The 55,720-nt window shown below is 70.1% G+C and carries 51 protein-coding genes and 6 pseudogenes (1 of these 57 cut by a window edge); 30 read left to right on the top strand and 27 right to left on the bottom strand.

Annotated features, from left to right (window positions below):
* Positions 1-101, bottom strand: the 5' end (the start) of a protein-coding gene (locus ACZ45T_RS31105; protein ID WP_468447164.1) for an NAD(P)/FAD-dependent oxidoreductase. Its footprint begins 1,264 nt before the window's first position; 101 of the gene's 1,365 nt are visible here — the first part of the coding sequence; the start codon lies at positions 99-101; its stop codon lies off the left edge, out of view.
* Positions 102-684: 583 nt separating this feature from the next.
* On the opposite strand from ACZ45T_RS31105, the gene ACZ45T_RS31100 reads away from it, so the two are divergent.
* Positions 685-942: a DUF5133 domain-containing protein gene (locus ACZ45T_RS31100; protein WP_468447162.1), complete on the top strand. Its 258-nt coding sequence runs from the start codon at positions 685-687 to the stop codon at positions 940-942.
* Between the two features lie 250 nt (positions 943-1,192).
* Here the strand turns inward: ACZ45T_RS31100 and ACZ45T_RS31095 are convergent, their stop codons facing one another.
* Positions 1,193-2,173, bottom strand: coding sequence for a YihY/virulence factor BrkB family protein (locus ACZ45T_RS31095; protein ID WP_468447160.1), 981 nt, complete (start codon positions 2,171-2,173; stop codon positions 1,193-1,195).
* Positions 2,174-3,063: 890 nt separating this feature from the next.
* On the opposite strand from ACZ45T_RS31095, the pseudogene ACZ45T_RS31090 reads away from it, so the two are divergent.
* From ACZ45T_RS31090 to ACZ45T_RS31070, 5 genes and pseudogenes are all read left to right on the top strand, one after another.
* Positions 3,064-3,136 (top strand): annotated as a pseudogene (locus tag ACZ45T_RS31090).
* A 75-nt stretch (positions 3,137-3,211) separates the two neighbouring features.
* Complete coding sequence (locus ACZ45T_RS31085; protein WP_468447158.1) at positions 3,212-4,348, top strand: leucine-rich repeat domain-containing protein; 1,137 nt, start codon at positions 3,212-3,214, stop codon at positions 4,346-4,348.
* The gene (locus ACZ45T_RS31080) at positions 4,345-6,045 is read left to right on the top strand and encodes an ankyrin repeat domain-containing protein (protein ID WP_468447156.1); all 1,701 of its coding nucleotides are present in this window, start codon (positions 4,345-4,347) and stop codon (positions 6,043-6,045) included. Before ACZ45T_RS31085 ends, ACZ45T_RS31080 begins: the two co-directional genes overlap by 4 nt.
* Positions 6,042-7,241, top strand: coding sequence for an AAA family ATPase (locus tag ACZ45T_RS31075; protein WP_468447154.1), 1,200 nt, complete (start codon positions 6,042-6,044; stop codon positions 7,239-7,241). Before ACZ45T_RS31080 ends, ACZ45T_RS31075 begins: the two co-directional genes overlap by 4 nt.
* A 13-nt stretch (positions 7,242-7,254) precedes the next feature.
* Entirely contained in the window at positions 7,255-8,439 is a 1,185-nt protein-coding gene (locus ACZ45T_RS31070; RefSeq protein ID WP_468447152.1) for a vWA domain-containing protein, read from the top strand.
* Positions 8,440-8,487: 48 nt separating this feature from the next.
* Here the strand turns inward: ACZ45T_RS31070 and ACZ45T_RS31065 are convergent.
* A pseudogene (locus ACZ45T_RS31065) lies at positions 8,488-9,063 on the bottom strand (glycosyltransferase); the annotation flags it as partial.
* Positions 9,036-9,197: pseudogene (locus ACZ45T_RS31060) on the bottom strand (MerR family transcriptional regulator); the annotation flags it as partial. The pseudogenes ACZ45T_RS31065 and ACZ45T_RS31060, both read right to left, overlap by 28 nt.
* 418 nt (positions 9,198-9,615) lie before the next feature.
* Here ACZ45T_RS31060 and ACZ45T_RS31055 point away from each other — a divergent pair.
* A complete protein-coding gene (locus ACZ45T_RS31055; RefSeq protein WP_468447150.1) occupies positions 9,616-10,032 on the top strand; it encodes a hypothetical protein in 417 nt (138 codons plus the stop codon).
* A 76-nt stretch (positions 10,033-10,108) separates the two neighbouring features.
* On the opposite strand, the gene ACZ45T_RS31050 is transcribed toward ACZ45T_RS31055, so the two are convergent.
* Complete coding sequence (locus ACZ45T_RS31050; RefSeq protein ID WP_468447148.1) at positions 10,109-11,056, bottom strand: LysR family transcriptional regulator; 948 nt, start codon at positions 11,054-11,056, stop codon at positions 10,109-10,111.
* Between the two features lie 160 nt (positions 11,057-11,216).
* On the opposite strand from ACZ45T_RS31050, the gene ACZ45T_RS31045 reads away from it, so the two are divergent.
* A complete protein-coding gene (locus tag ACZ45T_RS31045; protein ID WP_468447146.1) occupies positions 11,217-12,005 on the top strand; it encodes an alpha/beta fold hydrolase in 789 nt (262 codons plus the stop codon).
* A 117-nt stretch (positions 12,006-12,122) separates the two neighbouring features.
* Here the strand turns inward: ACZ45T_RS31045 and ACZ45T_RS31040 are convergent.
* The 3 genes and pseudogenes from ACZ45T_RS31040 to ACZ45T_RS31030 all read right to left on the bottom strand — a co-directional run.
* Positions 12,123-12,680: pseudogene (locus ACZ45T_RS31040) on the bottom strand (LysR family transcriptional regulator); the annotation flags it as partial.
* A 106-nt stretch (positions 12,681-12,786) separates the two neighbouring features.
* Positions 12,787-13,050, bottom strand: coding sequence for a hypothetical protein (locus tag ACZ45T_RS31035; RefSeq protein ID WP_468447144.1), 264 nt, complete (start codon positions 13,048-13,050; stop codon positions 12,787-12,789).
* 198 nt (positions 13,051-13,248) lie between these two features.
* Positions 13,249-13,674: a hypothetical protein gene (locus ACZ45T_RS31030; RefSeq protein ID WP_468447142.1), complete on the bottom strand. Its 426-nt coding sequence runs from the start codon at positions 13,672-13,674 to the stop codon at positions 13,249-13,251.
* Between the two features lie 196 nt (positions 13,675-13,870).
* On the opposite strand from ACZ45T_RS31030, the gene ACZ45T_RS31025 reads away from it, so the two are divergent.
* Positions 13,871-14,194, top strand: a complete 324-nt coding sequence (locus ACZ45T_RS31025) for a hypothetical protein (protein WP_468447140.1) — start codon at positions 13,871-13,873, stop codon at positions 14,192-14,194.
* Here ACZ45T_RS31025 and ACZ45T_RS31020 read toward each other — a convergent pair.
* On the bottom strand, positions 14,166-14,576 hold the full coding sequence (locus tag ACZ45T_RS31020) for a hypothetical protein (protein WP_468447138.1): 411 nt from the start codon (positions 14,574-14,576) through the stop codon (positions 14,166-14,168). The two genes, ACZ45T_RS31025 and ACZ45T_RS31020, sit on opposite strands and share 29 nt — an antisense overlap.
* A 226-nt stretch (positions 14,577-14,802) precedes the next feature.
* On the opposite strand from ACZ45T_RS31020, the gene ACZ45T_RS31015 reads away from it, so the two are divergent.
* Positions 14,803-15,402: a hypothetical protein gene (locus tag ACZ45T_RS31015; protein WP_468447136.1), complete on the top strand. Its 600-nt coding sequence runs from the start codon at positions 14,803-14,805 to the stop codon at positions 15,400-15,402.
* 276 nt (positions 15,403-15,678) lie between these two features.
* Here the strand turns inward: ACZ45T_RS31015 and ACZ45T_RS31010 are convergent, their stop codons facing one another.
* Positions 15,679-15,903: a hypothetical protein gene (locus tag ACZ45T_RS31010; RefSeq protein WP_468447134.1), complete on the bottom strand. Its 225-nt coding sequence runs from the start codon at positions 15,901-15,903 to the stop codon at positions 15,679-15,681.
* Positions 15,904-16,254: 351 nt separating this feature from the next.
* Between ACZ45T_RS31010 and ACZ45T_RS31005 the strand changes: the two genes are divergently transcribed.
* From ACZ45T_RS31005 to ACZ45T_RS30985, 5 genes are read left to right on the top strand one after another with little or no spacing between them, the layout of a single operon-like run.
* Positions 16,255-17,553, top strand: coding sequence for a phenylacetate--CoA ligase family protein (locus ACZ45T_RS31005; RefSeq protein WP_468447130.1), 1,299 nt, complete (start codon positions 16,255-16,257; stop codon positions 17,551-17,553).
* Positions 17,554-17,564: 11 nt separating this feature from the next.
* Positions 17,565-18,917, top strand: a complete 1,353-nt coding sequence (locus ACZ45T_RS31000; RefSeq protein WP_468447128.1) for an MFS transporter — start codon at positions 17,565-17,567, stop codon at positions 18,915-18,917.
* Complete coding sequence (locus ACZ45T_RS30995) at positions 18,914-20,056, top strand: GNAT family N-acetyltransferase (RefSeq protein WP_468447126.1); 1,143 nt, start codon at positions 18,914-18,916, stop codon at positions 20,054-20,056. Before ACZ45T_RS31000 ends, ACZ45T_RS30995 begins: the two co-directional genes overlap by 4 nt.
* Positions 20,053-21,201: a LuxE/PaaK family acyltransferase gene (locus ACZ45T_RS30990; protein WP_468447124.1), complete on the top strand. Its 1,149-nt coding sequence runs from the start codon at positions 20,053-20,055 to the stop codon at positions 21,199-21,201. Before ACZ45T_RS30995 ends, ACZ45T_RS30990 begins: the two co-directional genes overlap by 4 nt.
* Positions 21,198-23,714 carry an acyl-CoA reductase gene (locus tag ACZ45T_RS30985; protein ID WP_468447122.1) on the top strand — a complete coding sequence of 839 codons (2,517 nt, stop codon included), beginning with the start codon at positions 21,198-21,200 and terminating at the stop codon, positions 23,712-23,714. Before ACZ45T_RS30990 ends, ACZ45T_RS30985 begins: the two co-directional genes overlap by 4 nt.
* A 175-nt stretch (positions 23,715-23,889) precedes the next feature.
* Here the strand turns inward: ACZ45T_RS30985 and ACZ45T_RS30980 are convergent, their stop codons facing one another.
* Both ACZ45T_RS30980 and ACZ45T_RS30975 read right to left on the bottom strand, forming a co-directional pair.
* Entirely contained in the window at positions 23,890-24,360 is a 471-nt protein-coding gene (locus tag ACZ45T_RS30980) for a hypothetical protein (RefSeq protein WP_468447120.1), read from the bottom strand.
* A 423-nt stretch (positions 24,361-24,783) separates the two neighbouring features.
* On the bottom strand, positions 24,784-25,587 hold the full coding sequence (locus ACZ45T_RS30975; RefSeq protein WP_468447118.1) for a class I SAM-dependent methyltransferase: 804 nt from the start codon (positions 25,585-25,587) through the stop codon (positions 24,784-24,786).
* A gap of 84 nt (positions 25,588-25,671) precedes the next feature.
* On the opposite strand from ACZ45T_RS30975, the gene ACZ45T_RS30970 reads away from it, so the two are divergent.
* Both ACZ45T_RS30970 and ACZ45T_RS30965 read left to right on the top strand, forming a co-directional pair.
* On the top strand, positions 25,672-26,565 hold the full coding sequence (locus ACZ45T_RS30970; RefSeq protein WP_468447116.1) for a hypothetical protein: 894 nt from the start codon (positions 25,672-25,674) through the stop codon (positions 26,563-26,565).
* 273 nt (positions 26,566-26,838) lie between these two features.
* Positions 26,839-27,405: a CAP domain-containing protein gene (locus tag ACZ45T_RS30965; protein WP_468447114.1), complete on the top strand. Its 567-nt coding sequence runs from the start codon at positions 26,839-26,841 to the stop codon at positions 27,403-27,405.
* Positions 27,406-27,532: 127 nt separating this feature from the next.
* Here the strand turns inward: ACZ45T_RS30965 and ACZ45T_RS30960 are convergent, their stop codons facing one another.
* Entirely contained in the window at positions 27,533-28,312 is a 780-nt protein-coding gene (locus ACZ45T_RS30960) for an NAD(P)H-dependent oxidoreductase (RefSeq protein WP_468447112.1), read from the bottom strand.
* Between the two features lie 138 nt (positions 28,313-28,450).
* On the opposite strand from ACZ45T_RS30960, the gene ACZ45T_RS30955 reads away from it, so the two are divergent.
* The 3 genes from ACZ45T_RS30955 (at position 28,451) to ACZ45T_RS30945 (ending at position 31,971) form a co-directional block, all read left to right on the top strand.
* Positions 28,451-29,302 carry a helix-turn-helix transcriptional regulator gene (locus tag ACZ45T_RS30955; RefSeq protein ID WP_468447110.1) on the top strand — a complete coding sequence of 284 codons (852 nt, stop codon included), beginning with the start codon at positions 28,451-28,453 and terminating at the stop codon, positions 29,300-29,302.
* 842 nt (positions 29,303-30,144) lie between these two features.
* The gene (locus ACZ45T_RS30950; RefSeq protein ID WP_468447108.1) at positions 30,145-30,387 is read left to right on the top strand and encodes a DUF6332 family protein; all 243 of its coding nucleotides are present in this window, start codon (positions 30,145-30,147) and stop codon (positions 30,385-30,387) included.
* Between the two features lie 543 nt (positions 30,388-30,930).
* On the top strand, positions 30,931-31,971 hold the full coding sequence (locus ACZ45T_RS30945; RefSeq protein ID WP_468447106.1) for a vWA domain-containing protein: 1,041 nt from the start codon (positions 30,931-30,933) through the stop codon (positions 31,969-31,971).
* Between the two features lie 1,438 nt (positions 31,972-33,409).
* Here the strand turns inward: ACZ45T_RS30945 and ACZ45T_RS30940 are convergent.
* Positions 33,410-33,634, bottom strand: coding sequence for a hypothetical protein (locus ACZ45T_RS30940; protein ID WP_468447104.1), 225 nt, complete (start codon positions 33,632-33,634; stop codon positions 33,410-33,412).
* Positions 33,635-34,294: 660 nt separating this feature from the next.
* On the opposite strand from ACZ45T_RS30940, the gene ACZ45T_RS30935 reads away from it, so the two are divergent.
* Complete coding sequence (locus ACZ45T_RS30935) at positions 34,295-34,624, top strand: hypothetical protein (protein ID WP_468447102.1); 330 nt, start codon at positions 34,295-34,297, stop codon at positions 34,622-34,624.
* 583 nt (positions 34,625-35,207) lie between these two features.
* Here ACZ45T_RS30935 and ACZ45T_RS30930 read toward each other — a convergent pair.
* Together ACZ45T_RS30930 and ACZ45T_RS30925 are read right to left on the bottom strand one after the other, a co-directional pair.
* On the bottom strand, positions 35,208-35,948 hold the full coding sequence (locus tag ACZ45T_RS30930; RefSeq protein ID WP_468447100.1) for a class I SAM-dependent methyltransferase: 741 nt from the start codon (positions 35,946-35,948) through the stop codon (positions 35,208-35,210).
* An 83-nt stretch (positions 35,949-36,031) separates the two neighbouring features.
* Positions 36,032-36,994, bottom strand: coding sequence for an endonuclease/exonuclease/phosphatase family protein (locus ACZ45T_RS30925; protein WP_468447098.1), 963 nt, complete (start codon positions 36,992-36,994; stop codon positions 36,032-36,034).
* 974 nt (positions 36,995-37,968) lie between these two features.
* Here ACZ45T_RS30925 and ACZ45T_RS30920 point away from each other — a divergent pair.
* Positions 37,969-38,313, top strand: coding sequence for a peptidase inhibitor family I36 protein (locus ACZ45T_RS30920; RefSeq protein WP_468447096.1), 345 nt, complete (start codon positions 37,969-37,971; stop codon positions 38,311-38,313).
* A 235-nt stretch (positions 38,314-38,548) separates the two neighbouring features.
* Here ACZ45T_RS30920 and ACZ45T_RS30915 read toward each other — a convergent pair whose 3' ends face one another.
* Positions 38,549-39,832 carry an MFS transporter gene (locus ACZ45T_RS30915; protein WP_468447094.1) on the bottom strand — a complete coding sequence of 428 codons (1,284 nt, stop codon included), beginning with the start codon at positions 39,830-39,832 and terminating at the stop codon, positions 38,549-38,551.
* A 134-nt stretch (positions 39,833-39,966) separates the two neighbouring features.
* On the opposite strand from ACZ45T_RS30915, the gene ACZ45T_RS30910 reads away from it, so the two are divergent.
* Together ACZ45T_RS30910 and ACZ45T_RS30905 are read left to right on the top strand one after the other, a co-directional pair.
* The gene (locus tag ACZ45T_RS30910; protein WP_468447092.1) at positions 39,967-40,902 is read left to right on the top strand and encodes a LysR family transcriptional regulator; all 936 of its coding nucleotides are present in this window, start codon (positions 39,967-39,969) and stop codon (positions 40,900-40,902) included.
* 156 nt (positions 40,903-41,058) lie between these two features.
* Positions 41,059-41,322, top strand: a complete 264-nt coding sequence (locus ACZ45T_RS30905; RefSeq protein ID WP_468447090.1) for a hypothetical protein — start codon at positions 41,059-41,061, stop codon at positions 41,320-41,322.
* 605 nt (positions 41,323-41,927) lie between these two features.
* Here ACZ45T_RS30905 and ACZ45T_RS30900 read toward each other — a convergent pair.
* Positions 41,928-42,014 carry a hypothetical protein gene (locus tag ACZ45T_RS30900; protein WP_468447211.1) on the bottom strand — a complete coding sequence of 29 codons (87 nt, stop codon included), beginning with the start codon at positions 42,012-42,014 and terminating at the stop codon, positions 41,928-41,930.
* Positions 42,015-42,586: 572 nt separating this feature from the next.
* Positions 42,587-43,303 carry an SDR family oxidoreductase gene (locus ACZ45T_RS30895; protein ID WP_468447088.1) on the bottom strand — a complete coding sequence of 239 codons (717 nt, stop codon included), beginning with the start codon at positions 43,301-43,303 and terminating at the stop codon, positions 42,587-42,589.
* Between the two features lie 143 nt (positions 43,304-43,446).
* Between ACZ45T_RS30895 and ACZ45T_RS30890 the strand changes: the two genes are divergently transcribed.
* The 3 genes and pseudogenes from ACZ45T_RS30890 to ACZ45T_RS30880 form a co-directional block, all read left to right on the top strand.
* Positions 43,447-44,394: an AraC family transcriptional regulator gene (locus ACZ45T_RS30890; RefSeq protein ID WP_468447209.1), complete on the top strand. Its 948-nt coding sequence runs from the start codon at positions 43,447-43,449 to the stop codon at positions 44,392-44,394.
* 78 nt (positions 44,395-44,472) lie between these two features.
* Positions 44,473-44,598: a hypothetical protein gene (locus tag ACZ45T_RS30885; protein ID WP_468447086.1), complete on the top strand. Its 126-nt coding sequence runs from the start codon at positions 44,473-44,475 to the stop codon at positions 44,596-44,598.
* 114 nt (positions 44,599-44,712) lie between these two features.
* Positions 44,713-45,763: pseudogene (locus ACZ45T_RS30880) on the top strand (IS701 family transposase); the annotation flags it as partial.
* Between the two features lie 100 nt (positions 45,764-45,863).
* Here ACZ45T_RS30880 and ACZ45T_RS30875 read toward each other — a convergent pair.
* The 3 genes and pseudogenes from ACZ45T_RS30875 to ACZ45T_RS30865 form a co-directional block, all read right to left on the bottom strand.
* Positions 45,864-46,361 carry a hypothetical protein gene (locus ACZ45T_RS30875; RefSeq protein ID WP_468447217.1) on the bottom strand — a complete coding sequence of 166 codons (498 nt, stop codon included), beginning with the start codon at positions 46,359-46,361 and terminating at the stop codon, positions 45,864-45,866.
* 111 nt (positions 46,362-46,472) lie between these two features.
* Positions 46,473-46,937, bottom strand: coding sequence for a hypothetical protein (locus ACZ45T_RS30870; RefSeq protein ID WP_468447084.1), 465 nt, complete (start codon positions 46,935-46,937; stop codon positions 46,473-46,475).
* A 265-nt stretch (positions 46,938-47,202) separates the two neighbouring features.
* Positions 47,203-47,310 (bottom strand): annotated as a pseudogene (locus ACZ45T_RS30865) (DUF4259 domain-containing protein); the annotation flags it as partial.
* Positions 47,311-47,788: 478 nt separating this feature from the next.
* Between ACZ45T_RS30865 and ACZ45T_RS30860 the strand changes: the two are divergent.
* Positions 47,789-48,934 (top strand): SMI1/KNR4 family protein, encoded by a 1,146-nt coding sequence (locus ACZ45T_RS30860; protein WP_468447082.1) that lies wholly within the window; start codon positions 47,789-47,791, stop codon positions 48,932-48,934.
* 73 nt (positions 48,935-49,007) lie between these two features.
* On the opposite strand, the gene ACZ45T_RS30855 is transcribed toward ACZ45T_RS30860, so the two are convergent.
* Positions 49,008-49,757: a transposase gene (locus ACZ45T_RS30855; protein WP_468447079.1), complete on the bottom strand. Its 750-nt coding sequence runs from the start codon at positions 49,755-49,757 to the stop codon at positions 49,008-49,010.
* Between the two features lie 94 nt (positions 49,758-49,851).
* Here ACZ45T_RS30855 and ACZ45T_RS30850 point away from each other — a divergent pair, with 94 nt between their 5' ends.
* Positions 49,852-50,220: a hypothetical protein gene (locus tag ACZ45T_RS30850; protein ID WP_468447077.1), complete on the top strand. Its 369-nt coding sequence runs from the start codon at positions 49,852-49,854 to the stop codon at positions 50,218-50,220.
* A gap of 322 nt (positions 50,221-50,542) precedes the next feature.
* Here ACZ45T_RS30850 and ACZ45T_RS30845 read toward each other — a convergent pair whose 3' ends face one another.
* The 4 genes from ACZ45T_RS30845 to ACZ45T_RS30830 are packed head-to-tail and all read right to left on the bottom strand — an operon-like array spanning position 50,543 to position 54,231.
* Complete coding sequence (locus ACZ45T_RS30845) at positions 50,543-51,214, bottom strand: histidine phosphatase family protein (RefSeq protein WP_468447076.1); 672 nt, start codon at positions 51,212-51,214, stop codon at positions 50,543-50,545.
* Positions 51,215-51,221: 7 nt separating this feature from the next.
* Positions 51,222-52,919 carry a GMC family oxidoreductase gene (locus ACZ45T_RS30840; RefSeq protein WP_468447074.1) on the bottom strand — a complete coding sequence of 566 codons (1,698 nt, stop codon included), beginning with the start codon at positions 52,917-52,919 and terminating at the stop codon, positions 51,222-51,224.
* Positions 52,920-52,934: 15 nt separating this feature from the next.
* Positions 52,935-53,333: a sugar dehydrogenase complex small subunit gene (locus tag ACZ45T_RS30835; RefSeq protein WP_468447072.1), complete on the bottom strand. Its 399-nt coding sequence runs from the start codon at positions 53,331-53,333 to the stop codon at positions 52,935-52,937.
* 16 nt (positions 53,334-53,349) lie between these two features.
* On the bottom strand, positions 53,350-54,231 hold the full coding sequence (locus ACZ45T_RS30830) for a nuclease (protein WP_468447070.1): 882 nt from the start codon (positions 54,229-54,231) through the stop codon (positions 53,350-53,352).
* Between the two features lie 847 nt (positions 54,232-55,078).
* Between ACZ45T_RS30830 and ACZ45T_RS30825 the strand changes: the two genes are divergently transcribed.
* Complete coding sequence (locus tag ACZ45T_RS30825; RefSeq protein ID WP_468447068.1) at positions 55,079-55,576, top strand: lamin tail domain-containing protein; 498 nt, start codon at positions 55,079-55,081, stop codon at positions 55,574-55,576.
* Positions 55,577-55,720 lie beyond the last annotated feature (144 nt).

Below are 55,720 nucleotides of genomic sequence, written 5' to 3'. Positions count from 1 at the left end.
CTGATGTCCGCTTCCGCGGGCGACAGCCTGCGCTCCAGCCGACGGGTGCACTCGACCCCGGCGAATCCGGCTCCCACCACGAGAATCCTCGGTCGTACCACGGTGTCCGTCCTTCCTCGGGCCTGCCAGGTCGACCCTCGCCTGCCCGCCCTGCGTCGGTCTGCACGGGGAAGCACCCGATGGGATTGAAGAAGGAACGTTTCGGCGTGTGCGACCCGGCTTCGCCGCACGTTCCGAGGGTTTCAGCGGCGTCCCGGCGGAAAAGCGCGAAGAGGCCGAAGAGATCGAAGAGGTACCGATCGCGAGGAGACGAATCGCCATGGGAACCATGATCCTGCTGATCGCACCGATGCTGCTGGCCCTGCTGCTGGTGACCCGCCGCGACGGCCACCGTCCCCGCCACAGGGCCGGCCGTACCTGAAGACGACCGCGCCACGCCTTCCACGGCGGCAAGACGATCACGGCTTGCTTCCACCCGCCGAAGCAGGCTTCCCTCGAGGGGAGCAGGTGATGACGCCGCGCCCTGCGGCAAGTAGGCGGTGTCTGCGCTTGCCTCGCGATGTCGTATGTGACCCGGCACTTACCGCAACGCCCTCGGCGCATGGGATCCGCGGCCGAGGGCAGACGACGCGTCGGTGGCGTCCTGGCCTCCCTTGAAGACGTCGTTCGTGAAGGAGCGAGATCGTGCTGATGGCTCACCCCGCGGTGCTGGCGCGTCTGGTGGAGGAATACGAAATGGTGGCGGAACTGAACACCGCAGACGGGCCCGAACCAGTGCGGCAGCGGATGGAGGACGTGGTGTACACACTGTGCGTATCGACCGGGACAAGTGACATCGAGTCCGCGCTGGCCGCGGCCCGGGATCGTCTGCGCACCGCCTGGCTTGGTGAGGCAGAGGCGGCCGCGCAGGACTGCCAGATCGCGAGTGGTACGTCGAAATAGTCCGGGACCGGAGCCGTACCGGTCCCGGAGGCCGGTACGGCACCGCCCAACGGACGGCCGGGGACGCGTGGGCCGGAGCCTGGCATGCACCGCCGATGGAACTGACGGTAAGTCAACAAAGCCGGGAGCCCAGATCTCCGAGCCGAGTGTCACGCCCCTGATCGGCGTGAACGACATGCGCTCGACCTCGGTCGCGCAGGGACACGACGACGGGACGTTCGTCTCTGACTTCGGGCTCGCCGCGCCCGTTTCAGACCCCGGGATCCTCCGTGGCCGGTTGTGTCACCCCGGCCCGTGCGGCTTCCAACTGGGCGGCGAAGGCCAGGCCCAGGAACAGGGCCACCGACGTCAGGTAGGACCACAGCAGCAAGGACACGAACGCGCTGAGGGGTCCGTACACGGCGGCGAAGGAGCCACTGGCCCCGACGTACACGCTCAGCCCCCACGTCGCCAGCAGCCACAGCACCAGGTACACGGTCGCACCGAAGGCCAGCCAGGTGTAACCCGGCTGGGTGCGGCGGGGGGACAGGCGGAAGATGGCGCTGGTGGCGAGGACCGCCAGCAGCACCCCCAAGGGCCAGCGCAGCAGGTCCCACGCGCGGACGGTGCCCGGGCCGAGGTGGTAGACCTCCGCCACGGCGCGGCTCAGGTGGGCGCCGAGGACGGTGACCGCGAAGCTGAGCCCGAGGGGCAGTCCGGCCAGTACGGACATGACCAGCCCGCGGGTGTACTTGTGCAGGAACGGCCGGTCACGTTCCGTTCCGTAGATGCGGTTGGCGCCCCGCTCCACCTGGCACAGGGCAGTGGTCACGTTCACGACGGAGAACATCAGGCCGAGCCAGAGGGAGGCCTGGCTCCCGTCCCCGGGCTGGTGCCGGCTCTGAGCCAGCGCGTCGTCCACCACCTTCTGGCTCGGCCCACTGGCCAGCCGACGGAGCGTCAGTTCTGCGATCCGGCCGATGTCCTCGGTGTGCAGCGCGCTGGACAACCCGATGACGGCGATGGCCAGCGGGACGATCGACAGCACAGTCTGCAGGGCCAGCGCCCTGGAGTGGCTGAAGCCGTCCGCGTACCGGAACCGGATGAAGGAGTCCCGTACGAGGCTCCAGCCCCCGTAGCGCCGCAATGCGGCCAGGGCCTCCTCGGCGGACAGCTCCTCGCCCTCCACCTCCAGTTCGCCTGCCACCGCCGTCACGTCCTCGTGCTGCGGTACCCGCGTCGCGGTTCCCATGACCGTCACCCCTGTCGAAGTCGTGTGTCCGGCAGCCGGTTCAGCCACCGACGGTGCACTCGGTCCGCTCGGCGCTCCCCGCGCCCCGGCCACGGCCGAACGCGTCTGCCCGTCCGGTACGCGCGTTGGCAGCCAGATCCGCAGGGGGGCGCCCTGTTCCACCCGTACCACCACGGCCCGCCGGAGCCGAGTCCCCGAGCGGCCGCGCGCCGGGCATGCGTAGCGCGACGAGGACGGCGAGGCCGCCGTACAGGGCCTCTGACGCCCCGACGGGCCCGGAGGGCGGCGGCGCGGCGTCCGGGCGCCGACGCGGCCGCTCCGCGACGAGGGTGATCAACGGGAAGACCGCCGACTGGGCGGCCACAACGCTGGCGGAGGAGCCTGCCTCCCGCAGTCGGCGCCCCGGCGAGAACGCCATCCACGCCGATCTTCGGGGCCGCCTGTACCGGCAGCCACACGAGTACGGAGAGGCTGTCGGGTCCCGCAACCGCACCGCATCCAGGTCTCATGGCCGGCGTGTAACCCGCCGCGGCCCGCTCATGCGTGTCCGGCGACGTGGGCCCACCGCACGGCCGGACGGGGCGGCTGCGGCGCAGACGCCGTTCCCGCCCTCGGCAGGCCGCTGCCGGAGCGTCAGCGGCCCGGTTGCGGCGCACGAGTGAGGCGTTCAGGACCGTCGCGAAGCCGCACCAGGCCGCGTACGGCACCAGGGCCGCTGCGGCCGCCCCGTCGGGGTCCCGGGTCCCGGGCAGGTCAAGCCACTCGGAAACGCCCCGAGGCGGGCAAACCACCCTTTGACGCAATTCATAGATCTATCAGGGCAGTCGGGAGTCAATAACCCAAACTGGTGATCGATTTCCGGCCGCCGGGTGGGTATGATCGCCGGCAGCAAGGCCGTAGCGCAGAGGTCGTCGCGCCCACGCATCGAGCTGGAGGACGTCGGTTCGAATCCGACCGGTCTTGCGTCTACTTCTGCAGTTCTCGTCTTGAAGTCGTGATGGACGCCGGGCACCGGCGAATGAAACCGGTGGAGTGGTGATGACACAGCCGACACCCGTACGGTGCCCCGCGATCGAGCACCCCGACCTATCGCCGGCCGACCCGGCCGGCCTCGACCCGCTGCTCGCCCGGCTCGCCGCGGACCGGCCCGTTGAGACCGACGAGACCTTCCCGCTCGGCACCCTGCGCACCGACGGCCGCGTCGACCTCTGCAAGCAGGGACTCGGCCCGGCCGGCGCGGCCCGGCTGCTGCCGGCCGCGGCCGCCTCCGCGCACGCCACCCACCTGCTCCTCGGTACCAACGCCATCGGCGACGCGGGCGCCCGCACCCTGGTCGAGGCCCTCGGCGGCAGCCACGGGCTGCACACCCTCTACCTCGGCTGCAACCGGATCGGCCCCGACGGGGTGAGCTCCCTCGCCGGCGCCCTCGCCGACGACACCACCGTCCGAGCCCTCTGGCTCAAGCGCAACCCGCTCTTCGGGGACGGCGCCCGCACACTGGCCGCGCTGCTGCGCCGCAACACCGCCCTGCGCACCCTCGACCTGGTCAACACCGGGATCGGAGCCGACGGCGTACGCCTCCTGCTCGACGCTCTGCTGGACCGCGAACAGCCCCTGGAACGGCTCTTCCTCGGCGGCAACGGCCTCGGCCGCGACGCCGCCCCGCTGCTCGCCGCCCTGATCCGGGAGGCCGGGGTGCGCGAGCTGTACGTCCCGGCCAACCACCTCGGCGACGAGGGCGCCGCGGCCCTCGCCGCCGCCGCGGCCGACTCCGCGCACCCGGTCCGCCTCGGACTCGGCGGCAACGGCATCGGCGCCGCCGGAGCGCGTTCCCTGGCCGCCTCCCTCGGCGGTATCGACGCCCTGGACCTCGGCCGGACCATGTCCGAGCGCAGCCTCGGGTCCCCCGGCAACGACCCCGGCGACGAAGGGGCGTACGCCCTGGCCGCCGCCCTCCCCGGCAGCCCCCTGCGCCGCCTGGAGCTGCGCCACACCGGCCTCACCGGACGTGGTGCGAAGAGCCTGCTCGCCGCGGTGCCCGACGACAGCCCGCTGGAGTACGTCGGCCTGGGCCCCGGCCTGCCCCGCCGCGTCAAGCGCTCCTTCACCGAACGGCTCCGCCCCGCCCGGGCCGCCCACCCGGACCTGCGCGCCATCGGCAGCGTGTACCGGTGAGCCTGGCGAACGCCGAACTGCCCGGCGGCTTCCGGCCGGAGGACGGCCCGGCATGGCAGCGGATCCGCCGCTACGCCGTGCCCGGCTGGATGATCGAGCAGGCCACCGCGCACCGGCTGGCCGGTGACTGGCGGGCGGCCTGCGCAGCCGCCGCTGTGGACGTCGGCTTCGAGCTTCCCGAGCTCCGGGCCCGCTACGGCCCCGCCGTCGCCGAGGCCGTGGCCGAGGACCTGCGGCATCTCGCCCCTGACCTGCTGCGCTGGCACCTGCCCCGGCTCCTGGGCGGCCGCACCACCATCGCGCCCGCACTGCGGATCCTGCTCGCCTCCTACGGCGGCCCCGGCGGTCCGACCCTCTCGGTCACCACACCCCTCATGACCGAAGGCTCGCAGCGGCTGCGCCTGCACTGCGCGCCGTTCGCCGCCAAGAAGTGGAACGTGTACACGGGGCAGGGCTTCGTCTCGGAGGACTGGACCGCGGTCCGGCCGTTCTGGGACGCCCGGTGCGCATCCGAGCTGGGCGCGCGCTTCGCCGACCCGGACGGCCTCGCCGAGCGGATCGCCCGGCTGCGGACCCGAGAGGACGTGGTCGAGGCCTACGCGGCGGCGGGCATCGAGTGCGATCTGACCGTCCCCGCTGCGCAGCCGTACCAGCGCCCGGTGGACCCGAAGGCCTTCCTCGGACGGATGCCGATCGACCTCACCCGGCTCGCGCCTGAGGTGGCGCGGCTCGTGGCGGCCGGAGCGGGCGACCGGTACCGGATAGCGGCCAACTGGCGCTCCTACCTCCTGCTGGAACACGCCGGTCCCGACCGGCTCCGGGCCCGCATCATCGAACAGGCCGAGGCACTCGCCGTCCCGCCCCTGCCCCTGTACGCCTGGCAACGCCTCCCCGACCTCGAACTGGTACGGACCGGCCTGATCACCCCGCGCGAGCTGCACCCGCTGGTGGCCGCCGCGCTGTCCCCCGGCTCCGGACCCGCCGTGGGCCCGCCCGGCCCCGACACGGGCAGGCCGGTACGGGTGCGCTGCCGCGGCGGGTGGCACGAGGTGCGCTCGCGAGGCGGTGTACTCGACGTGCCGCACACCCCCGAGGAGCAGCAACGCGAGCGCGCCATGCGGGCGTTCGGCGGCGCGGTCTCGGGGTGCTTCGCCGTGCAGCAGACCTGGACCACGGGCGAGGGGCGGCTGCCGCGTGCCCTCCAGACCCAGCGGCACGAGCTCTTCCTGCGCGTCCAGCACGGCGACACCCCGGGTGTGGTGGCGCTGCTGGACGCGGGTGTGGACCCCCGGATCCGGGACGCCCGCGGACGCGGGCTGCTGCACACGCTCCACCTGCTCGACCACGACGTGCTGCTGCCCCGGCTGCTGGCGGCCGGACTCGACCTGGAGGGACGGGACAAGGCCGAGCGCACCCCGCTGCTGTCCGCGGTGCACTGGGGCGGTTCGGCGGATCTGGTCAGGGCCCTGCTGGCGGCCGGCTCCCGGATCGACGTCATCGACGAGATGGAACTGTCGCTGTCCCAGGAGATCCGCCGCTACAAGCGCACCGACCTCGCCTTTCTGCGGGACCGCGTCGACGAGCAGTTCCCCGGCATCGGCGCCGACTGGTTCGACGAGCACATGGAGTACCGCGAGGAAGACGAGGACGAGGACGAGGAAGCCGGGTACGAGGAAGCCGGGGACGACGACGCATGAGTGCAACCCAGCCGCAGCCCGCACGGGCCCTGGCCGCCGCCGACGCCCTGGGTGCCCGGCTGAGCGCCACCCGCACCGAGCCCGCCACCAACCCTCAACTGGAGGCGCTGGCACTGGCCGTGACGGCCAATCAGCCCGTCCTCCTGTGGGGTGAGCCCGGCATCGGCAAGTCCGCCGGCATGGAGCAGCTCGCCACCGCGCTCGGCGTACGGCTGGAGACCGTCATCGCCAGCGTCCACGAGCCCTCCGACTTCGCCGGGCTGCCCATCGTCGGCGAGGACCCGGCCACCACGGGTGTCCCGATGGCCCCGCCGGACTGGGCGGTACGCCTCGCCCGCACCGGCCACGGGCTGCTGTTCTTCGACGAGCTGTCCTCCGCCCCGCCGGCCGTGCAGGCGGCCCTGCTGCGCGTGGTCCTGGAACGCCGGGTCGGCAGCCTCGAACTCCCGGCGGCGGTACGGATCGTCGCCGCGGCCAATCCGCCCGCCAGCGCCGCGGACGGCTGGCACCTCAGCCCGCCTCTCGCCAACCGCTTCGTCCACCTCGACTGGACGCACAACCCGCGCACCGTGGCCCGCGGCATGGCCGGCACCTGGCCCGAGGTGGCGATCCCGGCCGTCGATCCCGCCAAGGCCTCCGGGTCGGTCGCCCGGGCCCGCGGCGCCGTCTCCGGCTTCCTCACCGCCCGGCCGGGCCTGGTCCACCACATGCCGGCCGAGGCCGCCGGACGGGGCCGTGGCTGGCCCTCCCCGCGTACCTGGGAGATGGCCCTGCGGCTGCTGGCCACGGGGTACGCGGCCTCGACGGGGCGGGAGGCGCTGGCCGCCGCGCTCACCGGCGCCGTGGGAGAAGCGGCCGGGATCGAACTGCTCTCGTACCTCGAACACCTCGACCTGCCCGACCCGGACCGGGTGCTGGCCGACCCCGACGCCTTCGCCCTGCCCGAGCGCGGCGACCGGCAGCTGGCCTTCCTCATCGCCGTGGTCGCTGCCGTGCAGAGCGAACTCACCCGCCCCCGCTGGGAGGCGGGCTGGGCGGTCCTGGCCAAGGCCGTGGACGCGGGCGTGCCCGACGTCGCCGCCCGCGCCGCCGCCGACCTCGCCGCGATGCGCGACCTCGACTGGCCGGTGCCCGCCGGCATCGACGCCTTCGTGGAACTGCTCCAGCTGTCCGGCTCCCTGCCGGGCGGCGACTGAGGCCGGGCCCGCCGTGCGCCCGCACCTGGACCGCGCGAAGCTGCTGGCAGCCCGTTACAAGGCTGCCGAGGCCCGTCCGTACCTCGCCTCCGCGCTGTACGCCCTGACCGTGGTCCCCTCGGACGGGGTGCGCACCATGGGCGTCGACCGGCACTGGCGCTGCTACGTCTCGCCCGCCTTCGTCGAGGCGACCCCGGTCGCCCTGCTGGCCGGGGTGTGGATCCACGAAGTGGCGCACCTGCTGCGCGACCACCACGGCCGGGCCGAGCGCCTGCCGGCCGCCGACCAGCGCGATCCGGTCCGGGTCAACATCGCCCAGGACTGCGAGATCAACGACGACCTGCTCGCCGACGGGCTGGCGCTGCCCGAGGGCCGGATGGAGCCCAGGCTCTACGGGCTGCCCACGGGCGGCCTGTTCGAGACCTACCTGCCGGCGATTCCCCCGACGCCCCACGGACCGGACTGCGGCTCCGGCGCGCACGGCTCCCCCACGCCCTGGGAGCTGGGCGAGGACGGCGGCCCCGCCCGGGTCGGCCCGGTGGAGGCGGAGGCGCTGCGCCGGCAGACCGCCCAGGCCGTACGGGCCCACCAGCGCACCCGGGGCCGGATCCCCGAGGGCTGGGCCCGGTGGGCCGAGGAGCTTCTGGAGCCCTCCGTCGACTGGCGCCGAGCCCTGTCCGGAGCGGTCCGGGAGGCAGCCGCCTGGGCGGCCGGCGCGGTGGACTACACGTACCGCCGCCCCTCGCGCCGCACGCCCGCGCTCGGCGGCCGGGTGGTGCTGCCCAGTCTGCGCAGGCCGCTGCCGCGGGTGGCCATCGTCATCGACACCTCGGGATCGATGGGTGCGGACGACCTCGCGGCCGCGCTCGCCGAAGTCACCGGCGTGCTGCGGGAGGTGGGCGTCGGCGGCAACCGGGTCGCCGTCCTCGCCTGCGACGCCGACGTGCACGCCGTGACCCGGGTGCGCAGTGCCGGCGAGGTGACCCTGGCCGGCGGCGGAGGGACGGACATGCGGGTCGGCATCAGCGCGGCGCTGGCCCTGCCCGACCGGCCGAACATCGTGGTCGTGCTGACCGACGGGCACACGCCGTGGCCGGACGAGACACCGTCCTGCCGGCTGATCGCCGCGCTGATCGGGGATGACCCGCCCGCGCCCCCGGCCTGGGTGGAGACCGTACGCGTCGACCTCGCCACGTGAGCGCACTGGCCGGCAACGTACGGTCGTTCGGACCGCGGCGGACACTTGTCAGTGGTCGAGTCGGCCTCCCCCTGCCAGCTGTCGCACGGCCCGCACGACAGGGGCTGCTCCGTCTTCCGCTGCCATGTGCCGTGCGGCGGCCGTGGCCGCTCTTGTGTACGACGGCTCCCGCACCACGGTCGCGAGGGCGCCGGCGAGGCATGCCGGGGTCAGGGATCGGAACGGAATCGGCTGCGGCGCCGCCTCGATCGCCGCAAGCCGTGTGGCCCAGAAGGGTTGGTCCGCGGCCACTGGCACGGCGACCGAAGGGACTCCGGCGCGCAGCGCCGCCGCCGTAGTGCCGGCGCCTGCGTGGTGGACGACGGCGGCGAGCCGCGGAAACAACAGGGCGTGCGGTACGTCGCCGATGGTGAGAATGTCGTCCCCGCACCCGGCGAGTCCGGCACTGCCCGACTGCAGTACGCCGCGCAGCCCGGCGCGCCGCAGGGCGCGGGCGGCGATCTCGCTCAGGGGTTGCCCCTCTCCGGCGGCCATGCTGCCGAAGCCGATGAGGACCGGTGGGGGGCCGGCTGCCAGGAAGTCTTCAAGATCGGTAAGAAGAGGATCTGCTGGAGGCGTGCGAGGTCGGCGTCGTCGTAGCGGCGGTAGCCGGCCCGGCTGCGGTCACTGGGCGAGAGCAGTCCCGCCTTGTCGTAATGGTGCAGCGTGCGTACGGCCACCCCGGCGACAGCCGATACCTGACCAACGGTGTAGCCCATGGGCCTGCCCTTTCGTTCGTCTACAGCCTCAAGCCTGACGTAAGGGGAGGGTCAACTCCGGCAGGGCCAGGAGACCCCGTCGACCACATGCCGGTTGTCGATGGTCGGGGCCGGCAGGGGAACGGCGGCGCGCCACACGGTGCCGTGCGGGGCGGCAGTGTCGAGGCCGCCCAGGACCCCTGCCCGGAACCCAGTTGGGCTTCCTCCAGGTCGGACAATGCCTCCCACACCTCCTTCAGAACCTCCACGCGCTGGGTTCGGAAGTTCGCTCGTGCTTCGCGGGCCTGGGCTCGCTGCCATTGGGCGCCGGCGCGCCTGCCCCACTGATACGGGCGTTGCCAAGGCCTCCACAGCCGGCGCCGCCGCCGTTCTGATACCCGCCGTTCCCGCGCTGATGGGCTGTGGTCATAGTGGGCTCATGAGTAGATACGCAGAGGTTGTGGTCTTGGCGCGGGGAGCCGAAGAGGTCATGGAGCCCCTCACCCGCCCGGACGAGAACCGGGAATGGCACCAGTGCTTCACGCGGGTGGACGACTGGGTGTTCGCCGGACTGAGCAGGCCGTCTGAGAGGTGCTACACGTGGGTCATCCAGTTCATCCGCCACAACTGGCACGGGCTGCTGAGCCACCTGGAATCTCTGGCATGGCCGAACCCGCACTCCGTCCAGGTCCTCATCCGGGACGAGGACGACGACTGCTTCGGCCTGTGGATGATCTATGACGGCAAACTGACCGAGGTACCGCTGCCGCGCACCAAGCGAGAGCCCTTCTCGGCGTCCCTCACCGGGGTCCTCTCCCGGACCGACCGCTACCCCCTGTCCGGTGAGCACGTCTGAGACCTGCGGAGGCGCGACCGGACCGGTGGGCCCGGCCGGCATCTGCCGCCCGCCACGTCTTGGTTTGGTGCCACGTTCACGTCAATGGCCGACGCTGACCTTCCCGGGCGAGCGGCGAGCCAGGCCCTACGCCCGGGCCCCTCTCGACCGCCTCGTGGCAGGCTTCGATCAGGGCAAGCAGCGCGGCCCGGGGCGGATCGCTCCGCACCGCAAGGTAGGTCTGCATGACGGGTGCCGGGTCAGTCAGGGGGCGGAACACCACGCCGGGAACGGAAAGCTGATCGGCCTGCGGGGCGTAGAAGACCGTCCAGGACGGTTTGCCGTGGCCGATGGCGGCGAGGGTGTCCTGGTCGTTGGTGAACTCCGGGCCCAGGACGGGCGTGTAGCCAGCGGCCCGGCAGGAGCGCATCACCAGGTCATGGAGTGCGGGGTTGCGGGAGCGGGGGGAGAGCCGCAGCGGCAGTTCCGCGAGCCGGGCCAGCGCGACGGTCTCCTGCACGGCAAGCTCGTGCCCCGCGGGTAGCGCCGCCATCAGCGCGTCCTGCCACAGCGGCAGGAACTCCAGTCCAGGGGCGGCCCGTTCACCGCGCATCAGTGCGGCGTCCAGGTCACCGGACCGCACCTGCGCCAGACGTTCCTCGGTGCTGCTGGTGACGAGTTCCAACTGGGCGTCTCCCCTACGTCGGGTAAACGCGGTGAGTACGGCGTCCAGCCAGGCACCCAGCCCGGAGCTGGTGCCGAGGCGCACCGTCGCGGCCTGTTCGGCGCGCAGTTCGTCGATGGCTCCCCGGGCCCGTGTCTGGAGGGCGAGCATCTCCCTGGCGTACGGGAGGAGCCGGTTGCCGGCCTCGGTGAGCCGCACAACCCGGGTGGAGCGGGCGAACAGCTCGGTACCCAGCTCGCGTTCGAGCCGACGGAGCTGCTGACTGACCGCGGACTGCACAATGTGCAACCGCTCGGCGGCACGGCCGAAGTGCAGCTCCTCCGCCACCGTGAGGAAGTAGCGCAGCTGACGCAGCTCCATGGGCCCCCGGCCTCTCTGCCCGCCGGCCGTGACCAGCATTGATCACCGTTCGCGATCAGTGTAGGCGCGGATCGCTCATTGGCCGGTGGAGGTGATCGCGGTTGGCTGGGGACACCACCAACCGCGCGGCCCGCAAGGACCCACGAGGCAGAGGAGAACCATGCCCAGCCTGGACATCAACGACACCACGCTCCATTACGAGGACGAGGGGTCCGGTCCGACGCTGCTGTTCCTGCACGGCTGGGGCACCAGCGGCCGGACCTGGGGCGCCCAGCTGCCCGATTTCACCCGGGACCACCGCGTCGTCACCGTCGACTGGCGGGGCTGCGGGCGGTCCGGCCGGCCCGTCCGAGGCAACACCACCCCCGGGGTGGTCAGTGACCTGGTGGCGCTGATCGGCGCGCTGCGACTGGACCGGCCGGTGGTCATCGGCTCGTCGATCGGCGGGGCCTTCGCCACTGAACTGGGGCTGCTGAGGCCTGAGTTGATCGCCGGTGTGGTCTCGGTGGGCGCGCCGGGGTACTGGCCGTCGACGAAGGCCCAGGCGGAGCTCGTGGCCGCTCTGCGCCGCGACCGGGCCGGTACGGTCGCCGGCTGGGTGCCGGGGTGGTACGCGCCGGGCACCGCGCCGGCCCTCATCGACTGGACGGTCCGCCAGATCCTGGACTCCGGCGTCTACATCGACGAGCACCAGGCCACCGCCGACGGCTACGACCCACGGCCGACGCTGCCCGGGCTGCAGGTGCCGATCCACTACATCCACGGCGAGCTGGACACCGCGATCCCGCTGGAGGTGGCCCGGACCTGCGCCGCCCTTACTCCCGGAGCCGAGGTAAGCGTGATCGCCGACGCCGCTCACATGCCACACCAGGAGCTCCCCGACCGGTTCAACACCGCACTGCGCGCCGCGCTCGCCCGGATGTCCCAGGCCGCCCGCGCCACCGCGTGACCCGCCCGGACGTTTCCCACTGAAACCGTCCCGGTCAGGGCGGGTGACCGCGACCAGATGCGGCATCAAAGATCCGGAGTCGGCCGCATTCCACGCGGGCGGATGGGGAACAGCCGGTCAAAGACGTGTTGCTACGCGGATCAGGTCGGCGACGGCACGAAGTCGGCTCTGCGACGGCCAAGCGATCACCGTTGTCACGGGCGGAGCATCCAGAACGGAGCGGCCGGCAAGTGAGTGAGAGGTGGGCAGGATCGCCACCTGTCCCTCGGTGGACAGGGTTTCGATGTCGAGTCCGGCCGTCGAATCGAATGGCACGTGCAGCAGAGCCACGTCGGCTTGCCCATCCTCCGGCAGTTTCTGTTGCTGATGCGCCTCGCGGAGCAACAGATCGACGGTGGCTGCGCCGGGCTCGGCGCGGTAGGCATCGAGGAGTTTCGCCAACAACTCACTGGCGGTACCGAATTTGACGGCGAGGACGAGACGAGGGCTACTTTGCGCCGCCTGCTGGGTACGCCGCTCCGCTGCGGCTACCGCGCTGAGGATCGCGCGCGCCTCGGACAGCAGCACGGCGCCGGCCTCGGTGAGCGTGACCTTGCGGCTGGTGCGCTCCAACAGCATGACCCCGAGCTGTCGTTCGAGCCGGGCGAGGGCGTGGGACAGGGGCGGCCGGGCCATCTCCCTCCACAGCGTCCGTGGCGCCTCGTCATCGGTCTGGGCGGGCACGCGGACGTACGCCGGGCAGCGGCGAGCCCGCTCCCCCGGCCTTGTCGGCCGTATTGGGTCAGACGATGTCGGCGTACCAGATCCGGCTCGGCGGGCCCGCCGGGTCGGAGTCCCGGAAGCGCTTGGGCATCCCAAGCCTCAGTGCGGGGCGCACCAGCCGCCACGTCCGCTCGATCGCCTCGCCGGTGAAACCGTCGAACTCCGGCGTGACCTGGAGCAGCACCGCGCCGTCACGCAGGGTCTCGACCCGGTGGAAGTCAACGGCCGCGGCGATTCCCTCGCCCTCACCGAGCTGCTGGGCGATCTCGCGTGGGATCACCATCAGCCACTCGTACCCGCGCAGCAGCCGCCGCGACTCCGGCAGCGTCCACTTGGGCAGCGGCGGGCCGACCCGCTCCTAGTGCTCGGTGCGGCCCAGTGTCAGGCCGTAGCCGATCTGCGCGTAGCACGGGTCCACCTCCTGCGAGAAGTCCCGCAGCAGCTCAGTCCAGCGCGTCTGCGCGGCCGGCCCGAAGCGCCCCTATGGCGTGGTCGCGCTGAGCCTGACCCAGTCCCTGGAGCTCTCGTCGCGCGCGACGCCCATCCGCAGGAGCTCTGCACCGGGCATGCCACGGTCGTCCAGCCGGTAGACCGCGATCTCGGCCAGCTGCACGTCCAGGACCAGCCACTTGCGCAGCATCGGCAGGTTCTTGCGGGTCAGCACCCGCGAGCGGTTGGTGACCCGGCCTCGACTGACAATGTGCACACTCAGGAAGCCCCAGAGCGTCCCGGGCGGGCCGCACGGCACCGACTTCTTGAGCGACTCCTCCACCTGTCCGGTGGAGTCGAGGAGTGCCTGGAACGACTCGCTCTCCAAGCGCTCCGCGCCCTCGGTCAGCCAGGCGAGATCGGCCAGCTCTTCGGTGCCGCGGTACTCCGCGTCGATCTCGCACCTGATCTCGTGCATGCCGGATCGCCAGTCGTTTCGGAAGAGCTGTCGGTCGAAATTCGACGTCATCCCAGGAAGCCCGCACCGGCCCCTGGAGGGCGACCCCCTCTCGAGTCCCCTCGGCGTCAACCAGCTTCCGCCGCCGCCCACTCTGGGAGGAACTGCGCGAGGTCCCTCTCGCCCGCCTCGCCGCCCAGCGTCCGGCCGTGGCCTGATGGCCGCACGACGCGCCGGGATCACGTTCAGCGACTCCGCGGCCAAGCAGCGCGAAGGCCTCTCCACCGAGCGCGAAATCCACGCCCTGGACCGCGCCCTGGTCGCCATCTCCGTCGACCCCGAGATCGGGGAGCCGATCTCCGTCGACGGCACCCGCCCCGAGCTGCGCCAGTACGCCGACGAGATCGAGGACGTCCGCGTCCTGTACTTCGTCACCGCACTGCGCACGTCTTCGTGGTCGTCTACATCGAGGCCTGATCAGGGCCTGTGTAGGCCTCCGGACGGGACACGGCCTACAGCGTCTCGCCGGCGGCCCGACTGAACCGCTCGAACTCCGAATCACCTGACGGCAGCAGGCCAGCCCTCACCATCGCCGCGCCGAGCTCCAGCTCGCGCTCCTCGTCGGCGCACTCCAGGCCGCACTGGATGATCTGCGCGAGCATCTCGGTGGTCCCGGCCAGGAAAATCGACCCGCTGTCCGCCTGGTAGAACCAGGCCTCGTAGACGGGCGACCGGTCGACCACCACGTCCCAGAGCTCGCAGAAGTTGAGCACCGATTCGTCCTCGGGGTCCGAGGAAAGGCGCCGGTCGGCCGGGAGATCCTCATCGTCGTATGCGGCACCGCAGAGCGCGACCTGCTCGGCCTGGAGGGGATTGAGCTGCGCCACCGAAGTGATCTGTCGTCTGTTGGTGAAATCTGCCATGCGCGGAAGCTAGCAGGACCCACCGACGGCCGCCGCCAAGCCCCTGGGGCCGAGCCCCTCGGGCTGCCCGTGGGGGCCGTCATCATGCAGTCATCGGGCCCGACCGGAGACCCATCCCAACCGAATCCCGCACGACGGGGGCGTGACGGGGCCGGCGCCCCTGACACGGCCACGAGGCGAATCACACCGCTGCGACTCGGGCCGGCCGGCCACTCACGCAAAGCCAGTGACAGTCGTCGCCCATTTTCGCCCTTCGGGCATGCTTACGCCGGTACAGCAGGCCCAGGATGCGGCTCCGAAGTGCTCAATCTATGCTGGAATTCTGCCTCAGGGGGTGCGTCTAGCGCTGCACGAGGGGAAGCATATGCGTCACCATGAGCCGGTGGACTTCCTGTCCAAGTTGTCGACAAAAGCGCTCACGGACCCAGCGCAACTTACTCTGATCGGCATGGTAAAGCCGATAGAAGACGACGCTTCGGCCGTCAATTTCACACGACACCTTGCGTGCGAAGAATGGTCTTCCTTGCCGATTGAGGTAGTCGAGTCATTCACGCACGTGCGGAACATCTCGTGCAAGGATCACGAACACCCGCTCGTCATCGTCCGGTTCAAGCGTCCGGAAGACTTGCCGGAAGGTCTGAGGTTCTTCGCAGGCCTGTGCTCAGACCTGCAATCCTCGATCAGAGATCTCAGTAATTCCGTCAAAAATCCCCAGGCTAGGCAGAGTTGCGAGATCGTGCACGTGGACGAAGGTGGCGGTGTCGTCCTGTGCTGCATATACGGAAGCGGCGATTCATACGAAGTCGAATGTACGGGAATCGCCTGAAAACCTCGTTCAGGGTCGCCTGACGGAATCGAGGGATCGGTCCACCTACGACACCTTCGACCGCGAGGCCCACGAGAGCCGGAACGCTCGCCGAACTCCACCTCGCCGCCATTTTCGTCTGGTCAGCCAGGTGTCCAGTTGGGCTTGTCTGGTCGATCACGTGCGGAGCCAGATGACCAGGGATGTCACGGTGGCGGTGCCGAGATGGACTCAGCCGCATTTGTCGTAGCTGATGGTCACCCGCTCGATGAGCTTCACACCGCCGCTGGCCGATACCTAACCCCGCTCCCAGTAGGTGCAGTTGCGGCGGGTGTCCGGCGCGCCCGGGCTGAGGCTCGGGCACGGGGTCAGGCCCCCCTCCGCAGGCGGGGAAGGGCGCTCCCATCGCTGCGGCTCCGCCGGACCGCTGGGCGGGTCCTCCAGGTACAGGGTGGCCGCACCGCCGGCCAGGGCGAGCACCGCCCAAGCAGCCACCGCCCACCGCCGGATCGACCCCGACATCGTCCGCCCCCTGCCCACTCGCCACCCTCGGGACTCCCCCGGCTCCCCCGGTTGCCCGGTTCCCCCGCCCCCCTCGGTCCCATTCTGCGCGACGCGATCACGTCCAGGTGGGAGGGGAGACACGGAATAATGATGATTACAGCCGCAATGGCCGGAAATCCTTGGCCAATTTGGTGACAAGCGCACTGATGTTTCATCATCGTGACTGCACGTCAGTTCTCGACGTGCATCGAGGAGGCGGGGCGCCGGGGGCCCCCGTTCACACCGGTCGATCCCGCAGGCGAGTTCTTCTCTCGTCGCGCGCCCTGCCGTGGCTCCTTCGACCCATTCCCGTCACCTAGGCAAAGGCCCATGTCCGCCCAGCAACTCTCGGACCTCATACGTTTCGCCCGTCACAACTCGCCCTACTACCGGGACCTTTACGCGTCCCTGCCGCCTCACACCGAACGCCTCGCCGACCTGCCCGTGGTCGACCAGCAGGAGTTCTGGGCGGCCAACACACTTCCCGACAGCCGCGTGCTGACCGGCCCGCTCAGCGAGGCCACGCTCTACAAGACCGGCGGCACCACCGGGTCCCCCAAGTTCTCCGTCTACACCCGCGACGAGTGGCGCACGTTCGTCACCTCCTTCGGCGAGGGACTCGTGGACACGGGTCTGCGCCCGGGGCACCGCGTCGCCGACCTCTTCTACGCCGGGGAGCTGTACGCCAGCTTCCTCTTCGTCCTCGACTCGCTCGCCCACGCGCCCGTGGACAACGTCCGCCTGCCCATCGGCGGCGGCGCGCCGCTGGAGTCGACGATCCCCACCCTGCGCGACCTCTCCGCCCAGGTACTGGCCGGCACGCCCACCACCTTGTGCCGGCTCGCCGAACAGACCATCTCATCGGGTGTCCGGCTCGAGGCGGTGGAGTTGCTGCTCTTCGGTGGCGAGGCCCTCTTCGACGATCAGCGGCGCCTGCTGGCCACCGCGTTCCCCCGCGCCGAGGCCCGCTCCGTCGGATACGCCAGCGTCGACGCCGGCCTGCTCGGCCGCCCCGTACCCGGCTCCGACGCCCGGGTGCACCGGGCCTTCACCCCGTACTCGGTCGTCGAGATCCTCGACGACTCCACCGATGAGCCCATCACCGAACCGGGGCGGCCCGGCCGGGTCGTCGTCACCAGCCTCTTCCGCCGCCTCATGCCGATCATCCGCTACCCCGCCGGCGACCGGGCCGAGTGGACCGGCACCGGGCCCGGGCACTTCCGGATCCTCGGCCGCGCCGAGGAAGGCGTACGGGTGGGCCCCGTGTCCCTCTACACCCAGGACGCCCAGGACGCCGTGGCCACGGCCGACACCGCAGGGCGCGTGGTCGGCATGCAGCTCGTCGTCCGTCGCTGGGACGGCCGCGACGGGCTCGTCCTGCGGCTGGCGACGGCCCCCGGCGACAACGCCGCCGGTGACGACCCCTCCGGCCCGGTCACCGCCGGGCGGGAGGCGCTGGCCAAGGCCGTCGTCGCGGAGCTGGAGACCGTGCGGCCGCTGTATCCGGACAGCGTGCGCGCCGGTTTCGTGCATCCGCTGTCCGTCGAGTGGGCGCGCCACCGCGACCTCGCCGTCAACCCGCGCTCGGGCAAGCTCGTCCGCGTCCTCGACGAGAGGCCGACCGCATGACCGCCTCATCCGTGGCCGTAAGCGATACCGAAGGCGGCGCAGCAGCCGGCGTCGGCGGCCGGCGCGCTCCGCTGGTCCTGCGCAACCGCACCTTCGGCGCCGTCTGGCTCGGCCAAGTCCTCACCCAGGCCGCCGTACGCATGTTCCAGGTCGGCGTGTCCTGGTGGATCGTCGCCTACGCCGTCCGCGACGCCCGTGGTCTGGCCTCCGGGCTGTTCATGGCGGCCTGCACGCTGCCCGCCGTAGTGCTGGCGCCCGTCGTGGCCCAGGCCGTCGCCCGGTTCGCCCACCGTTCGGTCCTGCGCACCGCCGCCGGCGTGGCCGGCGCCGCCTCGGGCGCCCTCGCCCTGTGGGCGCACGGCGACAACCTGCCGCTCACCGCCGTGTACGCCGCTGCTCTCGCCCTGGCCACCTGCCAGGCGTTCTTCGACCCCTGCCTGACCACTTCCGTGCCCGAACTCGTCGACGACGCCGACATCGAGACGGCCACCGGCTTCGAGCTGTCCACCCAGTCCCTGGCCGGCCTCGGCGGAGCCCTGCTCGGCGCCCTGATCGTCGACCGGGCGGGCGTGGCCGGGCTGGCCGTCGGTTGCGCGGCCGCCTACTTCGGCGCCGCCCTCCTCGTCGCGAGCGTCCGCTTCCGCACCGCCGCGACGGCCGCGACCGACGCGACCGACGCAGCCGATGCAGCCGACGCGTCCAATCCGGCGGCGGCCGCGCCTCAGCGGCGTACGCTCCGCCGCATCCTCGGGGAACTGCCCTACGTACGGCGGATCCTGGTCTGCTTCACCGCGGCGAACCTCTTCACCACCGCCGTGTTCGTCGTCATCCCCCTCTACACCCGCTCGGTCCTCCTGGGCGGCGGCGGCACCGTGGCACTGCTGGAGGCATCCCTGGGCGCCGGCGCGCTCGTCGGCGCCTTCACGGGCGCCCGCGTGCCGGGGCGTCCCACGGTCGCCGGCGCCTACTGCCTGGGCCTGATGGCCTTCGCCCTGGCGCTGCCCGGGCTGGTCGCGGACCGCCTGGTCGTCGCGGGCTGCCTGGCCGTGGCCGGCTGGTGTGCCGGGGCCGTCAGCGTCCGCTTCGTGGCCCTCTTCCAGCGGCTGGTGCCGACGGCGGACAAGCCCGGCTTCTTCGCCGTGATGCAGGCCGTATTGGGCGCCTCCCTGCCGGTGGCGTCCCTGGTGTTCGGCTCCGCCGGCGACTTCCTCTCGCCCCAGACGCTGTGCCTGGTGCAGGGCGTCGGCCTCATCCCCGCCGCCTGCGCGCTCGCCCTGCTCGGGTCCCGTACACCCGCGCCGCCCGCAGCTGACCGAGACGCCGATGCGGGCCGGGGCACGGAACCTGTCGGAGGCCCGCAGTGAAGCCCGTCATCACGCCAGCCGTCTGCGCGGACATCGCCGAACTGCGCCAGCTCTACTACGCCGTCTACGGGCCGCACTACCCCGTGGCCCTCGGCACCGACCCGGCCGAGATGGCCCGGCTCATCGAGGACCCGTACTCCCTCTGGCTCGTCGGCCGCTGCGCCGACACGGGGGCGCTGACCGCGTCCGCCGCCATCCACGGTGAGGCCGGCAGCCGCATCGGCCGTCTGGAGGGCATCGCCGTACACCCCGGGCACCGCTCGGCGGGCCTGGCCGCCGCCCTCACCGAGGCGCTGTGCGCCGCGATGCTGGACACGGGGCGGCTGGACTCGGTGTACGCGACCGTACGCACCGTCAGCTCCGGCCCCCAGCGGGTCGTCGCGCGCAACGGCTTCCGCCCCCTGGGCATCCTGCCCAACGCCGTGGATCTCCGCAGCCGCGAAAGCCTCGCACTCTACGCGCGTCACTCCGCCGGCGTGCTCGATCGCCGGATCCCCGTCACCGAAGTCCCCGCCCCGCTACTGCCGTTGCTGCGTACCGCCGAGGCCGCGCTCGGCATCGGCTACCCCGGGGTCCGAGCCGCCGGCCCGTTGCCGGCGCCCGCGCCGCACGAGGCCGTCGAGCGGCTGGAGATGATCGAGGCACCGGCCTTCGTCCGCCGCCGGTTCCGCGAGCAGTTCCCCGGCGCCGAGGGCTGGTTCTACCCGCTGCACACCCCGAACGTGCTGCTCACCCCCGAAGACGGCCGGTTCGAGGTCTACGCCTACCTCAACCGCGCCGGAGGGTACTGCTCCCTGCTGACCGCCCACCCCGATCCGGCCGCCGCGGCCGCCTACCTCGAACCCGTCACCCGGGCCCTGGCCCGCGCGGGCGCCGGCTACGTCGAGGCCCTGGTGCCGCTCGCGCACCTGGAGGCCCTCTCGGCCTTCCTGTCCCAGGGGTTCGTCGCCGGGGCCATCTACCCGGCGATGCGCGCGGACGGCGACGGCTTCCACGACTACGCCGTCCTGTCCCGTTCCAGCGAGCGGATCGACTTCCGCGGCGTCGCCGTCGAACCGCCCCTCCAGCCCTATCTGGACTGCTACGTGTCGGCCTGGGCGTCGACGCACCTGCCCACATCATCCGAGGTTGCCTCATGAACCCCCATCTCGCGCCGGTCGTCGTACCCGACCCGGCCCTCCTGCCGCACGTACAACAGCTGTGCGACCTGACCGACCCGTACGCCTTCGGGCCCGCGCAGGACGAACTGTTCGCCGCCGCCATGGCCGAGACCAACGCCTGGCACACCGAGCGCTCCCCGTTCTTCCGCTCCCTCTACGAGGCCACTGCCCCGGCGGAGCCGTACCGCGCGCCGCTCGTCCACGCGAACTTCTTCAAGCGGCACGAGGTGCTCTCCGTCCCGCGCGAGGACGTCGAGCTGCACCTGACCTCCTCCGGCACCACCGGCCAGAAGTCGCAGATGTTCTTCGACCACTGGACCATCCGCTCCGCCCAGCGCATGGTCGGCCGGATCTTCGAGCGCAACGGCTGGATCACCCCCGACCAGGAGGTCAACTACCTCCTGTACAGCTACGAGCCGGCCCCCTCCCTGAACCTGGGGACCGCCTTCACCGACAACTACCTGTGCGACTTCGCCCCGGCGCGCAGCGTCGAATACGCGCTGCGCAACACCGGCGGCGACCACGAGTTCGACCCCTTCGGATGCATCGCCGCGCTGCGCCGCTTCGAACGCGAGGACGCCCCGGTCCGCATCCTCGGCTTCCCGGCCTTCCTCTTCTTCACCCTGGAGCGGATGCGGGCCATGGGACTGCCTCCGCTGCGCCTGCCCGAGGGCTCCCTCGTCGTCCTCGGCGGCGGCTGGAAGGGGCACGCCGACCGGCGCATCGGCAAGGAGGAGCTGTACGCCCGCGTCACCGAGCAGCTCGGCATACCGGGTGAGCGGATCCGGGACACCTTCGGGTCGGTCGAGCACTGCATTCCGTACATCGAGTGCGACCACCACCGGCTGCACGCGCCCGTCTGGTCCCGGGTGACGATCCGCTCCACGCGCACGCTCGAACCCCTGCCGTACGGAGAGCGGGGCTACCTGCACCTCGTGTCGCCGTACATCACCTCCGTACCGGCGCAGAGCGTGGTCATGGGCGACCTCGCTTCCCTCCAGCCGGGCGACGCCTGCGGGTGCGAGCTGGAGACCCCCTGGTTCACCGTCCACGGCCGTGCCGGGGTGAGCCGCAACCGCAGCTGCGCGGTGGCCGCAGCCGAACTGATGAAGGGCATGGCGTGACCGAGACCGAGAAGCACCACTACTGGCAGGGCGCCTTCATCGACGACGAGGAGGCCGGGCGCCGCCTCGCCGACCTGCCGGCCGCAGTCGAGGCCGCGCTGGCCACCGTGCTGGAGACCGAGACCGTCCTGGCCGCCTGCGACGCCCTCGCCACCGCCCTGCGCGACCCGGCCCACCCGGTGCACGCCCGGCTCGCCACGCACCTGCCCGACGGGGAGGACCCGGCCGTACTGGTCGAGCTCGGCGGCCTCCTCGGCCGGCGGAAGCTGACCCGCAAGCTGAGCCGGGAACTCGGCGGCGCGACACCCGGCCGGCTGAACCGGGCCGATCCGCGCGAGACGGTCTACGAGGCGTGGGCGCCCGTCGGCCTGGTCGCCCACATCGCCCCGGGCAACGCCGCGACGGTCGCGCCGCTGAGCATCGTCGAGGGCCTGCTCGCCGGAAACGTCAACATCCTCAAGACCAGCAGCGCCGACACCCTCCTGACCCAGCACCTGATGGCCGAGCTCGCGGCCCTGGACCCCAGCGGTGCACTGGCCGCGCGGGTCGTCGTCCTGTGCTTCCCGTCCTCCCGGCAGGAGTGGCTGCGCCTGATGTGCGCGCCTGCGGACGCCGTCGCCGTATGGGGCGGGGAAGGCGCCGTCGAAGGGGTGGCAGCCCATGTGCCGGCCGGATGCCGGCTGGTGGAGTGGGGGCACCGGATCTCCTTCGCGTACCTGACGGGCGACGCCTGGTCGCAGACCGGGACGCTCGAAGCCCTCGCGGACGACGTGTGCCTGCACGAGCAGCAGGCGTGTTCCAGCCCCCAGGTGGTCTACCTGGACACCGAGGACGAGGGCGAGGTGTTCGCCTTCGCCGAGCGGTTCGCCGCGGTCCTCGCGGCCCGGCCGCCGGCCGTGACCGCCCCTTCGGCGGGCGAGCCGGACCCCGCCGAGGAGGCAGAGCTGACCACCACCGAGCTGGTGGCGCGGCTGGAGGAACACCTCGGTCTGACCCGGGTGTTCGCCGCTGCCGACGGATCGTGGCGGGTCATGGCCGACACCCGGTCCCCGCTCACCGCCTCGCCGCTGCACCGCAGCGTGTGGGTCAAGCCGCTGCCCCGCAAGCGGCTGATCGCCACCCTGCGTCCGATGCGCCGCTATCTGCAGACGGCGGGCCTGGCGGGCAGCCGGACCGACATCGCCGAGCTCTCCCGTACCGTCCTGGCCGCGGGTGTCACCCGCGTCACGCCGGTCGGCGCCATGCTGGACAGCTACGCGGGCGAGCCGCACGACGGCGTCTACGCCCTGCAGCGCTACAGCCGCCGCGTCGCCGTCCAGGCAGACGCGGCCCGCTTCGCCACCACCGCCTGCCTGGACGACCTGGCCCGGCCCGTCGTCCTGCCGCGGCCCGCAGGCCCGCTGCTGGGCAAGGAGGACGTGCAGGAGCAGGGCCGGCAGATCACGCGGGCCGATGCCGAGCTGTACTTCCGCAGTGGCGGCAGCACCGGCGCACCGGCGCTGTCGATCTTCAGTTACGACGACTACGACACGCAGATGCACGCCGCCGCCCGCGGCCTGCTCGCCGCCGGCTACGACCCGGTCGGGGACCGCACCGCCAACCTCTTCTACTGCGGCGGCATGTACGGCAGCTTCATCAGCTTCTTCTCCGTGCTGGAACGGCTCGGCGGTGTGCAACTGCCGCTGTCCGCGGGGCCCGACCACCGGGCGACGGCCCAGGCCGTCATCGACCACGGGGCCGACACCCTCTTCGGAATGCCCTCCTACCTGTGGCAACTGCTCCACGCGGAGGCGGACTCACTGCGCGCGTACGGAGGCCTGCGCAAGATCTTCTACGGTGGCGAGCACTTCACGGAGGAGCAACAGCGCACGCTGAAGGCCGAGTTCGGAATCGAGGTCGTCCGCTCGATCACCTACGGCAGCACCGACCTCGGCCCGCTGGGCTACCAGTGCACCGAGAGCTCCGGCGGCGTCCACCACCTGCACGCCGACCTCCACACGATGGAGATCCTGGACCTGACCGAGGACCGGCCGGTGGCCCCGGGCGAGACGGGCCGGCTGGTCTTCACCACGCACGCCCGGCGCGGCCAGCACCTGGGCCGGTACGTGATAGGCGACCTCGGCCGGGAAATCGCGGGCCGCTGCGCCTGCGGCCGGCACGCGCCCCGCTTCGAGCTGAGGGGGCGCACCGGTGACGTGATGCGGGTGGCGACGTACTTCCTCAATCACCGCCGCTTCCTGGACCTGGCCGAGCAACGGGGCGGCCATCGCGGCGAGCTGCAGATCCGGCTCGACGGTACGGAGGCGCGCGAGCGGCTGACCGTACGGGTTGAGCGCTCCGGGGCGACGGACCCGGAGCGGCTGCGGGAGGTCTTCCTGGCCGGCTATCCGGAGCTCCGCTCGGCGGTGACGGAGCGGCTGCTGGACCTGGCGGTCGAGGCGGTCGACGGCGCGTCGCTGGACCGCAGCCCGACCAGCGGCAAGCTCCTCGCCGTGGTGGACACACGCCGCTAGCGCGCATGTCCTTGATGGTTGGTCAGTTGATCGGATGCGCCTGTCCGGTCGGTGATCACTGATGCGATGTGGGACCGGATCGAGCCGCTGACGCCGGCCGATCCGGTCCCTGGACGGCGGTGGACCACCGCCGCACCCGTCAGCCGACCCCACAGTGATCTTCATGCGCCGAAGCTTAGAACGGGCGAAGCAGTCCAGGTTGCCGGTGGGTCTGCGTCAGCGAGATGGTGCGCAGCAGGTCTCCCGGGGTGACGAAGTTCGCCTCGGCCTGCTTGTCCCCGATCACCTCGATCGCCTGACCGGCCGGCAGCACCGCGTCGGTTTTGCCGGTCCTGGCCCGGTGGAGCGCGGTGCCGAATCCCGCCATGGACGACAGCAGTTCCTCATCCCCCGGGTCGGACGGCACACCAGGCACTCCAGGCACAGCAGGAGCGTTGGAGCCCAGGAGCGCGCCGTGTCCGGTGGCCGCCGCGTACGCCGACACGAGCGGGGCGAGCTTCTTCTCCGCCGTCGCCGGGTCGAACGCCGTCGGCAGGGACGGCGGGCGGCGCAGGGATGCCAGCGCGGGGTGGGACTGGGCCCATCCCAGGAGGGAATGCCCGTTCAGGGACGAGGCGTCCTGCCCGATCTTCAGTACGTACGGCATACATACGTCTGGCCGCCCGCAATCGAAGTGCTGACCTGGTTGAGCGGGACACCCCGGCGAGGCGGGGGCGCCTGAGCCGCCCGCTGGTGCTCGCCGCGGCCGTCGCCCTGGTCGACCGGGAAGGGCTCGCAGGGCCGACCAGGCGGCGCCTCGCCGCCGACCTCGGTGTGGAGCCCATGGCCATCTACCGGTACACCGCCGGCAAGGATGCACACGTACTACGTCCAGTCTCCGCGCGCCCCGACACCGGTCAAGGCCTCCCGGACGGCCCCAGGCATGGCCTCGGAGGTCGCCCAGCGCGAGTTTCCCCGTCGGCCGCGGGCCGCGTGAGGACCGTCAAGGTCAACGCCTGGCATGCGGCCGCCTGAGCCTCGTACCACCACGTGTCCCTGCTCGCCACAGGACGCGAAGAGGCGGGACAGCTCAGACCGAGCCAACGACAAGGATGTGCGCCGATGCATCGTGGAACACGCCGTGCTCGTCGGCGAGGCGCGCCGTCGCCATCGCATCCGCGACGAGCGCTCCCGCCTCCTCCTGGCCCGCGCATCGGCCGGCCGCGACGACGTACGCCCATCCCGGGCCCTCGATCCCGTGCACGTGCAGACCGCCCAGCCCCGCTTCACCGGCCTCCTGAAGCAGCTCGGCAGCGGTGTGGAAGTGCACAACCGTGAACCCCCTGCTGCCGTCGTAGGAACCCGTACGCACCACCTGGGAGACCTCGCCGGCCAGCAGCTCCGGGGACAGGCCCGCGCTGACGGTGTAGTCCTGCATCAGGGAGTACCGGGAGATCCCCGCAACCGCCACGACACCACCCCTGACCGCAATCCGTCGGGCCTCCCGCAGCGCCTTCAGCCGGTCCTCGCGCTCCGCCAGGTGGTAGAGCGGCCCCAAGAGCAGCACCGCATCGAAGCTGCGGTCGGCGAAGTCCAGCCGGCGCGCGTCCCCGTGCGTGGCCACGCACCCCGGCGCCCGCTCGCGGGCCTGCTCCACATGCTTCGGCACGGGATCCACGAGGTGGACCTCGTAGCCCTCCTCGACCAGCCACCGGGCGTGCGTACCCGGGCCTCCGCCGACGTCCAGTACACGGGCCGGCGGTGGCGGCAGGTAGCGTCGTAACAGCTCCCGTGTGCGCTCGAATTCGAGGCGGCCCGTCGCCGTGGAGTGAAGTCGTGCCGCCTCGTCGTACTCGCTGTAGAAGCCCGTGATGCGGGGATCGATGCTCGTCATGCCTGGCGAGGGTAGAGCCCGGCAGATGCCGACGTCATCCGGATATCCCGGCACGCGCTGTCCCTGCGGAGACACACTGAGAACATGGACGACCAGTGGCGACCCGGGTACCCGATCGATCAACGCACTGCGCAGCAGCGCGCCAAGGCCTTCCGAGATCACGTCTCGCCCGACTTCGAATACCAGGTCGGTCGGGTGCTGGCACGGTTCACAGGCGTGCGTGTCCGTCTCCAAGACGACGGCAGCACACAGCAGATGCCGGACGTTTCCCTTGAGTACGCAGACGGGCGCGTCGGCTTCGCCGAGGTGTGGATGGCCTTGGACGCCAAGCACGCCGAAGTGGCGGGCGCCCTCAGCCGTGAACCCGAGCTGTCCGCTCCGGGCCTGGGCCGGGAGTGGACCGTACGTGTCAACCGGCAGTTCCCGCTCAAGAAGGACGGCCGGAGCTACCGGCAATGGGTCCCCGCACTGCTGGCCGAATTCGAAGCCGCGGGCCACGTGTACGAGTTCGTGCCGAGTCCGGACAACCTTGCGGTACACCCCGGCCCCCTGGCGGAGCGGGCCGCAACTCTGGGCATCCGCGGCCTGGCCTCGCGCCCCGCTCAGCAAGAGGGCGAAGGGCGCGTCAGGTTCGTCCCGTGGGGAGCGGGTGGTCTCGCGACGGATGACTGGGAGGCCTTCCACGCGTGGGTCGACGCCGAGGTCAATGCAGATACCAAGCACATGCGGGGCAACCGGGAGAAGCTCAGAAAAGCGGGTGGGGACGAGAGCCACGCCGTCATCGGTGTGACCACGACCACCCCGTGGCCGGCCCATCGTGCGCTCGCCCGTGACAGCCGTCTTCCCCCGAAGGCGCCTCTGCTCCCGGAGGAGTTCACCCACCTCTGGCTCATCGGGGCCCAGGCATCGGACCGTTGCCTCGCCTGGTACCCGGATCTGGGATGGTTCGATCCGACCGACCGATGGGCAACGGAGTAACCCGCGTCGGGCGCGAAACACGGCTTCGCCATGCGGCTCTGAGGGGGGCGCCGTGTCTCGGCCGTGCCGGGTGGACCTCCCCCGGGATCCCGGATGGCGAGTCGGCGCGTCGGGTGGCAGCCTGGAGGGGAAGCCGTACCGGCGGGCCATGCCACGTGCCGCCACTTGCGCGACGTGGCGCCTCGACCGCTGGAAACCACTGTTCGTGTTCGCGGGAGGTGGACCTCCTTGAGCAGGCACGCTTCGCTCACCAGAACCGCACGCAGTCTCGCTGTGGCCGGACTCCTGTCGGCCGCACTGGTACCGGTCTCGGCAGCACCGGCGACGGCCGTCACCTGCGACGCTGCGGCCGCTGCCCGAGCCCCGAGCAGCAGCAACGACAGCGCCGCGCGAGATGCGGTGGTATGCCTCATCAACGCCCAGCGCACGCAGAGAGGGCTGTCTGCCCTCACCACGAACCAGGCCCTGACAACTGCGGCGCAGCAGCACTCCGCCGCCGCCGTGCAACTGAAGTGGTGGGGACCGGGCAAGGATTCGCATCGCAACCCGCAGACCGGTTCGACACCGCAAAGCCGGATCAAGGCCGCAGGTTACTGCCCGAACCCCACGTCATGGGCCGTCGCCGAGATCACGTACACCGGCTGGGGCGGCTCGGGTACCCCGCAGGCCGCAGTCAACTGGTGGGTGAACGTAAGCACTTGGGGCCACCGCCAGATCGTCCTCGACCCGTCGATGAAGGAGATCGGCGCCTGGGCCCAGCCCGGTGCGGCGGACCCGGCCGGGGCCGGCGCGAGCCAGGGCGGAACCTACGTCGTGACCTTCGGGCGCTGCCAGCAGTGAACGGGCGGGGCCACGGGCAGCCCACCCAGCAGTTCGCGCGGCGCTGGCGCTCTTCCCGTGCCATCGCCCCAAGGAGCCGGAGCCTGCTGGGCTCCGGCCTCCTGCGATGGGGTGCCATCACCGGCGGTCAGCCGCGCACGTGCAGCCCGAAACCCGTGCGGCCCGCGGGCTCCAGTCCCTCCTTCAGGTGCAGCGAGGGGATCTCGTAGTCACCGAAGTTCTGCCGCCGGAACGCGATCGGCTCGGTCGACTCCAGGGTGAGCAGGCGCTGTTCCCAGGCCTTGGCGACGTCCGGGTAGTCCTCGCCGGTCAACCGGTCGGTGCCGTACAGCACGAACGGCGGCAGCACCTCGATGCCCGGGTAGTAGAGGATGCCGTGGTGGATCGGGAACAGCAGATCGTCGATGGGGCCGTTGATCCCGCGAGCGGCGTAATGCGACTCCGGGCCACCGGCGGTCACCGACAGCAGAGCCTTCCTGCCCGCAAGGGTGCCTTCGCCGAAGCGGTCGCCGTACCTGGTGCCGCTGTGCTCTCCGACGCCGTACGCGAAGTGGTAGGTGAACACCCGGTCCACCCAGCCCTTGAGGATCGCGGGCATCGTGTACCACCACAGCGGGAACTGGAAGATGATCGTGTCGGCCCACAGCAGCTTCTCCTGCTCGGCGAGGACGTCCGGGGTGAGCGTCCCGGCATCGGAGGCCCGGCCCGAGTCCAGGGCGACCTTCAGCGGAGTTGAGGCGTCGGGGCCGTAGTCCGCGGCGTCCACGACCGCCTTCCAGTTCATCGCGTACAGATCGCTCACCCGTACCTCGTGCCCGGCGGCCTCCAACGTGGACACCGCGAGGTCCTTCAGCGAGCCGTTGAGCGACTTCGGCTCCGGGTGGGCGTGGACGATCAGCGTCTTCATGGGAACTCCTTCGGATCGGATGCCTTCGATCCTGGGCGCTGCGGCGCCCGGCGTTCAGGGGCGCCTCTTCCATCGGACGGGACTTCCTGGTACCGGCAGGACCACCTTCACGGGCATCACCGAGGCCATACTGGGGGCATGGACGATCTTGCGGGCTTCCTGCGGACCCGGCGTTCCCGGGTCGACCCGGCGACCGTCGGCATCCCCACCGACAGCCGCCGCCGGGTCGAAGGGCTGCGCCGCGAAGAGGTCGCGCACCTTTCCGGAGTCAGCGTCGACTACTACGTACGCCTGGAGCAGGGCCGCGCGACCCAGCCCTCCGAGCAGGTCCTCGACGCGCTCGCCCGCGTCCTTGGCCTCGACGAGACCGAACGCGGGCACCTCTACCGGCTCGCGCGACAGCGCCGGCGCCGCGCGAAGGCGCCGGGCGGGCGGGTCCGGCCGGAGGTGCTGCGCGTCCTCGGCCTGGTCGCCGACGCACCCGCGCTGATCATGGACTACCGCCTGGACGTGCTCGCCGGGAACCGCCTCGCCGGGCTCCTCTACGGCCGGCCGATGCCGGGCCTGAACACCGCCCGGCACCTCTTCCTTGAGGAGGCCGAGCGCGGCCTTTACGCGGACTGGGAGCAATGCACCCTCGACGTGGTCGGGCACCTGCGCCTGGCCGCCGGCAAGTACCCCGAGGACCCCCGCCTGGCCTCGCTCATCGGCGAGCTGGCGATGGGCAGCGAGCGCTTCCGCCGCCTCTGGGCCCGGGCGGACGTGCGCGCCCGCACACATGGACGCAAGGCGTACCGGCACCCGCTGGTCGGAATGCTGGAACTGCACCAGGAGAACTTCGCACTACCTGACGAATCAGGCATGGAGCTGCTGGTGCTGTCCGCTGCCCCCGGCAGCCCCGCCGAGGACGGGCTGCGCCTGCTCGCGGGCCTGGGCGCGGACAGCGCTGACGCGTCGCATCCCACAGTGAACGCTCAGGCCCGCGAGTAACTCAACGACGCCGCCCACCGCCGGGGACGCCTCAACACTGACCGCTTTCCGGTCCCCGGCCTCATTCTTTGCCGCAGCCTTCCGCTTCGCGTTCTCCCCCCGAATCCGCCCGAACCACTCGTCGTTGGCCGCCTTCCGCCTCGCCTCGGCCTCCGGGCTGCGGGCTGCGGGCTGCGGGCTGCGGGCTGCGGGCTGCGGCAGGCGACCGGTTCGCCGTCAGCGCCGACTCGTCCATGGGCCCGGCCCCACGCACCCGAGCAGCAGCGCCGCAGCCGCAAGGTCCTGGTCCTCGCACAATGCACCCCCGACCCCGCTCCCGCGTATCACCGAGTCCCTGGCGGCGGCCAGCTGATGAATCCCCAGACGCACCTTGCCACTCCCCCGCCGACGCGGACCGGATCGCGCCTGACGCTCCGGAGACCGTGTACGCCTGCACCATCAAGAACCCGCGCATCGTCGACGTGCTGCTGCGCGAGACCCAGCCCGGCGACCGGTTGCACGTCACCGAAACCGTCGTCCAGCTCGTTGCCCCCGAGGCCCCGGCTCAGCTCGGCTCACCGTCCATGCCTTGCAGGTCCTGGAGGCCGCGCCGCTCCCCGTTATTGGTAACTGCGGCTGGCAGAACCTGCGGAGTGCGGTCAGGCCAGCCGGCTCATCGGCCTCTGTATGCCGAAGGCACCGTTTCCGCCAACCTCACACTGTCCTGTCAGCCTCTCTACGGCGTCACGCATGCCGCATGTAGCCTCATGCCGCCTCGCCAGCACACGAGCCCGAGCCGAAGAATCGGCCAAGGCCGGCTGACCTCATGGACCACCAGCTGGCCCCAGTGCAATTCTTCAGCTATGACGACGAGACGACGGAGCCAGGCCGAACGAGACGAGATCCCTGTTGAGATCGGTTATGCGCTGCTGAGCGCGTGCTTCCTCGGCGCCGTCGTGTTCGCGACGATCGCCGGGCCGGCCGCTGTCTGGGACCTTCCTCCTTCGGTCGAGAAGTTCCTACTGGTCGCCGGGGCTTGGGTCGCTGGCCTTCTTGCGGTGATCCGTGTTGTTCATGTCCTCTGGCGACACGGACAGCACAGCTGACACTCCCCCGACCCATGCGACGGACGGCCGTCACCCGCTTCAGGGGTGACGGCCGTCCGTCGCATGGGAGTGTCAGGTGCCTTCCTTTCTCTTGAACATCCGCATGCCGACTCGTCTCTCACTGCCTCCCGAGCACATGGACAATCGCTACTCCGAGAAGTGAACGAAGCCAGTTCGCTGGATCGTGTCGGCAGCGGAGCGCGAGGCCCGCGGACCGGGTTGCCGTCGGGGCCCTCGGGTGAGTCAGGAGCCTCCCCGCTGGGGTGGCGGTGAAGGGCGACGTCCGGCTGCCCGTGGTAGACCGTGATGAACTGCTGCCCGCCCCGGCGCCAGGTCGATCAGGCAGCGGTCCCACGGCCGGCGCCGTGCCCAACCCCGTCTCCAGCCCCCGACGGACGAGGACCACCCGCTTTCGGCGTCATGCACGACCCATTGGTCTCCACCCTTGGTGGGGTGGGCTCTTCATCCAGCTGGCGACCAAGATCGATTGTCAGTGGTGGATGAGACGGTAGGTACATCGAGTCGGAACGAGGGGGAGATGTCATGTCCGGAAGCCAGAACTACATCAATCACGTTGCTCTTGTGCTGGATGCCAGTTCGTCCATGTCGCACCTGAGCCGCAAGGTCGTCGAAGTCGCCGACCAGCAGATCGCATATCTTGCCCGCCGATCGGGGGAACTGGACCAGGAAACCCGCGTCACGGTGTACGTCTTCGCGGACAAGGTGGAGTGCGTCATCTACGACAAGGACGTGCTGCGGATGCCGTCGCTGAAGCAGTTGTATCGGGTCGGTGGAATGACGGCTCTGCTGGCGGCCGCACTGAAGTCACAGCGGGAGTTGGCGCAGACGGCTCAACTGTACGGCGACCACAGCTTCCTGACGTTCGTTCTGACCGACGGGCAGGAGAACGCAAGTCATCGATCCTCGGATGCCCCTGCCAGGGATCCGCGTGAACTGGTGAAGGCCGTGGCCGAGATGATCGAGACACAGGAGGACAACTGGACGCTGGCTGTCCTCGTACCGGACCAGATGGGCAAGCGCGAGGCCATGCAGTGCGGTTTCCCGAAGGAAAACATCGCCATCTGGGACGCCACGAGCACACAGGGTCTGGAGGAAGCCGGGCAGGTCATCCAGCAGGCCACCGAGAAATTCATGGTGGGCCGCGCCCAGGGCATCCGGGGATCGCGAGCGGTGTTCTCCACGGGTGCGGACGCGGTCAACAAGGAAACCGTCAAGGCGGCCGGTCTCACCCCGGTGAATCCGTCGGAGTACCAGCTGATTCCGGTGGCTCGTGACGCGGCGATCCGGGACTGGGTCATCGAATGCGGGCACACCTACCGTACCGGTTGTGCGTTCTATCAACTGAGTAAGTCGGAGAAGATCCAGGCGCAGAAGCAGATTGCGGTACTGGAGAAGAAGACCGACCGGGTGTACACGGGGCCCGAGGCCCGAGCCCTGCTCGGCCTGCCGAGCGTGGAAGCGCGCGTCAAGCCGGATCACAACGACGACTTCACGATCTTCGTGCAGAGCACCAGCGTGAACCGGAAGCTCGTACCGCACACACGGCTCCTGCTTATGGTCTGACGCCTCGGAAGCCTCCGGCGGCGCTCGGAGGCTTCGTCGTCCCGGCACCCAGCAGCGACAGATCCGGCCGCTTCCTGACGTGAACCTGGCGCGCAGCTCCTCGTCCGTGTAGGTCGTGCTCGTACAGCCGGGGCCTTGCCGCTCTCCGCCGCGAGTCGTGAGGCCGCGGCGCCGTCAGCCGTTCCTCGGCGCGAGTGGGCCGTCGAGGTGAGGACGCTACTGCATGGGGTGCCCTGCCCGGTGCTGTTCGCGGGTTCGCTGCCGGTCCGCTGTCGATGATGGGCGAGTCTGCCGGGCTCCGCGAAGGCGTCGGAGGGTATAGGCGTCGCGTCTGCCCTGGTCGGGTTCACCTGTGAATCCGATCACGAAGGAGGGCCATGCGGCCTGTGCGCATTCTGCGGTTGCTGCTGGGGGCATTGCCGCTGGTGGCGACTCTGGCCTTCGTCCCCGGCTCTGGGCATTGGCGGGCAGCGGACCCCGGAGACCAGCGGTCACCGGTCACGACACCCGCAGCGGGCCGGGCAGAAAAGGCGGTGACAGCCGAGCGGGTGTGCGCGCCGAAGACCGGCCGCGCCGCCTGTATGGCCCTGCTCCGCACCGACCTCCCGGCGGTAAGGAGCCTGGCCCCACGGACCCTCCCGGCCGGCTTCGGTCCCGCCGACATCCGCAGCGCCTACCAGCTGCCACGCTTCGCCGGCTTCGGCCGGACGGTGGCGGTCGTCGTCGCCTACCACTACCCCACCGCCGAAGCCGACCTGGCGCAATACCGCCGCACATACGGCCGATCCCCTCTGCCTCCGGCGCACCTCCGCCGATGTTTCCGCGGTCGCCGACCCAGCGACCGGTATCGCCGTCTACACCACAACTCCCACTCCAGCCCTCCAGACGGGCTGGGTGGTGGTTGGCGGCACCAGCGTGTCCTCGCCGCTGATCGCCGCCATGTACGCCCTGGCCGGCACGCCCGGCCCGGCCCACCGGCCCAACTCCTACCCCTACGCCCACCGCCTGAACTTCTGGGACATCGACCGCGGCGTGGTCGGCGTCGCCTGTCCCAGCACACCTACCTGTGCAGAACGGTCCGCGGCTACGACGCCCCCACGGGCGTCGGCAGCCCCCGCGGAGTGTTCGGCCTGCGGCGCTGCCCCCGGCCGGAATGACAGCCAAGCGGCGCCCGATCAGGAGGAGACCCTGGTTGGGCGCCGAGTTGTGCCCTTCTCGGCTTCATCGGTTCACCGAGGCCATCCGCTGGCGAGTCCGTGCTGACGGCCGTACCAGGTCAGGCAAGGCGGATGGTACCGATGAGCCTCATTGCGTTGGCCGCTCGCTGGGACGGGACGGGACCGCCGAGCGCCGCAGCTTCGAGAGCGGCCGCCCTCAGACCGGGAAGCCGAGCTTTCATGTCAGGGCGGAGCACCCTGCTGCCTGTGCGCCCGGCGGATCAGATGTCGCTGGTCCACACCTCGGGGCCGCCCCCCTCCCACCGGATCGGCCCGGCCTCGGACAGCTCCACATCCTCCAGGCCGGCCCGGCGCAGGAACTCCGACACGTCTGCGATCGTGAACGCCCGGCCCAGGTCCGCGTCCACGCCGAGCGCGTGCACGGTGACCTTGCGTCCGCCTTGCGGCGACACGGGGTGGATCACGATCTCTGTCTGGTCCGCCATGAGTCCAGAGTGCGGCGGGACGGCCAGGGCGGCATCCGGGTTCACTCCCGCGCGCCGAACAGCAATGGATGGACCGTTCGCGTGAAGCGAGAGAGCAGGGCAGCCCTTGACGTCTCCTCAGAACTTCTGGAGAGGAGGGCGTTTGCCGGAGCGCAGCCGGGTTAGACGCGTGGATGTCGGAAGCGAACACCCCGCGGGTGGGGACGCTTCCGGAGCGGGCCCCGCCGCATGGCGCCTATCCCCCCGGCGTCCTGCGGCAGGCCCGCCAGCACGACGGGCTGCCGCCCGGATCCGTACGGCACCCGGACACCCCACGTCCCGGCCCCCTCCCCGGCCGGGACACGGGGCCGCCCGGCAAACCCCCGACGCCGGCGCTCATACCGCCGCCCCCGGGCAACGGACTCCGACGGCAGCAGCCCGGCAGGCACGCCACACAAACGCCCCTGGCCCTCGTACGTCAGCCGCGCTCGCCCGGCAACCGCCGCGGTCGATGCGCACACCATGCCCGACCAGGCCCCACTCACAGGCTGGATCTCGGCCCACCGGGCGCCATCACATGCCGGAGGTCCGACCCACCCTTCGGAGGAATTGTGCACCTATCGGTAATGATTGCCGACATCTTCTGCTGTGCTGGATATACCGCACACTGGAGGTCATGTCATGCGATACCGAACCGCCGCGTTGTACGCACCCGCCGCTGCAGCCCTGCTGGCTCTGACCATGCCGACGGGAACCGCGCAGGCGGCCACCGGCAACTTCTTCTACCACGAGCAGCCCGGAGACATTGAGCGCGACCTGACCAACCCCGTGGACGACGCCTGCTTCCGCCTCGGAAACGGCGGAGGCCAGGTCTCCAACCAAACCAACCGGGTAGCCAATGTGTACTTCTCGAGCAACTGCAGTGGCGGGATCTTCGGATTCTTCAACCCCGGCGACAACGGCACGCTGCCCGAGTACCACAGCGTGAAGTTCACGGAGTTCCCCCCGTGACCGCCGCTTGTCCCGGGGCGTCCGGGCAGAAGCAGCCTCGCGCCGGAATCATCGAGTCGGTGCACCGGATCCCGAGCGCCATCGCCGGCAAGAGATGACCGGCCCCGGTTATCTCTGACTGCGCCGTACGGCGGACACCGAGCAGCACCACGGCCCGGTCCGGCTCAGGCGGCACGTGCCGGTCGAACAGGTTGGGCGGGTCGGGCAGACCGGGCAAGTCCCGGCGGCGGGTCACCGCCTCCACCTGTTCCAGGTAACACGACCGTGCGGGCGGCCACCGTGTGGTGGCGGCCCGCACTGGAGTTCGCCAGAGGCGGTCTCTGACCGCCCTGGACCCGACTTCACCCCGCCTACGGAGCGGGGGTGAGCTCCACCTGCGTACCACCGCAGCCGGCCGCGATGGCAACCCGCCGCGCTGTCGCGCTCGTCCTGGCCGGAGCCCGCCTCGAACGCGGGACACCTCGTCGAACGTCCCGGCCCTCGCGGCATGGCCGACGTCAACCACTCTGACGGTATTGATAGTTACCTAAGTCAAGGCCCGCGCCTGCCTGAGCGTGGAATCGCGTCGCTCGCCTGTTCCTACCTACAGCTCAGCGATGACGAGCCGGTAGCCGATGTCGAGTGCTTCGCGGCTGAGCAGGTCGGCATGGCGGTCGTGCCACAGACCGGAAGACAGGTCGTCCGACAGCCGGGCCAAGCCCGGACGGAGTACGTCCTCACCGGTCTGGGCGAGCATGGATAGACCGGCCCGCACTTCCGGATCAAGGTAGGCCTCGGGTCGGCGCCAGAAGGCGGCGCTGAATCCGTCGGTGCAGTCATGCGGGATCGGGACCGTCTCGACGCGGGCGCCTCCCAGCAGTGCAGTCAGCCGGTCGATCGCGACAGCCCGCGTGTCGTCGAACGCCGCCACCTCCGGCAGGTACTCGTCCACCAGCCAGAACCTGCGGAGGATGTTCTGGTCCCAGGTGAGGATAACGACGCGCCGCCGCGCGATTCGAAGCAGCTCCCCGATACCGGCTTCCAGGTCGGTCCAGTGGTGCACGGTCAGGAGGGCCATGACCGCGTCGGCGGAGTCGTCGGCGAGAGGGATCGACTCCGCGGATGCCTGCAGGGCCCGCACGGATCCGGCCGGACGCTGGGCGATCATCACTGAACTCGGTTCTACCGCCAGCACCGTTTGCGGCGGTTCGTAGGAGCCGGCGCCCGCGCCCACGTTGATCACCGTCGCAGCATCGCCGAGCGCCGTGTGGATCTTGGCGGCGATGCGGGGATCCGGTCGTCGGGTATGGCCATAGGTCGCACCAATGCCGTCATACGTCGTCACGGCGCACAGTATGCCGCTTCACCCATGACCACCTGACGCGGCTGGTGAAGCGCTCCATCTACCCGGTCTTCGTCGCGCCTCAATCATGCTGCGTGTCTCAGCCCGGTGAGGATTGGGCGGTGGTCGCTGCCCAGATCGGGCAGGACGCTGGTGGTGGTTGCCTCCAGGCCGCGCAGGAGCACGTGGTCGATCCGGACCACGGGAAGGGCGGCGGGCCAGGTGAAACCGAAGCCTCGGCCCGCCTCTGCCTGTGCGGGGCTGAGGTGGTGGGTGAGGGGGGCGAGGCCTCGGTCGCGGATGCTGCCGTTGAGGTCGCCGAGCAGCATCACGCGGGTGGCCGGGTCCTTGGCTATGCGGTCGGTCAGTTCGGCGGCGGCGGCGTCGCGCGGCTCGATCGTGAATCCCTCGCTCGCGCGGACCCGTACGGAAGGCAGGCGCACCGCGTAGACGGCCGTGTCACCGCCAGGGGTGCCGGCGACGGCCCGGATCGCGTGTGGCCAGGGGCCGCCCAGGTCCATCACCTCGACCGCGTGCAGCGGGTAGCGCGACCACAGGCCGAGGGTGTTGCGGGTGGCGCTGTGGTGGTAGGTGCCGGCGAGCGCCCGCTGGTATTCGGCCATGGCCGGCACGGGCACCTTCTCCAGGGCGACGAGATCGGCGCCGGTGGCGATCACTTCCCGGGCGACGGCCTCCGGGGTGGTGCGGTTCCCACCCACGTTGAAGGTCAGGGCCTTGAAGTCGGCGTGACCGGCGCGAGGGGCCGCGGCGAGGGCGGGTACGAAGAGGTAGCACCAGGCCACCAGGGGGACCAGGGCTGCAGCCATGGCCAGACGTGAGCCGCGCGTCGCCGCCCACAGGAGGAGGACCGGTACTGCGGCACCGAACCACGGGACGATGGTCTCGGCGAGGCTGCCGAGGTTGCCCGGTCTATTGGGCAGCAGCTGCGGAAAGAGCAGCACTACGGTGAGGAGGAGGGCGGGGACGGCGATACGTACGGTGCGACGGGGGCGGCCCCCCGAACGGTCCCGCCGGGTACTGCGGGTCATGAACTCTTGTTCTCGCTTTCTTCAACTGGCTGGTGGGGCCTGGGAGGGTGGGGCAGCCGCCGGCCTCCGACCCCCACCAGGCAAGGGTCAGGCGGCGTGCACTTCGTGGTCGTCGGGCAGCAGCAGGACGCGGTCGCCAGCGTCGTAGTCGAAGTCGAAGTCGAAGTCGAAGAGTTCGGTGTTCCGGCCCCAGGTGATCGCGGTGTTGACCTGACAGTTCGCCAGCGGCAGAGGGCCAGCCGATCGCAGGGGATCACGCGCGTCCGGGGTGGCCGGGGCACGGCCTCGTTCGACGTTCCGCTGAGCTGTCGGCGAAGGCGGCCGGCCGGCCGGCCGAAAGACTGGAACAGCAAGCGGTGCCGGGGCTGGGGCATCCCGAATTGACGGGTTGCGTGCAGCGCGCCGGAGGATGAAAGGTGACGGAATTTCGGCATGGGGAACCCGAGAATGTGTTGCGGGCGCGTCAGGAGGGACGGCACGAAGCCGCCGGGGCACGGCCCGGGACGGGATATCAAGAAAGTCGACGCTGGGCCGGGCAGCGGCCGGCCCGCGGCCGCGATACGAGCGAGGGAAGTCTCAGCCGTTCAGCGCGAGAGGGGATGCGCGCAACTGGGAGGATCGCCGTACAGCACAACGACCACCTCCGTCACACGTCGATAAAGTAAGCCTGAACGCCGAACCCGATATCCGGAATGTCCGACTCGGCAATAAGCAGACCATGACATCCGAAATCAGCCCGGGTCAAATCCGCAGGCTGAATCCTTATTCCACTGCAACAGGGTCCTGGGGCCTGGCCGGCCGGCCGTGACCCACATGCCGAGTCGGCCGTACGGGATGGCTTGCGTGCTCGGGCGTGGATCGCGAACAACCCCCTTTGCGTGGACGAGGTCTCCAGAGCTTCGGGGCAGGCCGTCTTCCCAGGGCCTCGCGTAGGCGAGGACGATGGGGGGAACGACGCCGCGAAGGAGAATCACATGAGGGCACGTACCATGCGCACCCTGCTCGTTGCCGGGACGGTCGTACTGGCCACACTCGGCTCTCCCACAGCAGCGCAGGCCCTGCCCGCGTGCCCGAGCAACGCCATCTGTCTGTGGCGCTTCCAGGACGGGACCGGCGACGTGTACGTGTGGCGCGGCGGTTACGTGGACCTGCCCAGCAAATTCGTGGACCACGTCGGCTCGTTCCGGGCCAACAGGACCGGCGCCTTCATCGACTGGGCGACCGGAAAGGACTGCCATCCGGTCCGGGTCGGCGACTACGCCTCCAACTACCAAGGCCGGTTCGGCGGGAAGATGGACGCGGTCGGCAACAACTGCTGACCATCGGCACGCCTGTCGGGACCTCCCCGACACGGCGGCCCCGCTTCTTGATCGGGGCGGTCCCAGGCAGCGGCGGCGTGCGCAGGTCCGGGCTCGCATGCCCTGGACCTTGGCGGGTCTCCTCGCCCTCACGATCTGCTCCGTCTTCGCGGCGAGGTCAGCGCGTGGTGCGTGTTTACGGTCTCCCTGCCGCATCTACGACAGCCGGGGGGGGAGCCACGCAACCCGCAGCCCGTCAGGTACGCCTCGGTGCCCGCTCCCGCTCCGGCTCCGGCTCCGAGAGATGCGCTGCCGCGCGGCGGGGCAGCAGCAGCGGGGTCGCCAGTAGGAGCACACCGGCCAGGCCGATCGCCGTACGCGGGCCGAGCAGGACGCCCAGTACGCCCCAGACGGCCGTCAGGAGCGCGGTCGAGGCTTTGGTTGTCACCGCCCAGGCGGACAACGTTCGGGCGACCCGGTCGGTCGGGGTGCGCTCGAGGCGGTAGGTGGCGTAGACGGGATTGAAGACCCCGCAGCAGAAGATGAGTCCGAGCTCGACACCCATCACCAGCAACAACCCTGCGGTACCCGGCCCGAGGAAGGCCAGGCCGACGGGCCAGAGCGCGCGCAGCACTCCGGCCACGACCAGGACCTGGTGCTGACCGAACCGGGTGACGAGTGGTCGGGCCAGCCGCGATCCGAGCAGCCCGCCGATCGAGGGCGCGGCGAAGGCGAGGCCGTACTGCCACGGTGCGAACCCGAGTGGGCCGAGCATCAGGACGACAAGGAGCGGCTGGGTGGCCATGACCAGGCCGTTGAACAAGGCGGTGTTGAAGAACAGCGGACGCAGCGTCACGTCGGCGAGGATGTACCGCCAACCGTCGAACAGGTCCCTGGCCCGCATACGCGCGGCCTCCCGGCGCTCGGGCGGCGGCGGCTCGTGCCCGCCCATCGCGCGGATGCCCAGAGCCGAAAGCAGATAGCTGACCGCGTCGGCCACCACCGTCACCACCGGACCGAGGAGCCCGATCGCCACCCCGCCCAGCGGCGGTCCGATGATCGTGGTCGTCCAGGTCGTGGACTCGAACCGGGTGTTGGCGACGAGCAGGTCCTCGGCCGGCAGCAGCGTCTTCAGGTACGCGCCGGAGGCAGCGCGGAAGGCGATGTCGGCCGCCGCGACCACGACCGAGACCAACAGGAGCTGAAGAAATGTGAGCGCGCCGAGCGCGAACGCGGCGGGGATCGTCAGCAGCGCCGCGAACCGCACCAGGTCCATCGTGATCAGCACCGTCCGCTTGCGACGGAACTCCACCCACGGACCGAGCGGCACCGCGACGGCCGCGCCCACCGCGGCCCCCACGGAGGAGAGCGCCGCGACCTCGGCCGGTCCGGCGTGCAGCACCTCGACGGCGATCAGCGGGAACGCGCCGAAGGCGAGCCACGTGCCGAGCGCGCTGGTTCCGTACGCTCCCCAGAGCCACCCGAACCGCCGCCCCAGCCGATGTCCACGCAGATGTCCCAGCCGGTGTCCGTTCCTCATGCCCACCGCCCCTCGCCACTCACCCGCACAACCGATCCGCGATCGGAAGCATCAAAGCGAGCGCCTTACCCGGGGGTCAAACAACCACAGGACCGTCCGGCCACAACCAACGGTTGTTCCCCTAGGGTGTCGGTATGGACCTCGACGCCGTCCGGACCTTCGTCGCCGCCGCCGACACGGGGCAGTTCCAGCAGGCCGCCGCCGAGCTGGCGATCACCCAGCAGGCCGTCTCCAAGCGCATGGCCGCGCTGGAGCGCGACCTCGGCGTGCGGCTGTTCACCCGCACCGCGCGCGGCGCCGAGCTCACCATCGACGGACAGGCGTTCCTGCCCCACGCGCGCGAACTGCTGCGCGTTGCCGAGCGCGCGGTCGCGTCCGTACGCACCGGCAGCCGTCCGCTGCGCGTCGACGTGATCAACCTGCGGGGCGCGGCGTCGGGCCTGATGCGCGGATTCCATCGCGCGCACCCCGGGATCGAACTCGACGTGGTGACGCTGTTCGACATCGAGACGGCCGTCGCCGCCGTCAGGTCCGGTGCGATCGACGCGTCCTTCCGCGCCGTCGCCGCGCCCGGCCGGCCCCTTCCCGAGGGCATCGAGTCCGTCCGGGTGGTCGACGAGCCGCTCCAGCTCCTCACCGGCCCCGCCCACGCGCTGGCGGGCGCCCGGTCGGTGCCCCTCGCGCAGCTCAGCGGGCACCGGATCTGGATGCCGGGCATCGTCCCCGGTACCGAGTGGGCCGCCTACTACGACGACCTCGTCGCCGAGTTCGGCCTCACCATCGAGGCGACCGGCCCCAACTTCGGCTCCGACGCGCTCCTCGACACCATCGCCGACACCCCGGCCCTGGCCACCTTCATGGGCGGGCAGACCCGCCTCGTCTGGCCGGCCGGCCACGGCCTGCGCCGCATCCCGGTGACTGACCCGACGCCCGTCTACCCGCACTCGCTCATCTGGCACCGCGACAACCCCCACCCAGCGCTGGCCACCCTCCGCGCCCACCTCGCCGCCACAACGGCCGGCCACGACGCCACCGGGACCTGGGCGCCGGGCTGGGTGATTCCGCGCTAGAGGTCCTGCACGGCTCGCCTTGCGGATCACGCCGCCCAACGAGCCTGAGAAGGTGCAGTTCACACACCACGTCTGTGGTTCGGACTGGAGGGATGGTTCATGCCCTTGACCACGACCCCTTGTGCACAGACGGTCACTGACCATATACCTACGGACATGACCGCGAATGCGTGGCGGGTCCGGGCCACGATGGGTGAGGTTGAGCTTCCGCGGGACGGCGTGCGGTTCGATGCAAGGCTGCTGACGGACGGTCGAGCCGAGTGGCTGCGCGACGTCGGGCTGGATCCGGGCACGCCGTTCCTGATGTCGCCCGTGTTCGAGTACGACATCGTCCTGAACCGCTTCTTCCAGTCGCCGGGATGCGGATGCACCCGGCGAACACCCAGTTCGGCTATGCCCGGGATCTGGCCGCTTTCCTGACGTTCCTGTGGGTGTCGCGCGGCGGCAAGGGCCGGCGGGATGCGACGGACGCCTATCACCTGGCCTACCTGGTCTGACGGCGCCGCGACGGCGTCGGATCCCGGCTGGCCAAGACGGCGGACGAGCAGCGGCCAGCCACGTACGCGCGGGATACGCGAGGTACGCAGGTGAAGTGGCTTCCGCCGGTGGCCTATCGGCTGTGGCGGGACGTGGGGGTGCGTGGCTTCGATGCTGCCGGCCTGCCCCGGTCGGGGTTCCGCGGTCGCTGGGCGGCGCGCAACTCGGCCTCGCCAACACCATCTTCCGCAGCAACTTCCCCGGCATCTGCACCGAACTGTCCGACACCCCGGGCACTGCGGGCGGCGCGGAGGCCGCAGACGCTACGGCAAGGTCAAAGCCGACAATGCCCGGCTCCGGCGCGACAACCGCGACCTCGCCGAACAGCACCATCGCCGCCATTCAACGCCTCACTATCGACAACGACTGCCTGCGTACCGCGCTCCACGACGCCCGTGCGGTCACCCCGCTGCCCCGCCGCCCCCGATGACCGACTCCGTCCCCACCAATCAGGTTCGCCAGCGAGGTGTCAACCATCGCGTGCCGGATCAGCCCCACCACAAATCCCAGTGGTGGGCGCCAGTGATCCGCTCGGCATACGCAGCCAGCGTGTACGGTCTTCTGCCCTGCCAGATCTTGTCAGGGCATGCTGCCCCGCCTGATCGGCCGCCGCACCCGCGGCCCGCTGTTCCTCACGGGCCGCAAGGCCCCGGCAGGGACGCCATCACTGGACGTGTGCCCTGAGACGGGCCGGGCCCGGCTCTCGTCCCGCGTCGACGCGGTCGCCCGGCACGTCGCTGAGAGCGACCCTGCGGTCCGCCACAGGAGGTGAATTCGGGGCTCAGGGCCCCAAGATCATCCCGTCGCCCCTTTTGGGCGCAGCTAGTACTCCAGTGTGACTTCGCGATCTACGCGCTGGAGAGGGCGGAGAGCCGCTGCCGGTTGTGGCTGCGACGTGCCGAAGCTTGGCAGCTTCTGCGCCAGTTCGACCGGTGCAGGAGTGCGTTCAGGGCCGTGATCGGCGGGCTGAACAGTGCGCCGATCAGGCAGCGGATCTCCGGGACGGTGAGGTCGACCGGGTCTCCGCTTCGGGCCGGGCGGCTCGCATCCGCACGTCTGGTCGGCCTCGTGTCGTCGACTGCCGCGGCAAGGAACGCGTCGCGTCGGTGCGGCGTTGCTCCGTTGGCTGTTATGTGTGGCGCCTATTTCACACCAGTGCCGCGCCGCCGTCTATCGCGAGCGTGGTGCCGGTGACGTAGGCGTTGGCCAAGACGAAGAGATAGGCCGCCGCGGCTTCCTCGGCAGTGCCGACACGCCGCGTGAGCAGCTCGGACCCGGCGCCCTGGAGGAAAGCCTCCGGGTCCGGGACACTGCCGTCCCACAGTTCGGTACGGATCACACCGGGCTGGATCACGTTGACGCGCAGAGGGGCGAGTTCGACGGCGAGTGCCCGGGACAGGGCCTCGATGCCGCCGGTGATACCTGCCGTGAGCGCGGTTCCGGACAGGGGGCGGATCGCGAGGACGCCGGAGCTGAAAGTGATCGAGCCGCCGTCGCGCAGTCGCGGTGCAGCGTACTTGGCGGAGAGGAACGCGCCCCAGAACCGGCGCTCGAAGACGGCCCTGGCCTCCTGCGGGGTGGTGTCGACCAACGGCTTGATCAGCAGAGATTCGCCCGCGGTGTAGACGAGGTGGTCGAACTCCCCGACCTGCTCGAAGAACGCGGCGATGGCGTTGCCGTCGGCGACGTCCAGGCGGCGGCCTTCGGCCGGCTCGCCCAACCGCTTCGTCGCGGCGTCCACGCGGTCCTGATTGCTAGAGGCGACCAAGACGTCCGCACCAGCCGCCGTGGCCTGTTGAGCTACCGCGAAGCCGATGCCGGAGGTTCCACCGATGATCACGATCTTCTTGCCAGCCAGAGACATGGGATCCATTCCTTCGTCGATGCAGTGCCGGGGTTCGGCAACCGCCATGGCAAGAACGTACGCCTCCACATCGAGACGGTGAATGACTTAAGGTCTCGATTCCCTGTCATATCGTCTCGCCATACAGGCACTAGAGTGGCGCTATAGACATCCTGAGCGACACCCTCGAAGTCCTGCGCACGGGACGCCCAATGGTGACTCGCACCGACGCGCACGCCCCGTGGGCCCTGAAGTTCCAACCCATCTCAGGAGCCGGATTCCACGTGGTCGTGGAAGGGCACTGCCACCTGCTGCCACCGCACGGCCAACCGCTCGCGCTCGGACCCGGCGACATCGTGTTCCTGCAGCGCGGCAGCGGACACACCCTGTGCGATATGCCGGGCCGCGATCCGGTGGACTTCGTACCGGACCGCGTGGACCGTTCCTCGCCGATCGGCCAGGTCACCGTGGACGGACCGGGGCCGCACACGGTGCTGGTGTGCGGCGCGTACGCGATCGACGTTGATCGCCCGCATCCGCTGTTCAGCGATCTACCGGAGGTCATCCACCTCCCCGCGGTTCCCGGCCGCCACCCGGTGCTGCGCTCGGCGATCGATCAGCTGTGCGCCGAGTTCCACGCGCCGCAGCCGGGCTCGGACGCGGTCGTCACGGCGCTCATCGATCTGCTGCTGCTGTACATCCTCCGGTCGTGGTACGCCGAACTACCGAAGGAGCGGACCCGGGGTTGGGCGGCCGCGCTGACCGACCCGGCAGTCGCCCCGGCCCTGAAGGCGATCCACGACGATCCCGGCCATCCCTGGACCGTGGAGTCTCTGGGCACCCGCGCCGGGCTGTCCCGCGCGGCGTTCGCCCGCCGCTTCGCCTCGGTGGTCGGCGAGCCGCCGTTGACCTACCTGACCAACTGGCGGATGGCCACCGCGGCGCGGTTGCTGCACCAATCGCCGGCCCCGCTGAGCACGATCGCGCAGCACACGGGGTACACGTCGGAGTTCGCCTTCGCCAAAGCTTTCAAACGACACTTCGGGTCGCCGCCGGGGGCCTACCGCAAGCAGGTCAAGACGGCAGGCGACGAACCAGGCGGATACAACTGACGGTGAGGGCCAGGACATCACCGCAGCGGATTGGGAAGCGGCGGTCGCTGCCGATCCCGGCCTCGCGGTGGCCCCGATGTGGTGGAGCGCCGGGCGGATCGTGTCCAAGAACCCGGCGATGCGGTGATCGCGACGATGCGCGAGGTGACGGAGGTTCTGGAGGCGAAGGTCCAGGTTGACGACGGCGATTACCACGACGCCTGATGTGCGCGGCCACCGCGAGATGATCAAGGGTTTGTGTGGACTCTTGAAGATCGTGCGGTGGCCGCGGGCCGTAGCGTAGACCCTGCTCGATGGCAGGCGTTGTTCGACCAGGCCATGGCTCGGATTGCGGGCCTGTCCGGTCGAGTGGAACCTCGGGCAGCGGCCCGCGCCGATCTGCTCGGGTTGCTGTCCGGGACCGAGCGCAAGAACTGCCGGCAGCTGGCGGAGCACGCCGGCCATAGCCGTCCCGGTCCGATGCAGCGGCTACTGCGGTCCGCCTGTTGGGACGTGGATGCGGCGCGCGACGAGGTCCGCCACTACGTCGTGGACCATCTCGGCGCCAATGACGATGTTTTGATCGTGGATGAGACGGGCTTCCTGAAGAAGGGTGGTGGTTGGGCGGGTGTCCAGCGGCAGTACACCGGCACCGCCGGGCGGATCGAGAACAGCCAGGTGGGCGTCTTCCTCGCCTACGCCTCCAGTAGGAGGGCGGGCGTTAATCGACCGCCGTCTCTACCTGCCCGAAGACACATGGAGCCGGGACTCCGAGCGGCGCCGCAAGGCCGGGGTACCCGAGGACGTCGTCTTCACGACCAAGCCCCGTCTCGCCCTGCAGATGATCGAGCAGGCGTTGGACGCCGGAGTGAGCACGTCGTGTGTGACCGGCGACGAGGCCTACGGTCAGGACCCCGGCCTGCGGGCCGGGCTGGAGGCCCGCGGGGTCGGCTACGTGCTGGCGGTCTCCTGCGCGACCAGAGTGCGGATCAACCAGGGCCGCACGGCGATCCGCGCGGACGAGGCCGCCTTTCGCCTGCCCGCCTCGGCCTGGCACCGGCAGAGCGCCGGCTCCGGGGCGAAGGGGCCCCGCTACTACGACTGAGCCGGGGTGCACATCGGCACTGACGAGCACCGCCACGTGCTGATTCGCCGCAATCCCACCACCGGCGAGCTCGCCTTCTACCTGTGCTGGTCGCCCCGGACCGTGCCGCTGTCAGAGCTCGTGCGCGTCGCCGGTACTCGCTGGTGCATCGAAGAGTGCTTCCAGGCGGCCAAGGGCCAGGTCGGCCTGGACCAGTACCAAGTCTGGAACTGGACCGCCTGGCACCGGCACGTCACCCTGGCCATGCTCGCCCTCGCGTTCCTTGCCGCGGCAGTCGACGACGCGAGGCCGACCAGACGTGCGGATGCGAGCCGCCCGGCCCGAAGCGGAGACCCGATCGACCTAACCGTCCCGGAGAATCCGCCGCCTGATCGCCGCACTGCCTCTAGTTTTGTTGCACCGCCGATGAGCGGTGTATGTCCTTCTTCTCGAACTCCGACGGCACCGCCTCCAGATCCACCTTCTGTGCGATCAGTTCGTTCTGCAGAGCGACGGGCAGCGGGGCCCTCCAGGCAGTCTCTGCATCCCTGGGTATGGCGCTTTCGTCGTAGGAGTTATTGAAGGTGAGGTTCACGTTCTCCCATGCGCGATGGTACTTCTCGGGGAGGAACTTCTTCACCGCGTAGAGCGTCGGCCGACGATCGCCGAAGGCCGACATCTGTATGAGGATTCCGCTAGGGACCATCACACCCCTACTGCGAAGTTCCTCGGGATCAAGGAGGACCCTTTGAACGAACTCTGGGCGCTCGTTCTCCCGCAGCTCCATGAGTTCACTGTGCACCGCCTGGAACTCAGGGGTGGTGACGAACTCGATCAGTTCGTCGTAGGTTCGGCGCATTACCGCTGACAGTTCTTCGCGACCGAAGTCCAGTCCTGGGTACATGGTTCTCCCTGTTAAGGGTCAGGATTGTGGAGTGTTTCCTTCGTGCCTGGCGCGGCTATCTGCTCGCCGTCCGCCGACATCCCTTGGATTGGATGTCGGTGGATGCACGTACTACCGCTCCATGGTGTAGTACCCGCCGCCAGCGCAGAAAGACGTCCCGCCGGCACAGGCGCAGCCACCCCAGCGAAGGAGGTCCTCCTCTTCACGGCTTGTCACGAGTTCCTTGAAGAGAGATGGGTTGCTCTCCCGCAGGCGATCCAGGAGTCCGGGCGCCGTCTCGTTCAGGCCGTTCACAATGTTCGCCCTCCCCCCTGTGCCGTCTCCGAAGTTCACGGGACCCGGGAGTCCTTGCTCGAAGTAACGGCTGGAGATTCTCATGTGCTCGGGGATCGGAACCCCGCGCTCGGCCAGAGCCTGACGACTGAGTCGCTTAGACCCTTCCATGAGCCGCTGGTCCGGAGGTGCGTTCCGCACCGCCTGCATCGCCTCAACGAACGGGGGAGATGTGAGTAGGTCGATCGTCTGCTGAGTGACGTCGCGCAAGCGATTTTTGTCGAAGAATGACGCTTCAGCCATTGCATGCTCCTAGCAGGAATCACGCACCAATCGCGTATATCTCAGTCTTCCGCGCCTCGACGAAGCGTGCATCTCAGGGGATCACGGCATGAAGTCTCTAGGAGACGCTTCTATTTTTGCGCGTTCAAATTGTTGAACCTCGACATCTGTATGCCGTGTTGCCCATGACCCGGCTCAGATGTTTCGGGATCTGAGGGAAAGTCACTCCGCCCGCATTATTACTTCTTTAATACCGCGAGATGGAGATGGCGCCGCAACTGCCTTGCGCACTGCGGACGATGCCCTCACGTTCGCCTGCAGCTACCTCATCAAGGTCACCGCCAAAGTCCGCTGCGGTGTCGTTGTCGAAGGGGCCGACGTCCCAAGTACCCATGGTCTCTCCTGATCACGATGTTGACCGGGGCATCCTGACAGAGGCCACTGACAGAAGCCGTGCAGTCCAGAGCGGGCTTTCAGCCGCATGTGACTGGTCGAGACAGATGTCACCTGGCCTCGATATCCGTCACCCGCGTCAGTTCGGCGGGCTGCCATCATGCTCAGATGGCTCACGACATAGTGTTCTTCCTCGCCCCCGACGACGAGACCGCTGCTGCGACGCGCCTGCGGGGACCTGGTGAGGCCCTTGAGTCAGTGACCTGCCGTTTCATTGAGCTTCTTCGAGTTGGCCACCGATCGGGTGAATGCGACTGAGCGCTTCAGTGTCGAGTGGGCGGCTGCAGCGTCCGGTGCCAGCAGCTTGGTGAGCCGGGACAAGGGTCCACTCGAGCTTGCCGGCCTGAACGCCGACCCGGCGGCAAGGCCGGTGAGCGACGATCAAGCTGTTGTCAGCCGCTGGCTCTAAGGTCGGCCCTATGACATCAGACCTGGTCCAGGACTCATGGACTCGCATCGACGCGTGGCTGCGCGAGCATGCGCCCCGCACTTTTGCCACGCTTCGGCCGCCCGCAGGAGACGAGGAGATCGCAGCAGCGCAACAGGAACTGGGGGTCACCTTTCCTCCGGACCTGGTCGCTTCACTCCAACGGCACAACGGTGCGCTGGAGGGACCTGAGGCTTTCCGGTTCAGTACGGGCGACCGGCTGCTCGGAGTGAGCGGAATCCTTGGGGACACCGGCTTCATGCGCGGCATCGACCAGGGCCTCGACGGGGAGACCGAGGGCTACTGGCTTCACGACTACGTGAAGTTCGGTTCTTACGACGTGACGTCGGACGGTCTTCTGATGGATTGCCGTACTGAGCGGGACTCCTTCGGTGCGATCGGACGGTTCTTCGACGAGACCGGCACCAGATTTGGGCAGGCCGACTCGCTGGGTGGGTATCTGGCCGAACTGGCCGACACGCTTGAGCGCGGCCAGGAGGCTGGTGTCGTCACCTTCAACGGCCGACTGTTCTGGGAGGCGCCTCTGCCTGCCAGGCCGGAGTGCAGTGCCGACGAGCCCCTTCCCGCACCGGATGAGCAGCTGCCAGAGCTGGACCTGTCCCACAGTCCCACCGACCTCCTCCACGTGAGCCACCTGGACGGACATGAGGAACTCGGTGCACTGATCGCAGTCCTGCCGTATGAGCAGGTGGTTGAGGCCGCGCGGAAGCAGCTGCGCAGACTGGCGGTCGAAACGGGGCTGAACAACTACCCGGAGGTCAAGGCAGCCCTGGACGCGTGGGAGCGTGGTGTGGCCCTACCGCGGCCGGACCAAACCGGCCCGCTCGCCTTGCGACTCCGCGCGGTGCTCGCACAGGCCGACACCGGCCGAGACGTCACTCGCAGGTGGGCCGCCGAGAAGATAGCCCTCGGGCTCTGGGGGTCCCCCTACAGATCCGTGTGCGAGAGCGCGGAGACCCGGAGTCACTTCACTCTCGACTGGCGTGCGGATCTGCATGCGGACTTGGGCAATCCGCCACTGCCACCGATACCTGACGACCGATTTTGGGGGGCGCTGCGCAACCCCGCCATCGACTCCAGTTGGTACGCGGCTCAGTACACCCAAGATCAGGACTGACCCCAGGGGCTTCGGTTCCGCGTGAGCGCTTCATGCGGCGGTTATCGCCAGACGAAGCGCTCACGGAGCTTCTTCAGCGCTGCCGCTCCAACGTGAGGATGGCCTTGACGATTGACGTCATGCGGTTGGGGCTGCACCGGGACCTGCGGAAGATCCGCCAGGACTTCAGGATCGCGACACCGCGTTCAACGGGCGCTCGTGCTGCGGCCAGCGCCCGGTTGAGGGTCTTTTCAGTGGGAGTGAGTTCCTGGAGTGGCTTGCGTTTGATGCCGGTCGCCAGCCACGGCCCGCCACCTTGGTAGGCGAGGTCGGCCAGAATGGGAACGCCCTGGCGCTCGCAGATCCGGATGATCCGGTGGGTGCGGGCGGCGGTCAGGTCGTGTGTGCGGCCCGGCAGGGCGGGCGAGAGCCACAGCAGCCGGCCGCAGGGGTCGGTGACGACCTGCACGTTCACGCCGTGGCGCCGGTGTTTGTGGGAGTAGTCGGCCCGGCCGTCGCCGACCCGGTCGCACTCGGCGAGGGTTCCGTCGAGCAGGACGAAGTCGGAATCATGCTCGCGCAGCGTCTTGAGCAGACCCGGCGCACGCGCGGCGAGCAGGTCGACGACCGCGCTGATGTAGGCATGGGCGGTGGACTCGCTGATCCCGAACCCGGCGGCGATCTTCGCCAAAGTGGTGTGCTCTCGTAGGTACACCAGTGCCACCATCGCCCGCTGAGACGGACGGAGCTTGTAGCGCCGGTCGCCCTCACGGGTGACAACCAGCATGGTGACCCATTCCACGAGCGCATGCGGCAGGTCGAGTGCTGCAGGATGGATGACCAACGAGGCTCCCGAGCAACGTGATTGAGACGTCAGACATCTCGATCAACAGCTCGGGGGCCTCGTTCGTTGCGCTTCACGGCCCATCACCCGATCGGTGGCCAACTCGAAGAAGCTCATTGAGCCGGACAGTGCCATCGCCGAATGGGACATGTACTTCGAGGAGCCTTCGGCCGAGGCCCCGCCGGTTGAGCAGCTCCTTGGGTGGGCGTGGCCAGAGTGGGTCACTGCCCCCTTGAACGACGGCGTTGAGGTGTTCGCTCTGCCGCAACGGTTGACCCGGGCGCTGGCCAACGCGAGCTCCGCCGAGCTGGAAGAGCTTGCAGGCCGATGGACCACGCGGCTCCGGTTTGAGGACGGGGACGACATGACCGACGATGATCTACTGGCGGTCCTGCAGGGAGTTTCCCGGCTCGCGGCGCATGCAGTGAACACCGGTGGCGGCCTCTACAGCTGGAGCTTCTGACCACCCACCTTCGAAGGCGGCTCAGCCTCGTCGCAGCGATGCCGGCAACCATCCAATGGGGCACCTCCTTGTCCCAGACCACCACCTGGCAGCCGGCGGCGATGGCGTGGCGTGCTGCCGAGCAGGCACGGGTCTGGTCGGTGAGCATCGTAGCGATGTCGGGCTGCGCGGGGCTCTGGGACGGAGGAGTCGTAACGGGTAGAGCTGCGGACCGCCATCATGGTGGTCAATCGGTCAACACCAAACTTGGTGTACAAAATGCCCTCAACCCCGGACACGTCCGTCCAGGACTCCAGCCGCCACCAGTACTCCACTTCACACATCAGCATGGCCGTCGAGGGCGGGAGTGGGTGAGGTGTGTTGTGTCGTTGAGGAAGGTGAGGACCCACTGCTCGTTGCCGTAGGGGTCGCGGCGGTGCTCGAAGCGGGTGAGGGCTGTGTGGTCGTTGGCGAAGCCGATGGCGGAGCTCGCTTCGGCGGGGATGTCGAGCAGGAGGTGGCAGGCCGCGTGGACGGTCTCGCCGTGCCCGACCACCAGGATGTTCTCGCTGGAGTGGCGGCCGAGGAGTCCGGCCAGGTGGGCCGTGGTCCGGGCGAGGTACGCGAGCCAGGTCTCCGCGCCGGGGGCGTAGGGCTGGTCGGGGTGGGCGTTCGGCGCGCCGCGGAAGGTGTCCTCGACATCTCGCCAGCGCTGACCGTCGGCCTCTCCGTGGTGGGGGCCGTCGAGACCTTCGTCTGTGATGAGGGGCAGGTCGAGTGCGGGGGCGAGGATGCCGGCCGTTTCCTGGACGCGCAGGCGTGGGGCGGTGTACAGGGCGTGGAAGGCGGGCGCACCCTCGCGTTGTTCGGCGGCGAGTCTGTCGGCCAGGGCTGCTGCTTGGCGGCGCCCGGTGTCAGTGAGCCCGGTGCAGGTCTTGGGACCGCCGACGCGGCCTTCGACGTTGCACCGGGCTTGTCCGTGGCGGGCGATGACGAGCCGCGCGGCGACGGTCATGTGGTCGTCAGAGCGCGGAGGCGATTTTGTCCGCGGTGCGGAGGGTCAGCGCGGCCAGGGTGAGGGTGGGGTTGGCGGTGCTGCCGGTGGGGAAGACGGAGTTGCCGACGACCCAGAGGCTGGGGTGCGCGTGGGAGCGGCCGTCGGCGTCGACGACGGAGGTGGCGCGGTCGGTGCCCATGCGGGTGGTGCCCATGGGGTGTCCGGCGCCGTTGTACTTCAGGGTGGGCTGGAGCGGTTCGATCTCTTCCGCGTCGGCGGTGTCCTCGAGGTGTTGCCAGATGCGGCGGGCGACCGAATGGCCGTAGGCCAGGGCGCGCTTGGAGTAGTCGTCGATCTTGTATGCGATCTTGGGGCGGGGTACGTCGAGGCTGTCGCGCTGGTCGGAGAGGGTGACGCGGTTGGCGGGGTCGGGGAGCTGTTCGGTGGAGTACCCGATGCGCGCCATGCGGGTGACGCGCTCGGCGAGCTTCTCCTTGAGGTCGTCGCCGTAGTGCTTGAGCTTCTTGCCCGTGGGGTCCCACATCAGCTTGTCCAGTGCGGCGGCGGGGGATTCGAAGCGGCCCCAGCCGTCGTTGCCGATCGTGAGGCGGAAGGCGCCGGTGGTGCGGCGCCAGTCGCCGTCGCGGAAGGTTTCGATGCTCAGGGTGGACTGGGGTCCGCGGAAGGGGAAGACGGGCTGCCCGAAGAGGCCGACGACTTCTTCGGCGAGGTGGTCCATGAGGTTGCGGCCCACCTGGTCGCTGCGGTTGTCCAGGCCGGAGATCAGCCACAGCTTCGGGATCTCGATCGCGTTGAGGGCCAGGACGACATGGGTGGCGTTGACCTGCTGCTCGGCCCGGTCGGTGGTGGTCCAGTCACGGAAGACCACGGTCGGCGAGGCGGTGCCGGGGCGCGGGATGAGGCGGGTGACGGTGCAGCCGGTTCGTACCTCGACGTCGAGTTCGTCGCGGGCCTTGCGGACGTGGACGGAGGCGTCGCACTTGGCGCCCGAGGGGCAGACGGGGATGCAGCTGGAGTTGCCCTGGCAGGCGCTGCGGCCCTGGTAGGGCTCGGAGTTGCGGGCTTGCGGGGTGGTCACCACGGTGACGGGGATCTCGTCGATCGGGTCGATGGTGGCGAGGGCGGCCCGCATGAGTTCGTCGCCGTAGCTTGCGACGATGCCCGGCATCGGGAACTCGGTGCTGCGCGGGGTGAGCGCCGTCCATTCGTCGTGGTTGCCGGAGACTCCCAGCTCGTTCTCGCCCTGGGCGTAGTAGGGCTCAAGGTCGTTGTAGGTGAGGGGCCAGTCGACGGCGATGCCGAAGCGGGTCTTCATCTCGAAGTCGCTGGGCAGGAAGCGGGGGCTGTTGCCGCGCCAGGCCCAGGTGCTGCCGCCGATCATGCGCTGGAAGCCGCTCTTGTACAGGTCCGGGCCCGTCTCCACGTAATACCGGTTCATGGCGACCGGGTCGCCGACTCCGTCGGAGGAGGGGGCGTAGCCGTCCTTGTTGTTGGGCAGGGCGGCGTACGGCGAGGGCACGTTCTTCGACGCGGAGACCTGGTAGGCGTCGACGAACGCGGCGCGCTGGCCGTCATCGATGCCGTTGTCGCCGGCGTCGATGAGCAGGACGCGGGCCTGGGGCTTGGCTTCCTTGATCCGGCAGGCGCACAGGGCTCCGGCCACGCCGGCACCGATGATGACGACGTCGTAGGGAGTGTCCATGGGGGTGTCCTCGTCTCAGGGGTGCTGGGCCCAGTAGCCGTACCCGCCGGGCACCGGTGGCGCGGAGAGCGGGTGCGCGCTGATCGCCTGCCACACGAGGGCGTCGCGGTAGCGGGCGGGGGTGTCGGGTCCGGACTGGGTGTTGTCGGGCCGGCTGAACTGGGCGGTGTACCAGATGGCGAGCGTCTCGCGGGCGACGCGGGCGAGTTCGGGATCGGCGTTCACCGCGGCGAACAGGGCGGCGCCGGGATCGGGCTGGCCGGAGGCGGTGCGGAATGTGTCGACCAGGCGGGTGAGCGCTGCCGGGTAGTGGGCTTCGAGGCGGGTGCGGTGTGCGTCGGCGGTGGCTTGGTCGAGGGGCGTTTCGCCTGTCAGGAGTTCGGACAGGGCGCGGAAGTCCGCGGCGTGGGTCATGGCGGTCGGCTCCATCTCAGTCCTCTTGGAAGACCAGGTCCTCGGGCGGGCGGGTCATCTTCACGGTGGTCCCGTCGACCTCGACCACCTCGTCCAGGCCGGTCGTGAACTGCCCCGTGGGCAGGATCAGGAAGCGGTCCGCTTCCTGATCGAGGAAGGCCGGGAAGCCGGCCAGGTCCGGGTCGCCGAGGTTGAGGTAGTCCACCAGCCTGCGGAACAGCTTGGGGAGGACGACTGCGCTGTCGGCGGGCGTTGCGGAGTCGGTGATCGAGCTCAGCCCGGTGACCGTTGCCCCGGTCATGGTCTTGTCGACCTTCCACACGCCCTTGGCCGGATCCGACTTCGCCTGCTGGACCGCGGCGGTCACCGCGTTGCGCAGGTCGCGGAAGAGGGTCTGGTAATACAGCGGGTAGGCCAGCCCTTCCGAGATCATGTGATGGTTGAGGGTGGTCTGCAGCATCGGGGGGTCCATGAACACTTGGGTGCCGCTGGCGGCCGGTGGAGCGCCCTTCCCCGCAAAGGCGATGCAGCGGCGGCTGGGGTCCACGCCCCGTGTCAGGACGTAGCCGGGCACACTCGCGGGCACCGTCGAGGCGACCTTCCCGTCCCCGCCCCACACCACATCGGTGAACCCCACCCAGTCCAGCAGCGCCTCCCTGGCCGCCTCCGCGTACGGGGGCGGCTGGGCGACTTCGGGGCCCGTGCGGGAGCAATGGGTCTCCAGCGAGTCGATGGCTTCCAGGCGGAGCTTGCCGCGGCCAGCCCCATTGCGTTTGACCCGACGTGGACCGCCGATGAGGTCCCACTCATCCGGCGTGTCGGGCCGGAAATGGATGGTGTCCCCGTCCGGCTGGGTCCCCACGATCTCGTACTGACCCTTGATCAACAGCATGGGCATGACGGCACAACTCCTCTCCCCTGAGGGATCACAACGAGGATGGCATCACTCACCGTCACCATAGGGGGAAACCGCTCAGCTCTGGGTGACGAACGCGAACGGGCGCGCGGTCCGTCCCCCCAGCAGCCCCTCACGCCCAGCGCACTCGATCCCCGTCACACGCGCTGTCACACGCGCAAGCAGTCAGATGCCTCCCGGGTGTCCTCGGCCTCTCCGCCCGCCGCCCTGCCCGCCTGCCTGCCTGCCTGCCTGCCTGCCGCAGCGCCTCACCCGCGGCGCCGGCCGCGATCAGCCAGGCGATTTCGAGAGCGCCCCCGGACGCGTCCGTCGCCGCGCCAGTCCCAGCCGCTGCCGCCGCTTGGAGGTCTGCCGAGCGCAAGGCGCGGGGCCGGCCGCATCACCAGGTGTGGCAAGGCCGGCCCCGCTCGGCCGCGTTCTGCTGGCCGCCGAAGCGCCAGCCGCCGCCCACCCTTGTACATCAGTGCGGTGGCACGCAACTCCGTACGAGGAAACGGCAGAAGCTCCCGTTACAGAGCCCTGAACCCGTTCGGCGCACAGCACATGCCTGGCGTGAATGAACTGCTTATGTGGCCGAAACCACCTTGCCCCGACACCGGACGGGCTGCCCTCACCTCCTGCCCGTCCGTGTCAACTGGACCTTGACGCTTGCATCTTGCAAGTGAGAGTTACGGACATGTCCGTATTGAGCAACACGCGTCCTGAGTTGTGGCGGTTGATGGTGCATCCAGGCCAGAGTGTGGCTCCTCGGCAAAGACGCCGAGAACGTACGGAGTCCGCCCGGCTTGCACGAGGCCGGGAAGGGCTGACTGTTGAAGGAGTCATCTGCATGTCTGCTTCTCTCGCCACCCGCCGTGCCCTCGCCGCGGTCCTGGCCGCCGGCGCCTTGGTCGGTGCGGCCGCTCTGCCGGCCGCCGCCCACGACGACGACCGGCGCGACCACCGGGGCTCGCAGTCCTCGATCGTCATCGGCGACGTCCAGAACGACAGCCGCGGCCGCGGCCGCGACAACCGCGCCCTCAACCACGAATGGGTCGAGGTGAAGAACACCGGCCGCCACTCGGTCAACCTGCGCGGCTTCACCCTCACCGACCGCGACGGCAACCGCTACCGCTTCGCCGACTTCCGTCTCGACGGCCGCTCCAGCGTCAAGGTCCACACCGGCCACGGCCGCGACACCCGCCGGGACGTCTACCAGGACCGCCGCCACCAGATCTGGGACGAGCGCGACACCGCCACCCTCCGCGACAACCGCGGCCGCGTCATCGACACCGAATCCTGGGGCCGTCGCGGCGACCACGGTCACCACGACAACCACCGCCGCTAACCCAGGCCGGCAGCCACACCATCGGGGACTGTGAACTGCCAGCCACCAGCAGCAGAAGCAGGTGTGGGGGGGGGGGGGGGGGGGGGGGGGGGGGGGGGGGGGGGGGGGGGGGGGGGGGGGGGGGGGGGGGGGGGGGGGGAGGGG

The organism is Streptomyces sp. NPDC030995 (genome assembly GCF_055571215.1).
Note: the sequence above shows the minus strand (reverse complement) of the source record. Positions and strands in the feature narration are given on the sequence as shown.

Bases quoted from the DNA above. Each gene is read 5' to 3' on its own strand.
- ACZ45T_RS31095 (WP_468447160.1), bottom strand. From the start codon at position 2,173: ATGGGAACCGCGACGCGGGTACCGCAGCACGAGGACGTGACGGCGGTG.
- ACZ45T_RS31085 (WP_468447158.1), top strand. From the start codon at position 3,212: ATGACACAGCCGACACCCGTACGGTGCCCCGCGATCGAGCACCCCGAC.
- ACZ45T_RS31075 (WP_468447154.1), top strand. From the start codon at position 6,042: ATGAGTGCAACCCAGCCGCAGCCCGCACGGGCCCTGGCCGCCGCCGAC.
- ACZ45T_RS31055 (WP_468447150.1), top strand. From the start codon at position 9,616: ATGAGTAGATACGCAGAGGTTGTGGTCTTGGCGCGGGGAGCCGAAGAG.
- ACZ45T_RS31050 (WP_468447148.1), bottom strand. From the start codon at position 11,056: ATGGAGCTGCGTCAGCTGCGCTACTTCCTCACGGTGGCGGAGGAGCTG.
- ACZ45T_RS31045 (WP_468447146.1), top strand. From the start codon at position 11,217: ATGCCCAGCCTGGACATCAACGACACCACGCTCCATTACGAGGACGAG.
- ACZ45T_RS31035 (WP_468447144.1), bottom strand. From the start codon at position 13,050: ATGGTGATCCCACGCGAGATCGCCCAGCAGCTCGGTGAGGGCGAGGGA.
- ACZ45T_RS31030 (WP_468447142.1), bottom strand. From the start codon at position 13,674: ATGCACGAGATCAGGTGCGAGATCGACGCGGAGTACCGCGGCACCGAA.
- ACZ45T_RS31025 (WP_468447140.1), top strand. From the start codon at position 13,871: ATGGCCGCACGACGCGCCGGGATCACGTTCAGCGACTCCGCGGCCAAG.
- ACZ45T_RS31020 (WP_468447138.1), bottom strand. From the start codon at position 14,576: ATGGCAGATTTCACCAACAGACGACAGATCACTTCGGTGGCGCAGCTC.
- ACZ45T_RS31010 (WP_468447134.1), bottom strand. From the start codon at position 15,903: ATGTCGGGGTCGATCCGGCGGTGGGCGGTGGCTGCTTGGGCGGTGCTC.
- ACZ45T_RS31005 (WP_468447130.1), top strand. From the start codon at position 16,255: ATGTCCGCCCAGCAACTCTCGGACCTCATACGTTTCGCCCGTCACAAC.
- ACZ45T_RS30990 (WP_468447124.1), top strand. From the start codon at position 20,053: ATGAACCCCCATCTCGCGCCGGTCGTCGTACCCGACCCGGCCCTCCTG.
- ACZ45T_RS30980 (WP_468447120.1), bottom strand. From the start codon at position 24,360: ATGCCGTACGTACTGAAGATCGGGCAGGACGCCTCGTCCCTGAACGGG.
- ACZ45T_RS30975 (WP_468447118.1), bottom strand. From the start codon at position 25,587: ATGACGAGCATCGATCCCCGCATCACGGGCTTCTACAGCGAGTACGAC.
- ACZ45T_RS30970 (WP_468447116.1), top strand. From the start codon at position 25,672: ATGGACGACCAGTGGCGACCCGGGTACCCGATCGATCAACGCACTGCG.
- ACZ45T_RS30960 (WP_468447112.1), bottom strand. From the start codon at position 28,312: ATGAAGACGCTGATCGTCCACGCCCACCCGGAGCCGAAGTCGCTCAAC.
- ACZ45T_RS30955 (WP_468447110.1), top strand. From the start codon at position 28,451: ATGGACGATCTTGCGGGCTTCCTGCGGACCCGGCGTTCCCGGGTCGAC.
- ACZ45T_RS30950 (WP_468447108.1), top strand. From the start codon at position 30,145: ATGACGACGAGACGACGGAGCCAGGCCGAACGAGACGAGATCCCTGTT.
- ACZ45T_RS30945 (WP_468447106.1), top strand. From the start codon at position 30,931: ATGTCCGGAAGCCAGAACTACATCAATCACGTTGCTCTTGTGCTGGAT.
- ACZ45T_RS30940 (WP_468447104.1), bottom strand. From the start codon at position 33,634: ATGGCGGACCAGACAGAGATCGTGATCCACCCCGTGTCGCCGCAAGGC.
- ACZ45T_RS30935 (WP_468447102.1), top strand. From the start codon at position 34,295: ATGCGATACCGAACCGCCGCGTTGTACGCACCCGCCGCTGCAGCCCTG.
- ACZ45T_RS30925 (WP_468447098.1), bottom strand. From the start codon at position 36,994: ATGACCCGCAGTACCCGGCGGGACCGTTCGGGGGGCCGCCCCCGTCGC.
- ACZ45T_RS30920 (WP_468447096.1), top strand. From the start codon at position 37,969: ATGAGGGCACGTACCATGCGCACCCTGCTCGTTGCCGGGACGGTCGTA.
- ACZ45T_RS30915 (WP_468447094.1), bottom strand. From the start codon at position 39,832: ATGAGGAACGGACACCGGCTGGGACATCTGCGTGGACATCGGCTGGGG.
- ACZ45T_RS30910 (WP_468447092.1), top strand. From the start codon at position 39,967: ATGGACCTCGACGCCGTCCGGACCTTCGTCGCCGCCGCCGACACGGGG.
- ACZ45T_RS30905 (WP_468447090.1), top strand. From the start codon at position 41,059: ATGACCGCGAATGCGTGGCGGGTCCGGGCCACGATGGGTGAGGTTGAG.
- ACZ45T_RS30895 (WP_468447088.1), bottom strand. From the start codon at position 43,303: ATGTCTCTGGCTGGCAAGAAGATCGTGATCATCGGTGGAACCTCCGGC.
- ACZ45T_RS30875 (WP_468447217.1), bottom strand. From the start codon at position 46,361: ATGTACCCAGGACTGGACTTCGGTCGCGAAGAACTGTCAGCGGTAATG.
- ACZ45T_RS30870 (WP_468447084.1), bottom strand. From the start codon at position 46,937: ATGGCTGAAGCGTCATTCTTCGACAAAAATCGCTTGCGCGACGTCACT.
- ACZ45T_RS30860 (WP_468447082.1), top strand. From the start codon at position 47,789: ATGACATCAGACCTGGTCCAGGACTCATGGACTCGCATCGACGCGTGG.
- ACZ45T_RS30845 (WP_468447076.1), bottom strand. From the start codon at position 51,214: ATGACCGTCGCCGCGCGGCTCGTCATCGCCCGCCACGGACAAGCCCGG.
- ACZ45T_RS30840 (WP_468447074.1), bottom strand. From the start codon at position 52,919: ATGGACACTCCCTACGACGTCGTCATCATCGGTGCCGGCGTGGCCGGA.
- ACZ45T_RS30835 (WP_468447072.1), bottom strand. From the start codon at position 53,333: ATGACCCACGCCGCGGACTTCCGCGCCCTGTCCGAACTCCTGACAGGC.
- ACZ45T_RS30830 (WP_468447070.1), bottom strand. From the start codon at position 54,231: ATGCCCATGCTGTTGATCAAGGGTCAGTACGAGATCGTGGGGACCCAG.
- ACZ45T_RS30825 (WP_468447068.1), top strand. From the start codon at position 55,079: ATGTCTGCTTCTCTCGCCACCCGCCGTGCCCTCGCCGCGGTCCTGGCC.